Origin of the sequence: Hymenobacter jejuensis, assembly GCF_006337165.1 — a bacterium.
Lineage (GTDB): Bacteria > Bacteroidota > Bacteroidia > Cytophagales > Hymenobacteraceae > Hymenobacter > Hymenobacter jejuensis.
On record NZ_CP040896.1, the window covers coordinates 922,743 to 980,413 of the forward strand.

General features: G+C 54.6%; 43 protein-coding genes and 2 tRNA genes (1 of these 45 only partly in view). 25 read left to right on the top strand and 20 right to left on the bottom strand.

What is annotated here, in order from left to right; translation table 11 throughout:
• Positions 1-557 precede the first annotated feature (557 nt).
• The 4 genes from FHG12_RS03580 to FHG12_RS03595 all read left to right on the top strand — a co-directional run bounded on the left by FHG12_RS03580 (position 558) and on the right by FHG12_RS03595 (position 9,098).
• Positions 558-3,584 (top strand): SusC/RagA family TonB-linked outer membrane protein, encoded by a 3,027-nt coding sequence (locus FHG12_RS03580; protein WP_139514354.1) that lies wholly within the window; start codon positions 558-560, stop codon positions 3,582-3,584.
• A gap of 13 nt (positions 3,585-3,597) precedes the next feature.
• Positions 3,598-4,953: a RagB/SusD family nutrient uptake outer membrane protein gene (locus FHG12_RS03585; RefSeq protein ID WP_139514356.1), complete on the top strand. Its 1,356-nt coding sequence runs from the start codon at positions 3,598-3,600 to the stop codon at positions 4,951-4,953.
• A gap of 57 nt (positions 4,954-5,010) precedes the next feature.
• A complete protein-coding gene (locus tag FHG12_RS03590; RefSeq protein WP_139514358.1) occupies positions 5,011-7,656 on the top strand; it encodes a M14 family zinc carboxypeptidase in 2,646 nt (881 codons plus the stop codon).
• 83 nt (positions 7,657-7,739) lie between these two features.
• Positions 7,740-9,098, top strand: a complete 1,359-nt coding sequence (locus FHG12_RS03595) for a S41 family peptidase (RefSeq protein WP_139514360.1) — start codon at positions 7,740-7,742, stop codon at positions 9,096-9,098.
• A gap of 192 nt (positions 9,099-9,290) precedes the next feature.
• Here the strand turns inward: FHG12_RS03595 and FHG12_RS03600 are convergent, their stop codons facing one another.
• The 4 genes from FHG12_RS03600 to FHG12_RS03615 form a co-directional block, all read right to left on the bottom strand.
• Positions 9,291-11,417 (bottom strand): glycoside hydrolase family 97 protein, encoded by a 2,127-nt coding sequence (locus FHG12_RS03600; protein WP_139514362.1) that lies wholly within the window; start codon positions 11,415-11,417, stop codon positions 9,291-9,293.
• Between the two features lie 393 nt (positions 11,418-11,810).
• Positions 11,811-12,695, bottom strand: coding sequence for an SDR family oxidoreductase (locus FHG12_RS03605; protein WP_139514364.1), 885 nt, complete (start codon positions 12,693-12,695; stop codon positions 11,811-11,813).
• A 108-nt stretch (positions 12,696-12,803) separates the two neighbouring features.
• The gene (locus FHG12_RS03610) at positions 12,804-13,715 is read right to left on the bottom strand and encodes a helix-turn-helix domain-containing protein (protein WP_139514365.1); all 912 of its coding nucleotides are present in this window, start codon (positions 13,713-13,715) and stop codon (positions 12,804-12,806) included.
• A 71-nt stretch (positions 13,716-13,786) separates the two neighbouring features.
• Positions 13,787-15,661, bottom strand: coding sequence for a hypothetical protein (locus tag FHG12_RS03615; RefSeq protein WP_139514367.1), 1,875 nt, complete (start codon positions 15,659-15,661; stop codon positions 13,787-13,789).
• A gap of 685 nt (positions 15,662-16,346) precedes the next feature.
• On the opposite strand from FHG12_RS03615, the gene FHG12_RS03620 reads away from it, so the two are divergent.
• On the top strand, positions 16,347-17,003 hold the full coding sequence (locus tag FHG12_RS03620; protein WP_230471273.1) for a DUF4386 family protein: 657 nt from the start codon (positions 16,347-16,349) through the stop codon (positions 17,001-17,003).
• Between the two features lie 50 nt (positions 17,004-17,053).
• Here FHG12_RS03620 and FHG12_RS03625 read toward each other — a convergent pair whose 3' ends face one another.
• Both FHG12_RS03625 and FHG12_RS03630 read right to left on the bottom strand, forming a co-directional pair.
• On the bottom strand, positions 17,054-18,397 hold the full coding sequence (locus FHG12_RS03625) for a glucuronyl esterase domain-containing protein (RefSeq protein ID WP_139514371.1): 1,344 nt from the start codon (positions 18,395-18,397) through the stop codon (positions 17,054-17,056).
• Positions 18,394-18,906 (bottom strand): glycosyl hydrolase, encoded by a 513-nt coding sequence (locus tag FHG12_RS03630; RefSeq protein WP_139514373.1) that lies wholly within the window; start codon positions 18,904-18,906, stop codon positions 18,394-18,396. The genes FHG12_RS03625 and FHG12_RS03630 overlap by 4 nt, the downstream gene beginning before the upstream one ends.
• Before the next feature lie 675 nt (positions 18,907-19,581).
• On the opposite strand from FHG12_RS03630, the gene FHG12_RS03635 reads away from it, so the two are divergent.
• Both FHG12_RS03635 and FHG12_RS03640 read left to right on the top strand, forming a co-directional pair.
• Positions 19,582-20,703: a BamA/TamA family outer membrane protein gene (locus tag FHG12_RS03635; RefSeq protein ID WP_165699294.1), complete on the top strand. Its 1,122-nt coding sequence runs from the start codon at positions 19,582-19,584 to the stop codon at positions 20,701-20,703.
• Positions 20,704-20,714: 11 nt separating this feature from the next.
• Positions 20,715-21,305 carry a methyltransferase family protein gene (locus FHG12_RS03640; RefSeq protein WP_139514376.1) on the top strand — a complete coding sequence of 197 codons (591 nt, stop codon included), beginning with the start codon at positions 20,715-20,717 and terminating at the stop codon, positions 21,303-21,305.
• A gap of 110 nt (positions 21,306-21,415) precedes the next feature.
• On the opposite strand, the gene FHG12_RS03645 is transcribed toward FHG12_RS03640, so the two are convergent.
• Entirely contained in the window at positions 21,416-22,231 is an 816-nt protein-coding gene (locus FHG12_RS03645) for a DUF547 domain-containing protein (RefSeq protein WP_230471274.1), read from the bottom strand.
• 210 nt (positions 22,232-22,441) lie between these two features.
• On the opposite strand from FHG12_RS03645, the gene FHG12_RS03650 reads away from it, so the two are divergent.
• Together FHG12_RS03650 and FHG12_RS03655 are read left to right on the top strand one after the other, a co-directional pair.
• The gene (locus FHG12_RS03650; protein ID WP_139514378.1) at positions 22,442-25,384 is read left to right on the top strand and encodes a TonB-dependent receptor; all 2,943 of its coding nucleotides are present in this window, start codon (positions 22,442-22,444) and stop codon (positions 25,382-25,384) included.
• A 121-nt stretch (positions 25,385-25,505) separates the two neighbouring features.
• Positions 25,506-26,672 (top strand): hypothetical protein, encoded by a 1,167-nt coding sequence (locus FHG12_RS03655; RefSeq protein WP_139514380.1) that lies wholly within the window; start codon positions 25,506-25,508, stop codon positions 26,670-26,672.
• A 536-nt stretch (positions 26,673-27,208) separates the two neighbouring features.
• Here the strand turns inward: FHG12_RS03655 and FHG12_RS03660 are convergent.
• The 6 genes from FHG12_RS03660 to mltG all read right to left on the bottom strand — a co-directional run bounded on the left by FHG12_RS03660 (position 27,209) and on the right by mltG (position 30,538).
• Positions 27,209-27,293 (bottom strand) — tRNA-Ser (locus tag FHG12_RS03660).
• A 59-nt stretch (positions 27,294-27,352) separates the two neighbouring features.
• Positions 27,353-27,439, bottom strand: a tRNA-Ser gene (locus tag FHG12_RS03665).
• A 157-nt stretch (positions 27,440-27,596) separates the two neighbouring features.
• Positions 27,597-28,538 (bottom strand): YihY/virulence factor BrkB family protein, encoded by a 942-nt coding sequence (locus FHG12_RS03670; protein ID WP_139514383.1) that lies wholly within the window; start codon positions 28,536-28,538, stop codon positions 27,597-27,599.
• A gap of 93 nt (positions 28,539-28,631) precedes the next feature.
• Entirely contained in the window at positions 28,632-29,123 is a 492-nt protein-coding gene (locus FHG12_RS03675; RefSeq protein ID WP_139514384.1) for an acyl-CoA thioesterase, read from the bottom strand.
• A 22-nt stretch (positions 29,124-29,145) separates the two neighbouring features.
• Positions 29,146-29,463 (bottom strand): hypothetical protein, encoded by a 318-nt coding sequence (locus FHG12_RS03680; RefSeq protein ID WP_139514386.1) that lies wholly within the window; start codon positions 29,461-29,463, stop codon positions 29,146-29,148.
• A 1-nt stretch (position 29,464) separates the two neighbouring features.
• Entirely contained in the window at positions 29,465-30,538 is a 1,074-nt protein-coding gene (gene mltG / locus FHG12_RS03685) for an endolytic transglycosylase MltG (protein WP_139514388.1), read from the bottom strand.
• A gap of 132 nt (positions 30,539-30,670) precedes the next feature.
• Here mltG and FHG12_RS03690 point away from each other — a divergent pair, with 132 nt between their 5' ends.
• Positions 30,671-31,519 (top strand): T9SS type A sorting domain-containing protein, encoded by an 849-nt coding sequence (locus FHG12_RS03690; protein WP_139514390.1) that lies wholly within the window; start codon positions 30,671-30,673, stop codon positions 31,517-31,519.
• A 188-nt stretch (positions 31,520-31,707) separates the two neighbouring features.
• Positions 31,708-32,337, top strand: coding sequence for an L-threonylcarbamoyladenylate synthase (locus FHG12_RS03695; RefSeq protein WP_139514392.1), 630 nt, complete (start codon positions 31,708-31,710; stop codon positions 32,335-32,337).
• 53 nt (positions 32,338-32,390) lie between these two features.
• On the opposite strand, the gene FHG12_RS03700 is transcribed toward FHG12_RS03695, so the two are convergent.
• The 3 genes from FHG12_RS03700 to FHG12_RS03710 all read right to left on the bottom strand — a co-directional run bounded on the left by FHG12_RS03700 (position 32,391) and on the right by FHG12_RS03710 (position 35,337).
• Positions 32,391-33,326, bottom strand: coding sequence for a lysophospholipid acyltransferase family protein (locus FHG12_RS03700; protein ID WP_230471275.1), 936 nt, complete (start codon positions 33,324-33,326; stop codon positions 32,391-32,393).
• An 88-nt stretch (positions 33,327-33,414) separates the two neighbouring features.
• Complete coding sequence (locus tag FHG12_RS03705; protein WP_230471276.1) at positions 33,415-34,323, bottom strand: lysophospholipid acyltransferase family protein; 909 nt, start codon at positions 34,321-34,323, stop codon at positions 33,415-33,417.
• A gap of 150 nt (positions 34,324-34,473) precedes the next feature.
• Entirely contained in the window at positions 34,474-35,337 is an 864-nt protein-coding gene (locus FHG12_RS03710) for an Ig-like domain-containing protein (protein ID WP_139514394.1), read from the bottom strand.
• A 129-nt stretch (positions 35,338-35,466) separates the two neighbouring features.
• Here FHG12_RS03710 and FHG12_RS03715 point away from each other — a divergent pair, with 129 nt between their 5' ends.
• From FHG12_RS03715 to FHG12_RS03725, 3 genes are all read left to right on the top strand, one after another.
• Positions 35,467-36,114 carry a WbqC family protein gene (locus FHG12_RS03715; RefSeq protein ID WP_230471277.1) on the top strand — a complete coding sequence of 216 codons (648 nt, stop codon included), beginning with the start codon at positions 35,467-35,469 and terminating at the stop codon, positions 36,112-36,114.
• 109 nt (positions 36,115-36,223) lie between these two features.
• A complete protein-coding gene (locus tag FHG12_RS03720) occupies positions 36,224-38,824 on the top strand; it encodes an ATP-dependent Clp protease ATP-binding subunit (protein ID WP_139514396.1) in 2,601 nt (866 codons plus the stop codon).
• Between the two features lie 160 nt (positions 38,825-38,984).
• On the top strand, positions 38,985-40,007 hold the full coding sequence (locus FHG12_RS03725) for a glycosyltransferase family 2 protein (protein ID WP_165699295.1): 1,023 nt from the start codon (positions 38,985-38,987) through the stop codon (positions 40,005-40,007).
• Between the two features lie 86 nt (positions 40,008-40,093).
• On the opposite strand, the gene FHG12_RS03730 is transcribed toward FHG12_RS03725, so the two are convergent.
• Positions 40,094-41,011 (bottom strand): hypothetical protein, encoded by a 918-nt coding sequence (locus tag FHG12_RS03730; RefSeq protein WP_139514399.1) that lies wholly within the window; start codon positions 41,009-41,011, stop codon positions 40,094-40,096.
• A 374-nt stretch (positions 41,012-41,385) separates the two neighbouring features.
• Here FHG12_RS03730 and FHG12_RS03735 point away from each other — a divergent pair, with 374 nt between their 5' ends.
• The 9 genes from FHG12_RS03735 to FHG12_RS03775 all read left to right on the top strand — a co-directional run bounded on the left by FHG12_RS03735 (position 41,386) and on the right by FHG12_RS03775 (position 52,573).
• Positions 41,386-42,243 (top strand): ABC transporter permease, encoded by an 858-nt coding sequence (locus FHG12_RS03735; protein ID WP_230471278.1) that lies wholly within the window; start codon positions 41,386-41,388, stop codon positions 42,241-42,243.
• Between the two features lie 6 nt (positions 42,244-42,249).
• Positions 42,250-43,530 (top strand): ABC transporter ATP-binding protein, encoded by a 1,281-nt coding sequence (locus tag FHG12_RS03740; protein WP_139514401.1) that lies wholly within the window; start codon positions 42,250-42,252, stop codon positions 43,528-43,530.
• A 9-nt stretch (positions 43,531-43,539) separates the two neighbouring features.
• On the top strand, positions 43,540-44,805 hold the full coding sequence (locus tag FHG12_RS03745; RefSeq protein WP_139514403.1) for a glycosyltransferase family 2 protein: 1,266 nt from the start codon (positions 43,540-43,542) through the stop codon (positions 44,803-44,805).
• Positions 44,806-44,883: 78 nt separating this feature from the next.
• Positions 44,884-46,437 carry a glycosyltransferase gene (locus tag FHG12_RS03750; RefSeq protein WP_230471279.1) on the top strand — a complete coding sequence of 518 codons (1,554 nt, stop codon included), beginning with the start codon at positions 44,884-44,886 and terminating at the stop codon, positions 46,435-46,437.
• Positions 46,430-47,446: a polysaccharide deacetylase family protein gene (locus FHG12_RS03755; RefSeq protein WP_139514407.1), complete on the top strand. Its 1,017-nt coding sequence runs from the start codon at positions 46,430-46,432 to the stop codon at positions 47,444-47,446. The genes FHG12_RS03750 and FHG12_RS03755 overlap by 8 nt, the downstream gene beginning before the upstream one ends.
• A gap of 13 nt (positions 47,447-47,459) precedes the next feature.
• Positions 47,460-48,362: a glycosyltransferase gene (locus tag FHG12_RS03760; RefSeq protein ID WP_139514408.1), complete on the top strand. Its 903-nt coding sequence runs from the start codon at positions 47,460-47,462 to the stop codon at positions 48,360-48,362.
• A 400-nt stretch (positions 48,363-48,762) separates the two neighbouring features.
• Positions 48,763-50,331: an acyl-CoA carboxylase subunit beta gene (locus FHG12_RS03765; RefSeq protein ID WP_139514410.1), complete on the top strand. Its 1,569-nt coding sequence runs from the start codon at positions 48,763-48,765 to the stop codon at positions 50,329-50,331.
• A 222-nt stretch (positions 50,332-50,553) separates the two neighbouring features.
• The gene (locus FHG12_RS03770; protein ID WP_139514412.1) at positions 50,554-51,624 is read left to right on the top strand and encodes a M42 family metallopeptidase; all 1,071 of its coding nucleotides are present in this window, start codon (positions 50,554-50,556) and stop codon (positions 51,622-51,624) included.
• Between the two features lie 118 nt (positions 51,625-51,742).
• The gene (locus tag FHG12_RS03775; protein ID WP_230471280.1) at positions 51,743-52,573 is read left to right on the top strand and encodes a helical backbone metal receptor; all 831 of its coding nucleotides are present in this window, start codon (positions 51,743-51,745) and stop codon (positions 52,571-52,573) included.
• A 3-nt stretch (positions 52,574-52,576) separates the two neighbouring features.
• Here FHG12_RS03775 and FHG12_RS03780 read toward each other — a convergent pair whose 3' ends face one another.
• Positions 52,577-53,653 (bottom strand): 3-phosphoshikimate 1-carboxyvinyltransferase, encoded by a 1,077-nt coding sequence (locus tag FHG12_RS03780; RefSeq protein ID WP_230471281.1) that lies wholly within the window; start codon positions 53,651-53,653, stop codon positions 52,577-52,579.
• Positions 53,654-53,861: 208 nt separating this feature from the next.
• A complete protein-coding gene (aroB, locus tag FHG12_RS03785) occupies positions 53,862-54,914 on the bottom strand; it encodes a 3-dehydroquinate synthase (RefSeq protein ID WP_139514416.1) in 1,053 nt (350 codons plus the stop codon).
• Positions 54,915-55,117: 203 nt separating this feature from the next.
• Between aroB and FHG12_RS03790 the strand changes: the two genes are divergently transcribed.
• The gene (locus FHG12_RS03790) at positions 55,118-55,492 is read left to right on the top strand and encodes a hypothetical protein (RefSeq protein ID WP_139514418.1); all 375 of its coding nucleotides are present in this window, start codon (positions 55,118-55,120) and stop codon (positions 55,490-55,492) included.
• A gap of 88 nt (positions 55,493-55,580) precedes the next feature.
• On the opposite strand, the gene FHG12_RS03795 is transcribed toward FHG12_RS03790, so the two are convergent.
• Positions 55,581-56,675 (bottom strand): bifunctional 3-deoxy-7-phosphoheptulonate synthase/chorismate mutase type II, encoded by a 1,095-nt coding sequence (locus FHG12_RS03795; RefSeq protein WP_139514420.1) that lies wholly within the window; start codon positions 56,673-56,675, stop codon positions 55,581-55,583.
• A gap of 155 nt (positions 56,676-56,830) precedes the next feature.
• On the opposite strand from FHG12_RS03795, the gene FHG12_RS03800 reads away from it, so the two are divergent.
• Positions 56,831-57,671, top strand: partial view of a proline dehydrogenase family protein gene (locus FHG12_RS03800; RefSeq protein ID WP_139514423.1) — the 5' portion only. It continues 353 nt past the right edge of the window; only the first 841 of its 1,194 coding nucleotides appear in the window; the start codon lies at positions 56,831-56,833; the stop codon falls past the right edge of the window.

The following is a 57,671-nucleotide window of genomic DNA, read 5'->3' on the forward strand; positions in this document are numbered from 1 at the left end:
AAAGCTTCGCCAGCTCCCCCGCCATCAAAATCAACCTCGCTGCTGTACAGCATGGGTGTTGTATTATGCTGCGCCCAGTGGTCTGTATGCCAATTCTGGGCATGAGCTGCTAAGGATCAGGCTGTTCCCTTTCTCCTTCTGTTTGCTCGCGTACGGCTCTGATCTAGCACCTTGGGTCCGTACCACCTGTTAAGGCCGCTTCTCGGCCTTGGCCCCCTATGTCGCACTCCCGCCGGACGGGTGCGACTGTAGGTGCCGGAAATCCTTCTGGCAAACCGCTTCTCCCCTTCCCACTAGAGGTTCTGCTCTCCGTTTCGTGAGGCAAATGCGCCCGACTGTGCACAAGTCGAGGCCGGGAAGGAAGCGCTTCAATCTTCCGCTTACCCATCCTTTTTAGCCTTCGCCGCAACAGTGGTGAATGCGCTACGAGTTACGCCCACCAATAAGTATAAATATCTGATAATCAGAATATTATACAGCTATCGGTGGGGTAAAGGGAAAGCGAAACCGGAAACCAGCCAAGCTCATTTTGGCGCACATCTGTAACCTCCTTCCACATGAGATTCTTTACTTTTCTGACGGTGCCAGTAGCTGTAGTGAGCCTCGTCAGCGCGGGGTATGCCCAAACGGCCCCTGCACAAACCGTGAGCGGCACCATCACCGACGCCACCGACCGCAGCCCTTTGCCGGGCGTGACGGTAGTGGTAAAAGGCACCACAGCGGGTGCCTCCACCGACCCCAACGGCCAGTTTTCGCTGGCTTTGCCAGCGGGCAGCAACACCCTCGTTATTAGCGCAGTAGGTTATCAGAGCCAAACCATTGAGGCGACTTCGAGCCCCTTGCGCATTGCCCTGACAGCCGATGTCAAGCAGCTCAACGAAGTGGTGGTGACGGGCTACAGCGAGCAAAACCGCAAAACCCTGACCAGTGCCATCAGTTCGGTGAAGGGGGATGCGTTGAAAGACATTCCGGCCGCCAGCCCCGACCAATTGTTGCAGGGCAAAGCACCCGGCGTGCAGGTATCGGCCAACTCGGGCGTGCCGGGCGGCGGCGTGTTCATCCGGATTCGGGGCAGCAACTCCGTTAACGCCAGCAACGACCCGCTTTACGTGGTGGATGGCGTGTTTATCAACAACACCAACCTGATCGCCACTGGCCTCGGCAACCAAGTGTCTTCCAACCCCTTAGCCGACCTGAATCCGCAGGATATCGAAAACATCGAGATTCTGAAAGACGCCAATGCCACGGCTATTTACGGCTCGCGCGGGGCCAACGGCGTGGTGCTGATCACCACCAAGCGCGGCAAGGCCGGTGACAAAACGCGGATCACGTTCAACACTTACCATGGCTGGTCGAAGGCGGCCAAACAGTATAAGTTGGTGAATGGTCCGGAGTTGGCAACGCTGGAAAATGAGCGGTTTCTGAACGACGGCGGCAACCCAGCGCAAGTACCCTATCGCTCAGTGGCTTCCGGCGGCCGTGGCTTGCCGGAAGAGCAGCAGACGTATGACCGACTCAGCGATGTGTTTCGGACGGCCCAGACGCAGAGCTACGAGCTTTCAGCCGCTGGTGGCTCCGACAAAACACAATTCTACATCGGAGCGGGCTATTTCAGTCAGGAGTCCATTGCGAAGCCAACGGCTTTCGACCGGTTCAGCCTGCGCGTAAACCTCGACAACACCGTGACCGACAAGCTGCGCATCGGCACCAGCACTGCCCTGACCCGCACGCATCGCAACGTAAGCAGCAACGACAACAACCCGGTGGGCGTCATCAACTCGGCCCTGTTTCCGCGGACGAATCTACCGATTTACAACGCCGACGGCTCCTATGCTAAGTACGGCTCGTTTGACAATCACCAAGCCCTCATCGACAACCTGAACAACGATGCGGTGGGCTCACGCATCATCTCGAACGTGTACGGAGAATATCATTTACTCAAAAACCTGACCCTGCGCAGCAGTTGGAGCATCGACTTCAACGACATGTACGAGAACAACTTCAACAACACGCTCATCTTGGCCGGGCAGCCCCGCGGCACGGCTTCATCCTTCCTCTCGCGCGACATTACCCTGCTCAACGAGCAGACGCTGAACTACAACGTCAACTTTGGCGAAGACCACTCACTGCAAGCTTTGGTGGGTAACACGCTGCAAAAGAACACGTTCCAGCGCACGAGCCTGGCCGGTCAGCAGTTTCCCGGCAACGACCTGACGACTATTGCTTCCGCGGCCACGCAAACGGGCTCTTCGTCGCGCTCGCAGGCTGGGTTGGTATCGTTCTTTGGCAAAGCCACTTACAGCTTCAAGCAGCGCTACACCGCCGACCTGAGCGTGCGGGCCGACGCTTCTTCGCGCTTCGGCAGCGACAAGCGCTGGGGCTATTTCCCGGCCGTTGGGCTTGGCTGGCGTTTGGGCGAAGAAAGCTTCATTCGCGACCTCAATGTTTTTCAGGAGTTGAAGCTGCGCGCCAGCGTGGGCAAAACGGGTAACCAAGCCGGTATCAGCGACTTTGCGGCGTTGGGCTTGGTGCAAGGCGGCGCCAACTACCTCGACCTACCGGGCACCGCGCCGCTCCAATTGGCCAACCCCAACCTGAGCTGGGAATCGACGCGGCAATGGAATGTGGGCTTAGACGCAGCCGTGCTGCAAAACCGCTTGGCCCTGGAGCTGAATTACTACGACAAATACACCTCCGGCCTGCTGCTGAACGTGCCCGTGCCGCGCAAAACGGGTTTCTCCTCGGTAGTTGAAAACTACGGCGCTGTGAGCAACAAAGGCATTGAAGCTCAGCTTACTGCAACTTGGCTCTCGAAGCCAGTCGTGCAGTGGAGCACTACCTTCAACGTGGCTCGCAACGTGAACAAGATCGAGAAGTTGGCGGCCCCGATCACCTCGGGCTCGCGCGATATTTTCCGGTTGGAAGAGGGCGCGCCGCTGTATTCTTTCTGGCTCTATCACCAAACCGGCGTGAACCCCGAAAGCGGTGATGCGCAGTACGAAGACGTAAACGGCGACGGCCAAATCTCGGTGGCCGACCGCAAATTAGTAGGCAACGCCTGGCCCAAGTATTTCGGGGGCGTAACCAACTCCTTGACTTACAAAGGTTTCGACTTTGGCGTCACGCTGAACTTCGAACAAGGAGCGAAGATCATGAACATGAACCGCTTCTTTCTGGTGCACGGCGGCACCCAGAGCAACATTGGCTACCTGCGCGAACAACTGGACCGTTGGCAGAAGCCCGGCGACATCACCGACATCCCGCGCCTGACTACGGTGGCTTCCAGCAACAACTACGGCGGCGTGGTGCAAAACCTCAGCGACCGTTACCTCGAAGACGGCTCTTTCCTGCGCCTGCGCACGCTCACGCTGGGCTACACCGTACCGAAAGATGCAATCGCCAAGGCGCACTTGAATTCTCTGCGCGTGTACGTGCAGGCCGCGAACCTCTTTACCATCACGCCTTATTCGGGCCTCGACCCGGAAGTCAATTCGCAGAGCGGCGTGAGCAATACCAAGAACATCGACTGGGCCACGGTGCCCCAGCCCCGCACTTTTCAGGTGGGCGTAACGGTCGGATTATAAGCCTTTTACAAAGATGAGACAGTCGATATACCGCCTTCTTTTTGCCTTCCAGGCCGCTGCCGTTACCCTGAGTTTCACGGCCTGCAACGACTTACTGGAGCCCACCCCGGCTCAGCAACTGCCTGATGACAAGGCCATTACGGATGCCGGCAGTGCCCGCTCCGCCACCATCGGGGCCTACGACCGGGTGCAGGCCTATTACCAGCTCAACTGGCCCGTGCTGGGTTTTCTGCCCGGCGAGAATGTGCGCTTCAACGGCACGCTTAATCAATTCCTGCAAATTGATCAGAACCAGCTAAGTGCTGATAATGTGCTGATTACCGAAGCGTGGACGCAGATGTATCAGGCCGTTAACGCGGCGAATAATGTCATTGCCGGAGTGCCGGGCGTCAACGATCCGTTGCTGCCTGTGGCCGAGAAAAATCAGCTGCTGGGCGAAGCCTACTTCCTGCGGGCGCTGGTGTTCTTCGACCTCGGCCGCGGCTGGGGCGGTGTGCCGTTGGTGCTCACCCCTACCCGCACCAAGGAAAACGGCAAAGGCGTAGGCCGGAGCACCCTTGCCCAAACCTACGACCAGGTGCTCGCCGACCTAACCCAGGCAGAAACCCTGCTGCCCGACGGCACCACCCGCAACCGGGCTGTGAAGTCTACCGCTCGTGCCTTGCGGGCGCGGCTGCACCTTTACCGCCAGCAATGGGCTGATGCTGAGACGTATGCCACCCAAGTAATCAGCACCAGTAACTACCGCTTAGCAACGCCTTACCGCACCTTCTCGACGGCACCTTTTCTGAGCCAGGAATCCGTATTCGAGCTGACCTTCAGCAATTCCGACGCCAATACCATGTGGAATAACTGGTTCCCCAGCGCTTTGGGCGGCCAGTTTAACTTCCAGCCGGTGCCAGCGGCCATTGCCTTGCTCAATGACCCGGCCGTGGGCGGCAGCCGCTCCGCGCTGCTGGCTACCACGGTCATTGCCGGTGCCAACGTCACGTATGGCAACCTCTACAGTCGCTCGGCCCAGCGCGACGACCCCAGCTATGTGTTGCGCCTCGCGGAGCAGTATTTGATCCGCTCGGAGGCTCGCGCCAAGTTGGGCAAGCTGCCGGAAGCCATTGCAGATCTGAACGCCGTGCGCAGCCGCGCCGGGGTGGGCCCAACCACCGCTACCACTGCCGATCAGTTGTTGCTGGCCATTGAAAACGAGCGTCGGGTAGAGTTTGCCTTCGAGGCCGATCGCTGGTTTGACCTCGTGCGCACGGGCCGCGCTGGGACCGTGCTCGGCGTTACCGATCAGAAGCGCTGGCTGTTCCCGGTTCCCTTCAACGACCTCGTGGCCGACCCCGATTTACAGCAAAACCCAGGTTACTAGCATCTTGTGAATTTTATACAAGTGCTTAATAATCAATAATTTACAACAACAGCTTTCATGTTGAAATCATATTTTTCCGCGGCACTGCTGGCCTTGGGGCTCAGCTTGGCCGTACCGGCTAGCGCGCAAAACAGTTACTACTTCCCCGCGGCTCAGGCCAACAGCTTCGATGCTAAAATTCCTACTCCGGAGCAGTTTTTAGGCTACCCCATTGGCTCGCATTACACGCGTTCCGACCAAATCGTGGCGTACCTACGCGAGCTGGATCGGGTGTCGGATCGGGTGAGTTTGCGGGTGATCGGCAACACGTTTGAGGAACGCCCACAGGTGGTGGCCACCATCACCACGCCCGAAAACCAGCAAAATCTGGCCGGCATCCAGCAGGCCCGGCGGGCGCTGGTCGACCCGAAATTAGCCGCGCCCGACTACCGTAAGTTGCCCGTAGTGGTAAGCCTGAATTTTGGGGTGCACGGCAACGAAAGCAGCTCTTCCGAAGCTGCTTTGCTGCTGGCCTATTACCTCACGGCCTCCACCAGCCCCGAAACCCAGCAGTGGCTGGAACAATCGGTTATCACCCTCGACCCGCTGGAAAACCCCGATGGCCGTGACCGCGCCTCGCATTGGTTTGACCAGAATAAGTCGTGGCCCAACGTGACCGACCCGCTGGATCGTGAGCACACTGAGGCGTGGCCGGGCGGCCGCACCAACCACTTTTACACCGACCTCAACCGAGACTGGCTGCCCCTGACGCAGCCCGAAAGCCGCGCCCGCATGGCGTTCTTCCACGAATGGTATCCCAACGTGATGATCGACTTTCACGAGATGGGCACCAACGGCACCTACTATTTCGAGCCTTCCAAACCCTTCAGCACCGAAAATGACCTGATTCCGCGGGCTACTTACGAAGTACTTAACGTGCACATGGCCAAGTACTTCGCCAAAGCCCTAGATAACTTAGGTTCGTTGTATTGGACCAAGGAACAGTACGATAACCTGTCGCCCATTTATGGCTCAACGTATCCCGATTTTGAGGGCGGCGTGGGCATCACATTTGAAGTCGGCAGCTCGCGGGGCCTGGCGCAGGAAAGCGTCAACGGCGTGGTGAAATTTCCTTTTACTATTCGCAACCACGTAGCTACGGGCCTGGCAACCGTGCGCGGGGCAGTAGAGGAAAAAGACCTGTATCTGCGCCACCAGCGCGATTTTTTCACGTCGGCGCTCACCGACGCCCGCAAGTTTCCGACCAAAGCCTACGTCTTCGGCAACGCCCAAGACGAGACGCTCACCAACAAATTCCTGTCGCTGTTGCTTCAGCACAAAATCGAGGTGCACGAACTGGGCAAAGATGTTACGCTCGACAAGCAGCAGTTTGAAAAAGGCAAAGCCTACGTAGTGCCCACCAGTCAGCCCCAGTACCGCATCGTCAACTCATTGTTTGAAGAGTTGACTACGTTCCACGACAGCGTATTCTACGACGTAACCGGTTGGAGCCAAGCCCACGCATACGGCTTGGCCGTGTCGAAACAGAAGAATACCAACTTGGTGCAAGGCGCGCCGGTCCAGAAAGTTAAAGAGTTGACTGGCAGCGTAATAGGCGGACAGAGCAGCTACGCTTACCTGCTGCCCTGGTCGGACTACAACGCTGCCAAATCGCTCACGGCTCTGCAACGGGCCGGCGTCGTAGCGAAAGTCAGCTTCAAACCGTTTAGCGCAGGCACCAAAGAAAAGCACACCGATTTTGGCTATGGCACGTTGGTGATACCCGTAGCCGGCCAAAAACTCTCTGCTGACACGGTGTTTCAGATTGTGAGCCGCGTGAGCCGACAGAATCAGGTGACGTTTACGAGCGTGGCCACCGGCTTCAGCGCAGGCGGTATCGACCTGGGTTCCAGCAACGTGCGGGCCGTGCCCGAAGCAAAAGCAGCTATTTTAGTAGGAACGGGCACCAACGCCTCGGAAGTGGGCGAAGCATGGTTTGTGGCCAGTCAGCAGCTCGGTCTGCCAATGAGCCGGATTGAGTTGGGCAACTTCGGACGGGCGCCGCTGGGCCGCTATACCAGCATTGTGTTGGTGGGCGGCGTTTACACATCACTGGACAAAGCCGCCGTGGCGAAACTGCGCCAGTGGGTGCAGGAAGGCGGCACACTCATCACCCTGAAGAACGCTTCGGAATGGGCTGTTAAACAAGGCATTGTAAAAGAGAAGCTACTGATTCCGGCCAATAGCGGCTGGGCCGATACCACGGCTACCGCCTCCGCAACAGGCAAGCAATCTGCCGCGCGCCGCGCCGATTTTGTGCAGCAGGAACAGGAGGGCACCCGTGCCATTGCGGGCTCTATCTACGCCGCCGATATCGACATCACCAACCCCATTGGCTTCGGTTTGACCAACCGCCGCCTGTACGTGTTCCGCAACGGCACTACCTTCCTGCGCCCCAGCCGGAACCCCTACGCAACGGTGGTGCAATACGCGGCCAAGCCACTGGTAAGCGGCTATGTATCACAGGCCAACCTAAAGCAGATCAGCAACTCAGCGGCCGTGGTGGTCAGCAAAGTGGGAGCCGGGCGCGTCGTTCTTTTCGCCGACGACCCCAACTTCCGCCACTACTGGCACGGCACTTCGCGCTTGTTTGCCAACGCCCTGTTGCTGGGCCCACTGCTGAACCTGACGGAAGGCCCCGCGGCCATATCGGCTGAGGAATAGCCCGGGCGATCAGAAGCAACCCTGAAGCAGGCTAGGGCATCTTTTTGGTTGTCGGCAACGGTGTCGGTCCTTACGTCTGCTTCATGGTTGCTTCCCGCTGGTGCCCCGGCCTACTGTTGGCGGGTTTGTTGTGTTGCTTGCTGCCAGCCGTGCCGGCCAACGCCCAGCGCCTGCTCCCGCTCTCCCCGACCCAGTGGCAACAGGATTTGCAGGTGGCCTGCGACTCGCTGCTGGCCCACGACCGCAGCTTTACGCCGGCGGCGCGCACTGCGTTCCGCCAAGAAGTAAAGCACCTGCAAGCCGTAGCAGTCAACCAGACTCAGCCCCAACGCGTGGTGGGCCTGGCTCGCGCCGTAGCCGGGGCTGGCAACGCTCATACCCGCCTCTATCTGCTGCGCAACCGTACCGAGCTGCGACGCTATCCCATCCGGGTGTGGTGGTTCCGCGACGGCCTGTACGTCGTCAAAACGAAGGCCGAATACGCGGATCTACTTGGCGCTAAAGTATTGCGCCTAGCGGGGCTTAACGCGGCTCAGGCCCTGCGGCGGGTAGCACCGCTTTATGCAGGCAATGCGTCCTGGCAAGCGTACATCAGCACGTACACTCTCACCAGCCCGGAAATCCTGCAAGGACTAGGAATACTTACCGACACGGCCGGGACCTTGCCGCTCGTGGTGCGCACGCGCACCGGGCAGCACGTGGCGCGACAGTTGGTGCCTCTGTCGGGGCAGCGCAGCCGTCAGGCCTTGGAGGCGTGGTGGGACCTCTCGCCTTTGCATCCCGGCCGCGGGGCCGCTTGGCAGAGCGTGCTGACGGCCGACAGCACACGGCTGCCATTGTATTTGCGGCGGCCCGAGCAGGGATACTGGCACCAGGCTTTGCCAGCGCAACATGCGCTCTACCTGCAATACAACCGCGCGGGCGACATGCCCAGCGGCGAATCGGTGAAGGCGTGGGGTGCGCGAGTGTTGCCTCTGTTGCCCGCGCTTGCCGGGGGCAAGCTCATCGTAGATCTGCGCTTCAACACCGGTGGCAACCTAGACGTAGCCTCCCCCTTCTTCGAGGAGTTGGCCGCTCAGGCACGGCAACACGCGGTGCGGGTGTATGTGCTGACTGGGCGAGCCACATTTTCGGCCGGCTTGTACCACGCCGCCCAACTACGACAGCTGGCCGATGCGCAGGTTGTGGGCGAACCGGCAGGCGACGCGCTGGATTTCTGGGCCGAAGGCGGCAACTTCGTGCTGCCTAACTCCGGCCTGACTGTGCATTACGCCGACCGCTTTCACGGGTACTCGCGCCGGGCCCCAACGGCCGATGAGGCCCGGTGGCTATACCGCGATTTAGCCGTAGAAACCTTGCAGCCCGCCCACCGGGTGCAGCAGCGGGCCAGCAGCTATTTGGCCGGCCAGGACCCGGCGCTGGACTACGTACTGCGCCCTTAGCTTCTCAAAATTTACTGGCGCAGTTTTGCAAGTGCTTGCATTCATGATAAACTATTGATAATCAATAATTTAATTCCTTTAACAAATCGAAAAACAACTTGGCGCGTTACGCTAAGCCAAAAGCCCCGTTTCCAGTCTGGAAACGGGGCTTTTAGTAGCAGACGAATTGCGTACGAATTCGGACGGGTTATACTAGTGGGTTGTTTCCATCACGCTGATGGCGTAACCGCCGCCCGGCGCGCAATACTGCGTCAACTTCGACTTGCTAGTCACGTTGACTTTGCGGATGGTGTAGGCCTGCGGGTTCTTCTCGTAGTGGGCGTTCTTGGCGTCGGCGTAAATCGTGGCCACGTACTTCTTGCCGGGGTCCAGGAAGTTCAGGTTAATTTTCGACGTGCGGCCCTGCTCGTCGCACGAGCTGCCAATAAACCAGCTGCTTTTCCCCTTGGCCTTGCGGGCGATGGTTACGTAGTCGCCGGGCTCGGCTTCCAGCACGTGCGTGTCGTCCCAGTCCACGGCCACGTCCTCGATGAATTGGAAAGCGTCGAGGTGCTTATTGTAGTTTTCGGGCAGGTCAGCCGCCATTTGTAAAGGGCTGTACATGGTCACGTACAGGGCCAGTTGCCGGGCCAACGTGCTGTGCACAAACGACGTGTTCTGGGGGTTGATGGCGCTGATTTGCGTCTGAAAAATGCCGGGCGTGTAGTCCATTGGCCCGCCCATCAGGCGCGTAAAGGGCAGGATGGTAGTGTGGTCGGGGTTGCTGCCGCCGAAGGCCTCGTACTCAGTACCACGAGCCGCTTCGTTGCCGATCAGGTTGGGATAGGTGCGTGCCAAGCCCGTGGGGCGCACGGCCTCGTGGGCATTGACCATGATTTTGTACTCGGCCGCTTTGGTGATGGCGTAGAGGTAATGGTTGTTGAGCCACTGCCCGTAGTGGTGCTCGCCGCGCGGAATAATGGGCCCCACGTAGCCGCTTTTCACGGCGTTGTAGCCGTTGTCGACCATGAACTTATAAGCGGCATCCATGTGCCGCTCGTAGTTGCGCACCGAGCCGGAAGTTTCGTGGTGCATGATGATTTTCACGCCTTTGCTGGCCGCATAGCGATGCAGCTCCTGCACGTCGAAATCCGGATAGGGCGTCACGAAGTCGAAGACGTAGTCTTTGCTCTTGCCAAACCAGTCTTCCCAGCCCGTATTCCAGCCTTCTACCAGCACGGCGTCGAAGTGGTGTTTGGCGGCGAAGTCGATGTACTCCTTAACGTGGGCCGTGTTGGCGCCGTGCGTGCCGTTGGGCTTGGTTTTGGAATAGTCCAGCGAGTCGAGCTTGATGTTCTCCAGGTTGGTGTACGACCAGGTGCTTTTGCCCGTGATCATCTCCCACCACACGCCCACGTATTTCACCGGCTTGATCCACGAAACGTCCTTGTACTTGGTGGGCTCGTTCAGGTTCAGGATCAGGTGCGACTCAAGAATGTCGGCGGCTTTGTCGCTGACCACTACCGTGCGCCACGGCGAAAGGCAGGGCGTTTGCAAATAGCCTTTGTCGCCCAGCGCATCGGGCGTCAGGTGCGAAGTCAGCACAAAGTTCTTGTCGTCGAGCTCCAGCGACATGGTGGAGTAATCGATCAGGGCCGCTTCGTGCAGGTTGATGTAGAGGCCGTCCTGGCTTTTGAGCATGAGCGGCGTTTGCACGCCCGTGTCCGAGAACGTCGTTTGCGAAGCGTTGGGCGTGACGGCCGCTTTCATTTTGCCACGCACTTCCGAGAGCTTCGACGTGACAGTGCTGTATTCCTGCGTGTCGTAGTCGCCGGGCAGCCAGAAGGCTTTGTGGTCGCCGGCCAAGGCAAACTGCGTCTGCTCTTCCTTCACCACGAAGTAGTCGAGGGCTTTCTGCCGCGGAAATTCGTAGCGGAACCCAAGGCCGTCGTCGAACACGCGGAAGCGCACAAGCACGGTGCGGTTGGTGGCCGCCTGCGTCAAGGTCACGGCCAGCTCGTTGTAGTGGTTGCGGATGGTTTTGACCTCGCCCCACACCGGCTGCCAGCTCTCGTCGAAGCTGCGTTGCTTGGAGTCCGCCACGGCAAAGCCGCTGGTAAGCGCGGGGGCATTTTTCAATTCGAAGCCTAGCTTACTGGGCTTAATTACGTCGCGGCCCTTGTACGTCAGGCGGTAGGTTGGCACGCCGCCATTTTGCAGCGCAAACCGAAGCGTAAGTTGGGCATTGGGCGATTTGACTTCTTGCGCCTGCGCCAACACGCTAAGCGCGCACAGGCAGAGCAGCAGAAGGGCTTTGCGAGCCGGGGGTAAAAACAGCATACGGAAAAGTTGAAGGGGACTGTATGTAGGGAGAGCGAGTGTGATCAGGGTTGAAAAAGCTAGTCGATGGCTGCGCGGCTTGGAAGTAGGAGAAAAATCATTGCTATCTTTTTATTACACAAGTAATTGATTATAAAATATTTATAAATTAACGACTGGCTGTGGTTTTCTGTTCTAGCATCCTCTTAGTGGCTTGCGGGGCCCTAACGCAAAAAGGCCCGGCTGTACCAAGCCGGGCCGTAAGTTCAAAAATATAGCGCATAAGCGACGAATACGCCCCAGTAGCGGCGCTGGAAAGGCACTTCCAGGTGGGCTCACTCTGGCCCTGGCAAGGACAGAAATCGCCTTTACCAGCACCGGAAAAGTAGGCTGCTGCGATTATTAGCTGTGTGGTCATACGCTCTCGAAGTAGCGCCCATGCTCAAGGTCGGCCAGCAGCGAGCGATGGCTTGGGTGCCAGCCTAGCCGCTGCTGCGTAAGCGCGCTGGAGGCCGGCGCATCCATTCCCACAAAGCGCGCCATCCAGCCAAAATGGTCGGCTGCTTCTTCGGGTGATTTGGACACTACTGGCACATCCAAGTGCCGACCGATGACGGCTGCGATGTCGCGCAGCGGCACGCCCTCGTCGGCGGCCCCGTGGTAGCAGGCGCCCGCTGCCCCTTGTTCCAGCACCAACCGGAACAGGTGAGCAGCATCGAGCCGATGGACCGCCGGCCACCGGTTGAGCCCCTCGCCCAGGTATGCAGCCACACCTTTCTCGCGGGCAATACGGATGAGCGTCGGCACAAAGCCGTAATCGCCGTCGTCATGGACTGAGGCCGCCAAGCGCACCACGGATGCGCGCACTCCCTGCGCCGCCAGTTTCAGGGCCGTCTGCTCCGACATACGAGGCCCGGCGGCGGGGGTATCTTCTTCGGTGGCGGGGCGGCCCAGGGCAAACCCAGCCAGCCCCGCAGTAACGACTAAGGGACGGTCTGAACCGGAAAGTGCTTCGCCAAGCGCTTCAATGGCTAGCCGGTCGGTTTCGCCGGCGGCCATATACTGTGAGAAGTCGTGGATGAAGGCCGCGTGGATGACCCCATCCGCGGCCGCGGCGCCGCGCCGCAGGCTGTCTACATCCTCGAGGGTGCCTCGATGAACTTCGGCGCCCGCGGCCGTGAGAGCCTGAGCGGAGGCCTCGGAACGGGCCAAGCCGAGCACCTGGTGGCCCGCGCCGCGTAATTCCTGAACAATAGCCGAGCCGATGAAGCCCGAAGCGCCGGTGACGAAGACTCGCATGTGGCAGTGTGGTTAGACGGTGAATTAATACTCAGCAAAGGTCCAGAGGCGCGGCAGCAACGTAGTTGCGCGGGCCAAACCATTTACTGTATAATTCAAACAACCATCTCACCCCCGGAAGGCGCTCGGGACTAAACCCGTTTGCCGCTTGAAGAAATGGCAGAAATGCGCTACGTCAGCAAAGCCCAAGCTGTCGGCAATTTCGGAAACCGTCCAGTTAGTTTGCTTCAACAACATCTTGGACTCCTGCGCTACCCGGCTGCTAATCAATGCAGTAGTGGTGTGGCCGGTCGTTTCCTTTAGCACCCGGTTGAGGTGGTTGACGTGCACGGCCAAATGCGAGGCGAAGTCCGTGGCGGTACGCAAGCGCAGTTGCTGATGCGGAGTTTCCAGAGGAAACTGCCGTTCCAGCAGGTCAGTAAACAGGCCAACCAGCCGGGCCGACGCATTGGGGGTAGGCGCCAGGGCGGTAGTCGGTTGGAGTTTCTGCCCGTGGTGAATCAACTCCACCAAATAGGCGCGCAGCAGGTCGTATTTGTGCAAGTAATCGGAGGCAATTTCTTGTTCCATCTTCCGGAAGATGAGTTCAAGCGCCGCGTATTCTTCATCCGTTATGATCAGCACCGGTACCCCACCCGGTTGGAAAACTGATAGCTCGCTCGGCACCATTCCGCTTTTGGCAGGCAGTAGGAATTCTTCAGTAAAAACGCAGAAGTAGCCGTTCTGCGCCAAGTCGTGCGGCAGCCAGCGATAAGGCACGCGGTGCGTGGCAAACCACAGGGCGTTGTGGTTCACCTCTACTCCTTGGTCGGCGTACTCAATCCGGCTGCGCCCACGAATTAGGCTGATTTTGTAGAAAGCCCGACGGTCAAACGTCATCGGCGGCCGGCTGCGGTAGCTGAGTATAAGGTCCGCTACGTTGAACACGTTGAAATGCCCAACTTCCCGCTGCCGGTCAACGGCTGGCGACGTCCCAGGCGGGAATTTGGTGTAGAGTTCTTCGAGCGAGTCAGATTTCATGGCTTACGATTGTAGAAATCAAAGATAAACTCCTTTGCTTTCTACGCACTATCAAGAAAAAGCTGCTCCCCCTATGGCACGTCCCAGCGATAGAGACGCAACTTGCCCGACGTGGCCAGCAACGTGAGGTGCTGGCGGGCAGGAAAGGATCCGCCCGCTTCGATGAGCGCTCGCGCCTGGGGGTTGCTTTGCTGGGCACTCAGCGGGTTGGTGCCGTCGTAGTAGCTCTGGTCAAACAGCACTAAAATGGGTTTGCCCGCCGCCCGCAGCTGGGTGCGCAGTTCGGGAGCAGGCCCGTCAGCATCAAACAGGGTACGCAGTGCTTGCACGTGGGCCGGGGGCGTGCGCGACATCTTGCTGGCCATCAGCGGCAGATTGGTGCGCAGGGCCAACTGATAGGCATGCAACGAATGGGGATTGTCGTCGTCCACGGTCAAAGGCAGGTCCTCGCTGCCCACGTGGAAGAAGGGCACCGGCAACAGGGCTTGGTACTGCTCGGGCCGAAGGCCTTGCAGCAAAGGCGCCAGCTCGGGAAACCGGGCAGGATCGGTGAGCACGTTGGGCAACAAGCCCTCGCGGTTGTGCTTCACGGTATCGTAGGTGTCGAGCAAAGTCAAGGCAGCCAAGCCAACGGCCACGGCCCAGCGCCACGGCCAGCGGCTGACGCGCAGCCAATAGTCGAGGCCGGCGAGCACGAGCAGGTTCACGGCCCAGAAAAACGGCCAGCTAAATCGGCCCACTGTTCGGAAATGGGCCACGGCGCCGGTCAGCTTCTGGAGGTAAAAGAAGACGCTGAAGTAGTTGTAGACCTTGTATTGGCCGTCGGCTACGTCGTACTCGGTGCCCAGCGCCACCGCCAGCCCCAAAAGAGAAGCACCCAACCACAGGCCCAGAAATTGCCGCTCCGGGGTGGTCCGCCACGCAGCCCGGAACGCACGTACTGCCTGTGGCCGGAGCGCCCAAACGGCCACCGCCAGAGCGAGGCCAAATAAGGCAAATGCCCCCAAGTACGCCGCCGATTCGTAGGGAGGCGGGTCGCGGGGCTCCACCAAGAAATGCACCCGCTGGTAATCGTAGGCCCGAAACAAGGCCGAGAACTGCAACCGCCAAGGGCCGTAATTAAATCCCGTGGCCTCGCGCCGCAGCGAGTAGTAGCCGTCCGTGAGGCGCACCACCGCGTAGCACAGGGCCACAGGCGCCAGCGTGAGCACTGCTCCCACTCTAGCGGTACGCGCCCGCGGGCTACGCAGCAGCCAAACAGTGAAGAAGCCGGCCGTGGTCAGGGCCAGGATGAGTAGGTAGTAGAGGTGCACCAGCCCAGTTAAGGCAAAGGCCCCTACCAGCCAAGCAACCCACCGGCCCACCGGGCGCTCCGCCTCAATTCGGTCGTAGAGGCCCAGCAGACCCCAGATGGCCAGCAGCACAACGCCGCTGTAGGCTAGGTTGAAGTGACCGACCAACAGGCGACTGGTTTGCGGGTTGAGCCAAGGCAGTAGCACGGCAAAAAGCAGCACCAGCCCCCAGTGCCGCAGCAACCGATGCAAAATCAGCGTCAGCAGGGCCGTGCTTAGGAAAAACCCGGCCAGCAGCAGGGCGTGGTACACGTCCAGGGCATGAGGCGCAAGGTCGAAGACGTAGTGCGACCAAAGCCGGACGGGCACGGCCAGCAGCGGGGTGTTATCGGTGTAAAAAAGGTAGTCCCCGTAGGGGTAGTTCATCTGGCCAAACCAGCGCAGGCCGTTGGCCCAAGGCTGCTGCACGTAGGCCTGAAAGGTGAAGTAGTTCTTGGCTCCGTCGTAGGTGCTCATCAGCAGGTGCTGGCCGGGCTCGCGCAGCAAGGCCCCGAAAGCCCGCCACACCAAAACCGCCTGCAGCAGCAGCGCCGCGCCCAGCAACCGCACCGGAGTCGGCTGCCACCGCCGGGCCGCGGCCCAGGAAATCTGCATAGATAGTCGTTTGGGTGAAAGGCCAAGAAACACATTATTCTGCAAACGGACCCGCTTTTTCGCCAGCCTGAATGTGAAGCATCTTGCTCCATACTACCTATCTGGCAGTGGGCGAAATGGCTGCCGCTACCGCGTTATGGATCTGATGATGTGCGGATGGGTACAGCACTAAGGGTCACTCCCGTGCTCCGGCTGAATTCCCTCGCTGACCTGTGCCCTCCAAAGACGATTAGATAGAGCGGTTTTCCCGTTGCTAAGCGATTTCTTGCAGATTCATAAAGCATTCATAATCAGACGTATATAAATACTAGATATTAATACGCGATGCGTACTACGGCGGGTTAAATGGGAGAGCAACCGGGAGTTGTTCGCGCTGCCCGTCGGGCCGTTGGCCGTTGTAAAGGTCATATTAGCTCTGACTCACTGCATTGAGCACACTTTTGGCCCGTAAGCGAGAGTTAACTAAAAAGGAATCAGTAAGTTGCGACACCCTCCTTCGATGCCGGCCGCATCCGACTCCGGCTCATCTCGCCACCAAGCTACTGGCTGCCCAGGTAATTAGCCACGCGCCCCCGTCCGCACCCCACTACCTTCTACCATCTCCTCCGACCTCCTTCCTATGCACCCCGCAGGTCTTCCCTCCCCTCGGTCGGCCTTTGCTATTGGCCGGCGAGTAGGTTTGCTTTTGTTGTTGCAGTTAGCTGCCGCGCTCACACTGCCCTTTATCTTAACCCAATCCCTCGTTGGGGGCTCGCTAGCGTTCCTGACGGGAGGCGCAGCGCATGCGGCAACGATTCGCGCGGCGGTGTTGCTTTCATTTGTCGGCGCTACATTAACTGTGTTGTTGGGAATCACGGCGTTTCCAGTCTTGCGGCGCCATAGCCAAGCGGCAGCGATCGGGTTCGTGGTCGTGTGTGCCGGCAGTGCCACCCTGGATCTGGTTCAGGCAGCACACACCTTGTCCATGCTGGCCGTCAGCCAGGCGTTTGTGGCCGCTGGGGCCGCCGAGGCCGAGCGCTACCAAGTGGTCGGGGTAATTGTCGCGGCTGCCCGGCGAGCGGCCCATACCACGCAGTTGGTGGCAATTGGAGCTTGGCTGTTTGTGTTTTATGGTTCGCTGTTGCGCTTTCGCCTGGTGCCGCGGGTGTTGGCTGGAATCGGCCTGCTGGGCGTCGTCCTCCAATTCAGTGGCGTCACCCTTATGATGTTGCTGGGGCAGCGCGCCATCGGCACGCTGGCGATGCCGTTGCTCCCCATCCAAATCACGGTGGCGATCTGGCTGCTGGTTAAAGGGTTTGACGAACACCTCCCGCCGCCCGCCGGGTCGGCAAGCGGGTCCTAATATTCACCTAGCAACCGAATACGAACCAAACCCGACCGCAGCATAGCTTCCTACTTGCTTTGTAAGAAATTCACTCGCAAAAACTCGGCAAACACCTGATAATCAGATAGAATAATGCCGTGACCGCCCTCGTGCATGTAGTAGCTAAGTGTTTGTCCAACCAATTGGCCGGGCGCTGGCATCGGCCCGGCCGGCACGCCCTGCCGACCCAGTAAATTGTACACCGGCGTAGCGGCTACGGCCGACAGAAACTCCCCTTTAGGGTCGCTCCAGTAATCGGTGTTGCCGGTTTGCAGCAGCAAGGGTCGTGGCGCCACCAAGGCTACGAGCATGTGCGAATCCATGGGCGCATCGGTGCGGTTGGCGAGCCGCTGGTAATTCTGGCAGAACTGGTACGGATACCGAGTAGGTGCCACCAAGTGGGCGATGGTTTCGCCGTAGTTGCGCCGGGCCAGGGCTGCGCCGCCTTCTCCCGACACGCTGGCAATGACCAAGGCGAATCGAGGGTCGTTGGCGCCGGTCCAGAGTACCGTTTTGCCCAGCCGTGAGGCGCCGAGCAGGGCTACGTGCTTGCTATCCACGGCTTTATCCGTTTCGAAATAGTCCAGCGCCCGGCTCAGGCCCCAACTCCAGGCGGCCACGGCGCCCCACTCGTCGGGCGCAAATTTCTCTTGGCCGGCCTTGAGGTAAAGGCTGCGCACGCCGTATTTGACGCCACCATCAAAGTCGGGCTCGATGTCGCCGTAATACACCGAGGCGACGGCAATGCCTTTGTCGAGGAATGGCTCTACAGTGAGCTTCATGGGGCCGCTGGGGTTGTAAGCGGGCGCAGGCACCTTTTGTTTTTCCTTATTCCAGAGCTGCCCGGGCCGCACGCCGGGGTCATCGATGAGCGAGGAATTGGGCATGAAGTTGACGTTGAGCAGCAACGGCACCGGCTTGGTGGCATTCGCGGGCAGGTACACCAGCAAGTCCATCTTCGGCCCGTCGTTGCGCTCGGAGAAATATACCGTTACCTGCTTGCGCATGGCTTTCCCATTGAAGGCGGGCGTGCCTTTGTCGAACACCTCAAAACGCAGGTTGCGCGGCTTGCCGGGGGCGCGGCCGTACACGTTCTGCTCAAACCACGTCCGGATTTCCGGCCGCCGCTGCTTGCTCCAGGTGGCGGCATCGGTCACTTTTTTGCCATTACCCAACGCCAACGGGTCGGGCAGCGTGTAGGTGCCAACAGAATCTTCGCTGTAGTTTACCGGAATGCCGGCCACCACGCGCGCCGGCTTCGTTACGGGGGCAGGTGCCGGGGCTGGCGTTTGACTCTGAGCCAGTAAAGCATTGGGTAACAGACCAATAGCCACAATACCCAAGATAGCAGAGAAGAAGAAAGCAGGTTTCATTTGGTTTGCATGATTAAAGAATGAGGCTTGCCGCCGAGGCACTGAAGTTGGGGAGGCCGTGTCTTGCTTTGCCGTGGGTCGCACGGCCCACGACGTATTCGAAGCATCGCCTCGCAGCGCCTGCGCATCAATAGCGCCAAGGCTGCTGTCGCACCCAACTGCAGGCGTGCCCCTTCAGCTTCGGCGTCGTACTTTGCAGCCTCGCGCCATGTGGGCGGGCCGAATCCTACCTTTTCGTTTACGGTTTGCTCGCCGCCGGCACTCCCGTCGGCAAGTCGAAAGCCGGCGATACCGACCCGCTTCATCCGTTCCAGGGTCTTGGTAACACCTTCTTTGGTAACGTTGCTATTGGCCCAGTGCCACCGAGTGCGCAGGCGGGCAGCCTCGGGCGTGTTTTTGAAGCCCTGTTCCGGCAATGCTCCGGCGTCCGGCGTCCACATGGGGAGCGGCGCCGTAAGGGCTAGGCAAACCAAGGCCTTGGTCATGAACCCTCGACGAGAAACAACCATATATTTTGGTAGGGTGGAATAGGTTGGGCGCGTAGTAAGTATAAGCGAAAAGCCGTCGTGCTCCCTCCTGCTCCGTCCTGCTGCAAGTAGGTATTTCGCAATCAGCGGTTTACGTGCTTAAGTTTAGCCCCCGTGTAGTATCAAAGCGGGAGTAGTTTCTCATAAGGCTTCGCATTTCGTTAAAACTGTAAAAAGCCCAATTAGACCATTGGCTGGCTCATGCCTAGCTCCTGCGCTGCGCCAGCCGCTGCACGTTAAATTGCGGCATGAGCGAGTTGGCTTCCACCGCGCGCCTGGCATTTTCCAGATACCCGGGCTTGCCTTCACGTATAGCCCTGCTGGTCGGCATCGGGGAGCGTAACGTCCGCTCATAGAGCAGGCTTCTAGGCGCTGCGCTATTGCAGCTCGGAGCCATTAGGTAGGGTATCAGACAACTTTGGGCCCCTTAGCATGCAATGGGAAATGAACGGTCGGTTTCTTTCTGGTACTTAACCCTGGCCCTCCTCACTCTTGCTGCGAGTTTTGCTTATACGCTACCTCCCTACTGCTTCGGCCACTTAAGTTAAGCTACGGCACAATCCATTTACCTTGCTGGCATCGTAGCTTGGCTTATTTCTTGGGATGGATGCTGCCTTATCCTGTATGCGCTTTTTATACTTGCTTTTACTAGTTTCTATGGTTTCCGGTCCGGCGGTGCTGCGCGCCCAAACCCTGCCGCCGGTGCCCCTGGCGGAGCCCGCATCGGCTCCAAAAGCCAAAGGCGACAAGCCCAGCTTTATCCCTTTCCCCATTGTGTTTTCGCAGCCCGAAACGGGGCTGGGCTACGGGCTGGCCGTGCTGCCGGTGTTTCGCTTGGGCCCTGACTCGGCCACGCGCAAGTCCAGCGCGCGACTTATTGGCTGGCGCACCCAGAAAAAACAGAGCCTGATCCAGCTCACCCACAGCATTTTTACGCCGGGCGAGCGGTTCTTTATCGCCGGCGAGGCCAGCTTTTACAACCAGTTTCCGATCAATTATTACGGCTTCGGGCCCGAAACGCGGCTGGCCGACAAGTCGGTTATTCAGTACAAGGTCTTCATCTTTCAGGAACGGGCGCTGAAGCGGTTGGCTCCGGGCCTGTTTGCCGGCCTGCAGTACCGGCTGACCGATTTGCGCGACGTGCAAGTGAATGAGGGCATCGGAAACGACCCGCTCAACAGCCGTCTTTTCGACCGGCCTGCCCGCGAGTACCAGCAAAGTACCCGCGTTTCCGGCTTCGGCCCGGCCCTGCTCTACGATGCCCGCGACAACGTGCTGAGCACCTACCGCGGCAGCTACCTGGAGGTGTCGGCCCTGCTCAATGGCAGTGCCCTGGGCAGCGATTACCGCTTCAGCCGCTACTTGCTCGATGCCCGTCGCTTTCAACCCCTGACTTCCGACAACAAGACCATCCTGGGCGTGCAGCTCATAGGGCAGTTTCAGAGTGGCGAGGTGCCGTTTCGGGAGTTGGCCAACCTGGGTGGATCGAACCTGCTGCGCGGCTACTACGAAGGCCGTTACCGCGACCGGCAGCTGCTGGCGGCACAGGCCGAAGTCCGCCGCGTGTTGTTTGGCCGCTTCAACGGGGTGCTTTTCGTCGGGCTGGGGCAGGTCGGCAATACGTTCCGTGATTTCGGCAAAGGGGGCCTGAAGGCGGCCGGCGGGGCCGGCCTGCGCTTCCGCTTCAACCGCCGCGACCGCCTCAATGTGCGCCTCGACTACGGCGTGGAGCGCGGGGGCTCCAGCGGTGTGTATTTCAGCATTGGCGAGGCCTTCTAAAAACAGATTCTATGTGGCTGCTCGCCTTCTTCTGGGCTCTTTATTTCGCCCTGCATAGCCTGCTGGCCACTACTTGGCTCAAAGCCGCCGTGGCCCGACGCTGGCCCACGGCGGCGCGCTTCTACCGGCTGGCCTACAATCAACTATCGGTATGGGGCTTTTTGCTGTTATTTCGCTACCAAAGTCATCTTCCTGATAATCAGCTATTTGCAATTACACCGCTAGGACTTGGCATTGGCTGCGGGCTGCTAGCGGCAGGCGTGCTGGTAGCCGTGGCCGCGTTGCGCGGCTACGACCTGGCCGAGTTTGCGGGCTGGGCCTACGCGCGCCGCGGCCCAGCCGCTGCCGATGGCCCCTTGCGCACTGAGGGCCTAAACCGGCTGGTGCGCCACCCGCTCTACCTGGGCTTATTGTTGGGGTTGCTGGGGTTCTGGCTACTGGCGCCTACTGCCGTACGCACCGTGTTTGTGGGGTGTAACCTGGCGTATCTGCTGGTAGGCACCCGGCTGGAAGAACGCAAGCTGGCCCAGCGTTTTGGGGCGGCCTATGCGCTTTATCGGGCGCGCGTACCGCAGCTGCTGCCGCTGAAAAGACGAGCCTGAGGGCAGTTAACCGACCTTAACCCAACATGCTATCCATCAGATGTTTATAACTAAAAAGCCATCCAGACGGCGTAGCGCCCGGATGGCTTTTTAGTTGCTGGCTTAAGGATTTACTTCTGCTCGTTGAGCGCCCAGTTGTAGGTCAGGTACTTGAGCGGGGCATCGGCGGCAACTTTTGGGCCGGCCGAATACTTGTTCAACGTCTTTTGGATGGTGTTGTCCCCTTTTTTGAAGTCGCCGGGATAGAAGTTGAAGATCTCCGACACCTGCGGCGCATTGGCAGGCGCGAGCTTGTTTTTGGCCGGGTCGTTGATAAAATCCCGGGCCTGGTCTTCGAGCTGCTGGTTGAGGCGGCTGCCCACGTAGGCCTCGCGGCGCAGCTTTGGGCACGACATGGCCGCGCAGACAAGAGCAAAGTGCACCCGGTATTCATTGAACTTGCGCCGGATCAGACGCTGCTCCAGGTCGTTGAGCGAGTATTTTTCCTTGTCCAGACGAATAAAGCGCTGGTCCCATACGGTGTTTACCAGGGTTTTGTCGCCGCCGAGCTGGCGGATACTTTTCACCGGATAGCCGCGCAGCACCCGCTGGATAGTGAAGGCGTTGTAGGCATTCAGCCAGTAAGCGAGCTGGTCGTTTTGGCTCCACTGCTCGTTGGGCAACGTGTTGCTGACGGTGGTCAGGTAAGCGTTTAGCTTGCTGGAATCGGCCCGGAAGGCGCGGTAATTGACCATTCCCTGCTCATCCACATACTTTTTCAGCAGCGCATCAAACGGCTCCTGGCTGATGGGCTTGGTGCCAGGCATCGTGGGGTTCAAATCTCTCAGGTAGCGCAGGTATTGGCAGCTGCCCAGCAGGGGCCAGGTGAGCAGCAGCGCCAGCACAATCAGCCGGGAAGAGTAGATAGAAAGCGGTTTCAGGTTCATAGAAGCGAAAATCAAAAGAAAAAGGGTCAGAATCGGGGTACGCCACAAACCTACGCAGGAGCTTTTAGTTTGGATCCTGGTACGCCGGCCCGGGTTCAGGCGAGCATTTCTTTCTGCTCTTCCAACAATCCGCCCGGCAGCAAGTGCCGTAGTTCTAGGCGCCGCGCCTGCACCGCAGCTTTCATTCCGTTTTTTATTTCCCCGTTTTTCATGCTTCCAACCTCTACTTTCTTCGGGCGGCTGCTTCCGGCTGCGGCCGTAGTCTGTGCCTTGGCTCCTGCCGCCCACGCTCAAAACGCGGCTTCAAGTTCGGTAACGGGCACCATTACCGATGCCCAGGGTCAGCCTCTGGCGGGCGCTACGGTGGTGCTCAACCCCGGTCGCATTGGCACCGCTACCGACCGCAACGGCGCCTTTACGCTTGCGGCCCCGGCAGGCACCTATACCGCCACCGTATCGTACCTGGGATATAAGGTTGCTAATCAGACGATTACCGTAGGCGATGGTACTACGCCAGCGCTGAACGCCGCCCTGGCCCCCGACCCGCTGCTGATGGACGCGGTAGTCGTGACCGGCTCTTTCAACCCCCAGAGCAAGCTGGAAAGCGCCACCGCCGTGACCTCGCTTAACAACCGGCAGATTCAAAACCGGGTTTCGCGCGGCACGGCTGACCTGCTGATGGCCGTGCCGGGCTTCCGGGTGAACTCCGACGGCGGCGAGGCGGCCAACTCCGTGTCGCCGCGCGGCCTGCCGGTAAATGCCGAGTCGGGCTTCGGGTTTTTGCAGCTTATGGAAGACGGCCTACCGATTCTGGAAGTCGGCTCGCTCACGTTTGCCAAGTCCGATATTCACTTCCGTGTCGATGAAACCATCGACCGGCTGGAGGTGCTGCGCGGGGGCTCGGCGGGCATTTTTGCCAATAACGCGCCCGGCGGCATCGTCAACTTTCTGAGCAAAACCGGCACCGGCGACAAAATCCACGGCATTGTGCGCCTTACCGGCGGCGACCAGGGCTTTCACTCCGACCGCACCGGCGCGGCCCAGCTTGGGGGCCTGCAGCGCTTCGACGCGAACGTGGGCGGCCCGATTGCCGGCACGGCGCTGCGCTTCAATATCGGCGGCTTTTACCGCTACGACGTGGGCACCCGCTACGCCGGCTTCCCGGCCAACGTGGGCGGCGGCGTGAAAGCCAACGTGACCTACAACCTGAAAAATGGCTACGTGCGTCTCTACGGCAAGTACCTCAACGACCGGGTGGCCTACTACACCAGCATTCCCTACCAAAACTTGAACCACCCGCAGCAGATTCCGGGCGGCCCCGACTTTCACCACGGCACGATGGAGTCGCAGTACCAGCAGGTTACCACCTTTCCCAACCCCTTCAACAACGGCCAGGGCGACCTGACCCGCAACCTGGCCGACGGCCAGCACACGCGCTACAAGGCCATTTCGTCGGAGGTGTTTTTTGATCTGGGCAACGGCTTCTCGCTCACCGACAACGCTCGCCTGCTGGACGCCAACCTGAGTACCGACGGCGTGTACGACATTCAGCCGCCGGTGCCGGGCCTGGGCTTGGCTGCACAATATGCTGGTCTGAAAGCCTTTGGCGCGGGCACGCCACAGTTTTCCTACGCCGACGACCCGGCCCATACGCCCCTCAACATTGCCACCCTCAACGGCAATGGCCTGGTGAACATCGCCGGCATTTTCCCCGACGACAAGCCCGCGACCAACGCCATCAACAACCTGAAGCTGCAAAAAACGGTGGGCCAGCACCAGCTGACCGGGGGCTTCTACGCCAGCCGCTACACCATCAAGGAGCGGCTGAGCTATAACCTTGTGTTACAAGAAGTTGCCAACCGCCCCCGGTTGCTGAACATCATTATCCCTACGGCGGGGCCACTGTTCGGAGGCCAGCCGATTGAGGTCACGAAAAACGGCTTTCTGTACGAAAGCTACGGCAGCGGCATCCTGTTCAATTCCAGCAACACGACCCAGGTGCTGAGCTACTACGCCGGCGACCAGTGGCAGGCCACCGACAAGCTACGCCTCGACGGCGGGGTGCGGCTTGAAACCAGCCATGCGAAAGGCTACTCGCCCAAAACGGCCATTCTCAACCGCCCGGATGCCACGTTTACCCCCTATCTGGGCGCTCCTTCGGCGGCCAACGGCTACGCCGGCTCCAACGGCGGCCTCGACGGGCAGTACCGGACCTTTTACGACAACCGCTTTTTGCAGAACATCAGCGACGTGCGCAGCTGGGACTTCAACTTCCGCACTTTCAATTACTCGCTGGGCGCCAACTACAAGCTCTCGGACAACGTGGCTGCCTATGCCCGCTACAGCAACTCGGGCGTGGCCCCTAGCAACGACCAATTTGCCTACGGCGTCAATCCGCGCGACCAGAACGTGACCATCCGCGGCGAGGTGCAGCGCGTGCTCCAGGCCGAAGCCGGCCTTAAAGTTGCTACTGCGCGCTTTAGTGCGGGCGTGGTACCTTTTTACAGCCGCAACAAGAATATTCCGTTCACGATCCAGACCTCCGATGCCAACGGCGGCCTGACCCTCGTGCCCCAGCGCGGCGACGTGGATAACCTGGGCGTAGAGCTGGAAACGACCTACTCGCCGGTGCAGGGCCTGACCCTGCGCGGTATCGGTACGGTGCAGCGGCCGCGCTTCCTCGATTTCAACATCCAGGTACCCTACGATCCGCAGACCCCGGCCAAAGCCGGCACCCAAATAATCAACCTCCGTGGCAACAAGCTGGAAGATACTCCCGACGTGCTGCTGGAAGGCGGTGCCGAGTACGCTTACCGGGGCTTTAGCGTATTTGCCAACTACCGCTGGTTTGGCGAGCGGTACGCTACCAAGCGCAACAACCTGCTACTGCCGAGCTACGGCGTGCTGTTTGGCGGCATCGTGTACGACTTCACCGACGGCGCTCTGAAGGGCGCGCAGCTGCGTGTGCAGGGCTCTAACCTGCTTAACACCATTGGCTTTGGCGATGCCGCGGCCCGCAACGGCGAAAACTTCTCGGCCGAGTACCTCAAGGCCCAGGCCGCCAACGGCAAGACCAACGCCGAAAACGCTTACAACCTGGTGCGGCCCATTCTGCCGCGCAACATCACGGCCAGCGTGGCCTACTCGTTTTAGCCGTTGCGTTAGTCTTTGGCAATTAGGACTGTTTTTCAGGTTTCCAGGCTACTGTAAAAGCCACGGCTGGCCTTTGGGAAATCAAAAAAGCAGCCTTTTATTGCGTAAAATACTAGTAACCATGCACTTGCAGCTAGTCAGCACCCGTCAGCACGCACGCGAATTCCTGCGGTTTTCGGTGCGGCTGTACCAGCACGACCCCCACTACATCCGCCCCCTCGACCACGATCTCGAGCAGGTGTTTGACCCGCTGCAAAACAAGTTCTTCCGCTCGGGCGCGTTGTGCCGTTGGTTGCTGCTCGACGCCCAGGGCCGCACGCTGGGCCGGGTGGCGGCCTTCGTCAACGAGCGCACAGCCCGCACCTTCGAGCAGCCTACCGGCGGCATGGGCTTTTTTGAATGCGTGGATAATCAAGAGGCTGCTAACATGTTGCTCGATGCCTGTAAGCAATGGCTGGCGGCCCGCGGCATGCAAGCCATGGACGGCCCCATCAATTTCGGCGACCGCGACCGGTGGTGGGGCCTGCTCATCGACAACTTCGGCCCGCCAATTTACGCCCAGAATTACAATCCGCCTTACTACCGTCGGCTGCTCGAAACGTATGGGTTTCAGCTGTATTTCAACCAGTACACCTATTTTCGCAAGGTAGCCGCGCCGCTTTCGCCCGACTACCGGAGAAAGGCCAACCGGCTGTACGCCGACCCCGATTACAGCTTTGAGCACCTGCGCCTGCGCCAGCTAAGCAAGTACACCGAGGACTTCCGGCGGGTGTACAACGCAGCCTGGGTCAAGCACTCGGGCGTGAAGGAGATGAGCCCGGAGCAGGCCCAGGGCATCATGCGCAAGCTGCGCCCCGTACTGGATGAGCGCATTTGCTGGTTTGCTTATTACAAAGGAGAGCCCGTCGGGTTTTTCATCGCCCTGCCCGAGCTCAACGAATTGTTTCGCCATGTGGGTGGCCGGCTCGACTGGTGGGGCAAGCTCAAGTTTGCGTACCACCGCTGGCGCGGGGCCGTTCGCACGATGACGGGCATTGCCTTCGGCATCGTGCCCGATCACCAGGGCAAGGACCTGGAAACGGCCTTTATTCTGGCCGCTTCCCAAATAGTGCAGGACCCGCGCCAGGTCACCTACGAGAACTTCGTAATGAACTGGATCGGCGATTTCAACCCCAAAATGATGACCGTGGCCGTGCGCGTCGGCGGCACCATCTGGCGCACCCACGCCACTTTTCGCTACCTGTTCGACCGCAAGCAGCCCTTTGAGCGGGCACCAGAAATTGACTAAGGCCCCTGTGCTCATTTGCGTTTTTTGCTCAGCCTCAAGGTGTTTATTGCCAGGCAACAAACAGCAAGAATCTGCTAAAGGGATGCTACATCACCCCAAAGCGAAAGGCTGCTTAACTTCGAACGGGCTTGCCAACTGGCAGCAGGAGTGGTTGGTCGTTCCACACAGGTTACTTCCCAATTTGATTGGGCCTAAAGTCTGCTCAGTAATGCAGACGCGGCCTACTAAAGAGGTATAGCTCTACAGTAGCTGAGTGACGCTTGGCCGGAGCTTTTTTGCCGAACAGCACTCCCACGGCACCACCGCCGTCGATCGTGCGTATCCACAGAGGCACTTTTTCCGGGTACATCCAGTGATTGTGGCGCCCAGCTTAGAAAAGCCCCCGGCCGGCCTCAGCCATGCCAGAGAAATGGGTAAGCGAAGTTAGGGCTAGCAAAGTCAGCCGGCTAGTGAGCTGACCCTAATCATGTTCCCTTAGCTTTTCCTCGTTCAAACAAAAAGCCCCGTTTCCGAGCTCGGAAACGGGGCTTTTTCTGCAGAGGAGGAGGGATTCGAACCCCCGGAGGTTTAACCCTCAACGGTTTTCAAGACCGCCGCAATCGACCACTCTGCCACTCCTCTGAATGGCTGTTCGCTTAAGATACTTGCAAAGGCTTTTCAGCGAACGAAAAAGCCAGTTGCAGAGAGGGGGGGATTCGAACCCCCGATACCCTTGCAGGTATAACGGATTTCGAATCCGTCGCATTCGACCACTCTGCCACCTCTCTAAGGCCCCAATGAGTGGTTTGGGGACGACAAAAGTAGCAGGGCGCAGCACGCCGTGCAAGCCCGGCCCGGCAAATTTTTCCCTTTTCTACGTGAGCCAGCAGCTTGCGTGGAGGCTAGAGGCCAAGCGTTAAGCGTTACTTATTCGCTGTGAAGCCGTTACCGCACTTTCAATCTTCCGGTCACCGCGTCGATGCTGACGTTTACTTCAAAGCCCAAAATCAGGGTCATACACACAAAGTCGAGCCACACCATGAAGCCTACCAACGCGCCTACCGACCCGTAGAAGTGGTTGTAGCTGTCGAAAATCTTGACGTAAAGGATGAACAGAAACGACACCAGGAAGATCAGCAACGTGGCCACTATTGCGCCCGCCGAAATGAAAGGCCATTTGTCGTGCACGGGCGGCACGTAGTAGTACACCAGGCATGTGGTCATCAGGAATAGCCCCACGACCGATCCGTACTTGATCAGGGCAATAAGCTGGCTGGTAAACTGCTCGGGCACTATTTCGTTAAACACCAGATCATCAATGATATATGTACCAAAGAAGATACCAGCAATCGCAAACAGCAGCACGAAGGAAAGCACCACCGTCAGTAGCGTAGCGATCACGCGCTTGCGTAGGTAAGTACGGCGCTTGAACGAGGGGTACTTCTTCTCGAAGGCGTCCAGCAATGCCATGAGCCCGTTGGAGCTCAACACCAGCGCCGTGGCAAATCCGAAGGAAAGCAAGCCGCCGTGCGGAATGTTCACGATGTCTTCGATGGTCGTGGCCGTGGCGGCGTACATTTCCTTGGGCATTAAGTCGCTCAGAAATTGCAAGATATCCACGTTCAGGTTCGGGACCGGGATGTACGGGATGAGTGTAAACAGGAAGATGATGGTCGGGAAAATGGCAATCGTGAAGTTGAACGCCATGTAGCTCGCCCGCTTCGTGATGCTGTCGAGCTTGGCTTCCTGAATCATCCGATCCACGACATCGTACACCGAGGCGCGCCCTTCGGCAATGTGCAACCCCTTGAGCCACACGATAAACTTGCGGTACGTACGCCGCTTGCGCACGTCGGAAAACTGATAACGGCGAACGGGCAGATGCATAAGCTATTAGGTAGGGACGCGTTGCCACGTCCGAGATTTTATAGTTTTATAACCTTCTTTTTGTCAATAACTTATAAAAATAAAAGGGCTAGTCTACTTGCCAAAAGTAGCTGGTGCCGGTGCGTCGTCTGGGCGCTTTTGCACGGGCGGAATAACCGGACCCACAATCTCCTCATCCGTAAAAAACGGGGCCAGCTTGCCCTGAATGTCCGCCGGAATCGGGACGGGCCGACCGGTGGCCGTGCTTACGAACACCATCAGCGTGTGGCCTTCGGTAAGCAGCGTCTGGGCTTCGTTGTAAATCTCGTACTCAAACAGTATCCGCGAGCCTTCCGCTGGCTGACGCAACAGCAAGCGCACCGTCAGCAGGTCGTCGTAGCGGGCGGGGCGACGAAAACGAGTGCGGATCTCCCCTACCGGCATTCCTACGCCATCGGCTTCAAGGTCCTTGTAACGAATGCCCAATTGGCGAAATGCCTCAGTACGAGCCACTTCGAAATACGCTGCGTAGTTGCCGTGGTACACGTAGCCCATTTGGTCAGTTTCGGCATAGCGGACTCGGATTTGGACGTCGGAGGTATACATCTTTGAAGGTATTTAAAGCGAATTATGGTATACCATACGATTCCCGCAAATCAAGAATGAGGTGCCCATGAACAAGATTACAGCTTAGATCCACAACAATAACTAAGAATACATTAGGCTTCTTAGCTGGAATTAGCACATGGTCAAATCGTTGATCACCACTACGATAAACAAGTTCAACTATACCATTTTCTATGATATGTCCGTTCAAATCGTTTGGAGTGATGGCATCAACGTATGGCCATATATCAAGTTGAGGATCAGCTGATTCTGTAACATTCTGCATCGGATCGCAAAATGTTTGCTGGAATTCATCATCGCTCAGGAGACGAGCAATCATGCTACTTCATAATCGCCATGCGGTTCAGGGCAGCCTGGTACCGACGGGCGTTGACGAGGTGAGCTGCTTCGTTGGTCGCAAAGGCGTGGTAGCCGCTGAAATCCTCTTTCGCGCAGAAATACAAGTAGTTGTGCTGCTCCGGGTTCAGCACGGCGTCGATGCTGGCGATGCTGGGCAGGTTGATGGGGCCGGGTGGCAACCCCTTGTATTTGTAGGTGTTATAAGGCGAATCTTTGGCCAAATGCACGTTCAGGACGCGCTTGATGGTGAAGTCGCGGTTGGCATATATTACGGTAGGGTCGGCTTGCAGGAGCATACCGCGCTTGAGGCGGTTGAGATACACGCCGGCCACGCGGGGGCGTTCGTCGGCGTGCTGTTGCTGCTCGGCTTCCACAATGCTGGCCAACGTACTGACTTGCTGACGATTGAGGCCCAGAGCTTTGGCCTTGGCATCGCGGGCCGGCGTCCAGAATTTCTCGTACTCCTTTTTCATGCGGTGCATGAGGTTGTCGGCCGACGTATTCCAATACAGCTCGTAGGTGTTCGGGATGAACATCGACAGAATGGTCGTCGTGTCGAAGCCTAGGCCGCGGGTGTAGCTGGGGCTGCTCAGGAGCGAGTCGAACTGATGGGGCCGGGAATCGATGGCGGTGCTGAGCTTTTTGGCCAAGTCTTCGCGCAGCCGGATGTTCTGAAACGTCAATTTCAGCGGCGACTGACGGCCTGCTCGCAAGTCGCTGACTAACTGACGGTTAGTGTAGCCATCTTTCAATTCATACCGACCAGGCTTCACCAGCCGATCGTACTTCATGAGCTTGGCTACGAAAGCAAAAGACAGCCGGTCGACAATCACGCCAGTAGCGTTGATGCTGTCGAGCACGGCTTTGTACGGCTGCCCGCGCCGGATGAGCACGTAGGTCGGCTGGCCTTTGGTTTCGACGTTGGCCGTGAAGAAAATCTGATAGAAATAATAGGAAAAGCAGACGAAAAACAGCCCCAGAACGGCCGTTATGGTAGCGTACCGATTGCGTCGCTTGATTGCCTGCGCTTTGTAGTCGAGGTGGGTTTTGGCCATGAGTGGCAACGTAACAGAAAGAGAAGTAAGGCCCGTCGTCAATCCTTTGCGCGGGCACACCGTTTAGAGTAGCTAGAAGACGCCAAAAGTACGAGTTCTATCTCTCAACGCTTTTTCTTTATCCGTTGCTCCATGACGAAAAACTTCTTCCGCAATTTCACCAAAACGGCGGGCGTAGCCGCCGTGCTTTGGGCGGGTGCTGTTTCGGCCGCGCAAGCTCAGTTGGCGGTATACTCCTTCACAGCTGCCCGCGGCAACGAAGAAAGCTATCAGGTTGATGCCCAACCGCTTAATGCTACGTTTACCCCGATGACGCGGGGCGCGGGCGTTGCTCCGACGCCGGCCGCCGACGCTTTTGCGGCCATCGGCTGGACTAGTGCCGCCGCGCCCGATGCGGCCGATTATTTTTCTTTTTCGGTGCAGCCGGCCAAGGGCTACGTCATTCGCCTCGACAACTTTATCCTCGACGAGAAGCGCTCCGCTACCGGCATTGGCGAGTGGGTGCTGCGCTCCAGCCTCGACAACTTCACGGCGGATGTGGCTAAGGTTTCCGTGCCCGACAACGAGGACCCGCGCACTAACCGCCAGATTAATTTGCCGGCGCCCTTTTCCAAAATCGAAGGTTTGGTAGAGTTTCGGTTGTATGGTTACAAGTCTGAGAATGAAGCAGGTAGCTGGGCCATTGATAATGTGCGAGTAAACGGAGTTACCAACATCGTGACGGGCACCAACTCGTCGGCGAGGCAGCTGGCTGTTTCTGTGTTTCCCAATCCGACGACTTCGCAACTGGTGGTGCGGCTGGGTGCGGCGGGGCGCGGCGCGCAGGTTGATATCCTCAACGCCTTGGGCCAATGCGTGCGCCACGCCGTTGCCACCGCCGATGAGCTACCACTTGACGTTACGGCCCTTAGCGCGGGCCTGTATTCGGTGCGGCTCACGACCCAGGCGGGTTTGGTGACCCGCACTTTTATAAAGCAATAAAAGCTTAAAAAACGCGGCCTTACAGTACGCCATGCGCTCAGAAACGGCTTTTGGGAAGCACCGAAAAACTATACCACAACTTTCCGGGTAAAAAGCGCGAATGAGTGGCAGGTATATGCGCCACGTATTACCTTGCCCGGCGCCCGTCGGCGTTCCCTTTCCGATTGTCCATCTACTTCCGTCCTGCTATGCCAGCCACACTGCTTCGCATCCATCCCGATAATCCGCCCCTCAACCGCATTCTGCAAGCCGTAGAAGTGCTCCGCAACGGGGGCGTTATTATTTATCCTACCGACACCATTTATGGCCTGGGCTGCGATATCCACAACGCCAAAGCGGTCGAGAAACTCTGCCGCATCAAAGGCATTCATCCCGATAAAGCCAACCTGTCGTTTATCTGCCAAGATCTTTCGCACATCACCGACTACGCCCACGGCATCACGACGCCGGTGTATAAAGTGCTGAAAAAGGCGCTGCCAGGGCCCTTTACGTTCATCTTCGAGGCCAGCCCCAAAGCCCCGCGCTATGGCGGCGTGAAACGCAAAACGGTGGGCATCCGGGTGCCCGACCACGCAATTTGCACGAGCTTGGTGCGCGAGCTCGGCAACCCGATTGTCAGCACGTCCATCCGCGACGAAGACGACTTGGTTGAATACACCACCGACCCCGATTTGCTGTATGAAAAATACCGCCTGCTCGTGGATATGGTCATCGACGGGGGCTTCGGCAACAACATCGCCAGCACCGTAGTCGATTGTACCAACGAAGATTTCGAGCTCGTTCGGCAAGGTGCCGGCGACATCGAGCAATATTTATAACACCTTAATAATCAAATACTTAACAAAACAGCCCGGTATACCGGGCTGTTTTGTTACTCCTCTTCGCGCTTCAGCTTCCAGCGCCGATGCGACCACAAATAGTCGGAAGGCTGCTGGCGGATGTCGCGCTCAATGCAGCGCGCAAATGCCTCGGTGATAGGATGTTCGGCTAGGTTCAGTGTGGCATTGCCATCGTAGATTTCGTGCAGCGTGAAAGTGTAGTGCCCCCGTTTTGCCCGCTGAATGCTGGCGTAGAGCACCGGACAATTGTATTCGACGGCCAACCGGTCGGCGCCGGTCAGGAAAGCGGTGTCTTGGTGAAGCAGGCGCGTCCAGTACGCGTATTTGCTTTTCGAAGGACTTTGATCGCAGAGCATGCTCAGCGACCGCACTTCGCCGCGCCGCGTTTCCATGTCCTTCATCGTTTCGCGCATCGGAATGAGCGCCGTACCCAACCGCGTGCGCAGCCGGTACACGAAGTAATCGAAGAACTTGTTGCTCAAGGGCTTATACACAGCATCTACCTTGCCGGGCCAGCGCATGGCCGCCGCCGGCGCCACCCACTCCCAGTTGCCGAAATGCGAGCCCAGGGTCATGATGGTGCGCCCTTTGGCAAAATAGGCATCGCCCAATTCGCCGTTTACGATGGTGATGCGACGGTTTAGCTCGGTTGGGGTGATGGCTGCCAGCTTCACGATTTCCACAATCAGGTCGGACAGGTGCCGGTAGAAACCTGTTGCCACTTGTTGAATCTCCGCTTCCGACTTCTCCGGAAATGAATTACGCAAGTTACTCACAATCACCTTCTTACGGTATTTTAACCCGTGTTGCATCAACAAGCGCAGGAAATCGGAAACGAGGTAGAGCACCGGCATGGGCAAGTACGCGAGCGCCATCAACAGCCCTTCTAGGGGCAAGAAATACCATGCAAACTGGCGAGTTGGCTTTGGGTGATGGGTAGTGGCAGCCGAAACGGCATGGGTGGGCATAGGCAAGGCAAATCTGTAAGCAGGGGAAGAAAAACAATCGCGCCAACTATGCGGGACTACTAGATGCAAAAAAACGCAGACTGTTCAGCTATACGGCGGGCTTTGGGGTGCGCTTGTGCTTCCAGCGCCGATGCGACCAGAGGTATTCGGTGGGCGCCGCCTGAATGTCGAGCTCCAGTTGCCGGGCAAATTTTTCGGCCAGAACAAAGTCGTTTTTGTCGAGCGGGCTGTTGCCGTCGTACAATGGGGCAAGCCAGACCTCGTAGTAGCCGCGCCGCACGCGTCGGATGCCTACGTACACCACCGGGTAGTGAAACTGGGCGGCCAATTTGTCGGCACCGGTATAAAAACTTGTGTCCTGGTGCAGAAAGGTCGTCCAGTAAGGCTGGTCTTCCGGCCCGGCCGCCTGATCGGACAGCAGGCTCAACGACCGCACTTCGTTGCGCCGCCGCACTAGGTCGCGCAGAGTGTCGCGCATGGGCACCATACGGGCGCCGGTACGGGTGCGCAGGCGGTACATAAAATCTTCGAAAAACGGGTTGCTTAGCGGCTTGTACACGCCATCGGCTTTGTCGGGAAACCAGAAAGCGCCGGCCGAAAGTATCCACTCCCAGTTGCCGGCGTGCGAGCCCATCGCCAGCACCGTACGCCCTTGGTCAAACAAGTCCGTCATCACCTCTGGGTTGCGCATGCGCACGCGGCGCTGAAGCTCGGCGTGCGATATGGTACGCAGCTTCAGAATCTCGACCAAGATTTGCGAAAAATGGCGGTAAAACCCACGTGCCAAGGCGGCAATCTCGGTTTCGTTTTTTTCAGGAAAAGAATTGCGCAGGTTTTCCGTCACTACCCGCCAGCGGTAGCGCACGACGTAGGCCACGAGCAAATACACTCCGTCGGCAATCACGTACAGCACCGACAGCGGCAAGCTCGCCAAGGCCACCAACAGCCACTCAAGCGGCCGATAATACCACGGATACGGTTTTGAAATTGTGCTCATAACGATCAACCACGCGTCACCGATTTGCCACCGAAACCGGGCGTATACAAAACCCAAAGTCCTGCTACATAAGCAGGACTTTGGGTTGCAAAACAACTAGGTGCGCACGGCTTAACCAATCCCTTCCGCAACTACTTCATTATCAATTAGTTAATTAGAAGAAGCGCCAGAAGGTGCATATTCTTCCATATCGCGTTGCAAATGAGTGGTTTGCGTAGCGATCAGCTGTTTCTTCGAATCGCGTACTTCCATCGTGAAGGTGTACTTTCCGGAAGGCAGCGGGCCCAGCGGCAGCTCGCCGACCACGGGCGTAGGCCGGCCCGCCGCCGCTTGATCTAGTTGCACTTCGGCTTCGGCAGCCGCTCCCTCTTCGGAGACTAGCTTGTACCGAACGCTCAGCGGCTGCCCTTGCGGAGCTTGATAAAGCTCGGTGTAAAAGAAAATCTGGCTGGTGCCGCGGGCGTACAAACCGCCGGGGGTGCGCACCAAGTTGTAGCCACCCCGCGCAAAACTGTTCTGGGCCGGCGATTTAGCCGCTGGCCGCGAGAGCAGCACGATGTCGCTCAGGCTCGCCTTTTTGGCGCCGGCTTCTAATATCAGAGGCACCTCTACAGTAGTTTCCTGGCCGGCGCGGTACTGGTCGCGCACTTTGCCGCGCAGCGTGTACTGGCCGTCGGGCAAGGCAATGCGCTTTTGAAAGCTAACCGGGTTTTTGAGGGCAATGGAAGTATCGCTGAGTACCGGCGGCTTCAGCGTGATGGTTTCTTGGTAGGCCGGTTTGCCATCGGCCTTCAGCACTTCCAGCGTCACCACGGCGGCGGCCTGAAAAGCTTTGGGCGCCCGGCGCATGTACGTGAGCGACTGCCCCGGCACGGTCGCATAAATCTCCACAATGGCACCTTTCACGGCCATGTCTTCGTTATGAAACCGAGCTACGTCGAGCAAGAGCTGGGGCGAAGCCGCGCGGGACGTGCAAGCAAGCAGCGCAAAAAGCAGAATAAGGAGTGGACGCATCGTGTCAGATTGTCGGGTGAAAGTACGCACTACTGCGCAAAAGGCTTTTTGGTAGGATAATGGTTCAGGCGTACGTGCCCCTTGGTGCGGCCGGGCGAAAACAACGCCTTTCGGCAGCTGCTTTTACCCTTGAACATTCGTCGCGTGCCCATCTTATTTGAATCGCAATACAATCCTCCGGCGGCCTTCTTTGCGGAGCTGGCCGGTGCCGATGCCCTGTGGCTGGAACGACACGAGCACTACCACAAACAAACGTATCGTAATCGTTGTCTTATACTTACCGTGCAGGGCGTAAAGCCGCTTACCGTGCCGGTGGTCAATGGTAACCGTAGCGAGAAAGTAAAGACTTCGGAGCTCGAAATTGACTACAGCCAGAACTGGATTCATCAGCATTGGCGCACCCTGCAAACCGCATACAGCAGCAGTCCGTATTTCGAATACTACGCCGACTACCTGCACGACATTTACGTACAGAAACACTCGCTCCTCTTCGACCTGAACCTGACGCTTTTGCGTTTCTATCTGCGCTGCCTTCGGCTGCAAATTCCCGTGGAGTTTACCGCCGAATATCATCCCTCCTACCCTACCGAAGCGGTCCGGGACCGACGCGATTGGCTGACACCAAAAGCTGCGCATCCCGCGGAGCCTGACAACACGTCCGACCACGGCGGCGTCCGGCCCTACCCGCAGAGCTTTGGCGCATCTTTTGTACCGAGGCTCAGTATCTTAGACCTGCTGTTTATGCAGGGTCCGGCCGCGGGCAGATTTCTTACGTAGTATCTGTACCCAGCTCGAACCTTCGCCCGAATCAACCTGTTTTCAGGTAGAATCGGCCCAATCCGCCGCTCCGGTTGCGGGGTTCCGTTTTTCTTCATTACTTATCTGCATGGAAGCTAAATTCTCAAATCGAGTCAAGGAGGTAATCTCCCTGAGCCGGGAAGAAGCCATCCGGCTCGGTCACGACTATATCGGTACCGAACATTTATTACTGGGAATGATCCGCGAAGGGGAAGGCACCGCCATTGGTTTGCTCAAGAAATTGGGTGTATCGGTGGAGGAGCTTAAGTACGCCCTCGAACAGGCCACCCGTAATACGGCCACGCAGGGCACGAGCATCACCGGCTCGATACCCCTGACAAAACAAACCGAGAAAGTTCTCAAGATTACCTACCTGGAGGCTAAAATCTTCAAGAGCGAAATCATTGGTACAGAGCATCTTCTGCTATCAATTCTGCGTGACGAAGACAATATTTCTTCTCAGATCCTTAGCAAATTCAACGTGAACTACGAAGCCGTTCGCGACTCGCTGGATTATCACGGCAATACTGCCCCCACCGACCGCGCCCCCGATACCGACGACGACGACAACGACAAGCTGTTTGGTGGCTCTAGCCGCGGCGGGGCTGGCAGCAGCTCTTCGGCCGCTAAGAAGCCCGGCGAAAAGTCGCGCACTCCGGTGCTCGACAACTTCGGCCGCGACCTCACTAAACTGGCCGAAGACGACAAACTCGACCCCATCGTGGGCCGGGAAAAGGAAATTGAGCGTGTAGCTCAGATCCTGTCACGTCGTAAAAAGAACAACCCGATCCTCATTGGTGAGCCCGGGGTTGGTAAAACGGCCATTGCCGAAGGCCTTGCCCTGCGCATTGTGCAGAAGAAGGTATCGCGTGTGCTGTTCAACAAGCGCGTGGTTACCCTCGATCTTGCTTCGCTGGTTGCTGGTACCAAGTACCGCGGTCAGTTTGAAGAGCGCATGAAGGCCGTAATGAACGAATTGGAGAAGTCGCCCGACGTAATCCTGTTCATCGACGAGCTACACACGATCGTGGGCGCTGGCGGGGCTTCGGGCTCGCTGGATGCTTCGAACATGTTCAAGCCGGCTCTGGCCCGCGGCGAAATTCAATGCATCGGTGCCACCACGCTGGATGAGTATCGTCAGTACATCGAGAAAGACGGCGCTTTGGCCCGTCGTTTCCAGATGGTAATGGTTGACCCAACTACGCCGGAGGAAACCATCGAGATTCTGCACAACATCAAAGACAAGTACCAAGATCACCACCACGTGGTGTACACCGACAAGGCTATCGAAGCCTGCGTAAAGCTGTCGGATCGGTACATGTCGGATCGTTTCCTCCCAGACAAAGCCATCGATATTCTCGACGAGGCCGGCGCCCGGGTGCACATCAACAACATCGTGGTGCCGGAAGATATCTTGAAGCTCGAGGAGAGCATCGAGAACATCAAGACGGAGAAAAACCGCGTGGTGAAGTCGCAGAAGTACGAAGAAGCTGCTCAACTCCGCGATAAGGAGAAGAAGCTTCTCGAACAGCTCGACCAGGCCAAAAAGAACTGGGAAGACGAGACCAAAAAGAAGCGTTACACCGTGAAGGAGGAAAACGTGGCCGAGGTAATCGCCATGATGACCGGCATTCCGGTAAGCCGTGTGGCCCAAAACGAAAGCCAGAAGCTGCTCAACATGGGCGAAGAGCTTCAGGGTCGCGTAATTGGTCAGGAGAAGGCCATCAAGCAATTGGTGAAAGCCATCCAGCGTACCCGCGTTGGCTTGAAGGATCCGAAGAAACCCATTGGCTCGTTTGTGTTCCTCGGCCCAACTGGGGTGGGTAAAACAGAGCTCGCCAAAGTGCTTGCCACGTATCTCTTTGATAAAGAGGATGCTCTGGTACGTATCGACATGAGCGAATACATGGAGAAATTCAGCGTATCGCGCTTGGTTGGTGCACCTCCCGGCTATGTAGGTTACGAAGAAGGCGGCCAGCTCACGGAGAAAATTCGCCGCAAGCCGTACTCCGTAATCCTGCTTGACGAGATTGAGAAAGCTCACCCTGACGTCTATAACTTGCTGTTGCAAGTGCTCGATGATGGCATTCTAACCGACGGTCTGGGCCGCAAGGTGGACTTCCGCAACACGATCATCATCATGACCTCTAACATTGGCGCTCGTGACCTGCAGGACTTCGGTGCTGGTATTGGTTTCGGCACCAAAGCCCGGTCAGAGAACATCGATGAGATCACGAAGGGCACGATCACCAATGCGCTCCGTAAGACGTTCTCGCCAGAGTTCTTGAACCGCTTGGACGACGTGATCGTGTTTAACTCGCTCGATAAGAAGGACATCCATCGCATCATCGACATCTCGCTATCGAAGCTGCTGTCGCGCATCCAAACGCTGGGCTACAAGGTCGAGCTGACGGAGAAGGCCAAGGACTTCGTTGCCGAGAAAGGCTACGATCCGAAGTATGGGGCACGTCCGCTGAACCGAGCCATTCAAAAATACATTGAAGACCCGATCGCGGAGGAAATCCTGAAGGCGGAAATCGCTCAAGGTGACGTGATTACTGCTGATTTTGAAGATGGTAAAGAGGAGCTCAACTTCTCCGTCTCAAAAAGTGGTGAGAAGCCGAACCTGCCGAGTGATGAGCGCCCCGCTGAAGCACCCGAATCTCCGGATGCTGAGAAGGGCAAGTAAAATATAGCGTTAGATTAAAAACGGCCGAACCTTAATTGGTTCGGCCGTTTTTATTTTTTTAATACTTGTAGGATAGGGCTCATAATCCTACCTTCATATTACAATATTTAATGGCTTTTGTCCAAAGCAGTTAAATACTGATAATTTTAGTATGCAACGTATGCCTTCGCCACTGGTAAGTGTAGTAATGCCGGTTTATAATACTTCTGACTATGTAGAAGAAGCAATACTCAGCATTCTAAATCAAAGCTTTACAGACTTCGAATTCTTAATTTTCAATGACGGCTCAACAGATAATAGTGCTGAAATCATCAGAAGCTTTAAGGATAGGCGGATAAGATTTTATGATCATCCCCTAAACACTGGCTATGTTGTTCATTTGAATAAAGGGATCGAATTATCTAGAGGATGTTTCATAGCTCGTATGGATGCAGATGATATAGCACATCCTGATCGTTTAAAAATTCAGGTAGAATACCTTCTAGCTCACCCATGTGTGGGAGTATGTGGAAGTCAAGTACGGTACATTGGAAGGCACAATGGTGAATCTGCATTCCCCACTGATAACGATGGAATCCGTATTGCACTGATGGCGTATTGCTCGTTGTGGCACCCTTCTGTTATGATCCGGAAGGAAGTGTTAACTGCTCACAAACTTACTTATGACCCTGATTTTTTATACACAGAAGATTATGACTTATGGTGTAAATTAACCAAAGTCACGCAGCTAGTTAATCTACCTGACTATTTATTAAGCTATAGAAAACATGATAATCAAGTAAGCATTGTAAAAGAGCAACTACAAACAGAAGCTATTCAAATAATTGGCCAAGAATATCTAAAGTCATTAGGATTTGATTTATCACAGAATCAAAGCGAATCCTTAAAGTACCTCAGTGAATATCCAATCACAATAAATGACCCTACTGAACTTAAGCATCTTCTTGAAGCAATGAATAAGATCAGAACTCAGAATTTTACCCTTAAAATATTTAATCCCGAGAAATTAGATGCATTCTTACAGCGACATTGGATTAAAATAGTAGATAGTATCAAATATTTTAATCCTAAATTCATTATTCCATTAGTTAATACTGAAAAAACATTCATAAAGAATTTAAATATATTTGAAACAATCAAATATATAATAAAGAGTCTATTATATTGGAACACAAGAATATAATATCAAATTAATTGCATAATAAGAAATTATCATTATAAGTATTTTAAGATAAAGTATATTTACTTTTTATAATTTTATTCTTTATGCTATCGCCACAAATTTCTTGATATCTGCACAATATTCCTAAATACAGGACAAGCATCGTAAATTGGCTTAATTATGGACAGCGGGAATGGTTGCTTAAAGATAAATTTATCTAATTTTTGAAGCATAGCTGGATGTCTATCCGCTTGATGAATGGTAAGTGCGGGGTAGCCTTTTTGATTCAATAAGCACCCTTGGCTATTGTAATTGTACTTAGAGGGATCGTCAGTGCCAACTGTTACAATAATGCCCTCCTCATTATGTAGCCGTATAGTTGGCTCTAATACACCTTGGTAGAGTAACACATTCTGAATAGCCTGATCTACACAATTTACGGCATCATTTGTGGCAACAATTGCTGTCAGCATAATTTTCAGATATCGCTTTATTTGTTCAGTCGGTCCCATTGTAGTTCCGGCACAAGTAACCCTTTTATTTTTGATTCTATCTAATACTTCTTTGTCATACCCAGCTAAAAGCCATTGTTTAGTCCAAATGCAATCGGAGATTATATGTGCCTCGATCGCAACGTATAGAGCGTCTTCAATTGTGAAATCAAATGGGTCTTTTTGAAAAATTACATCCTTAATATCTGTTAATAAAACATTGTCATATTCCTCACCATTCTCAAGCAAATAGTTGTAATACATAAAATGCCGATAATTATAGATATGGATTGGCGAAGGCAAACTAGGGAAGTTATCAGGATGCGGTGTATCAATGAATGGAAAATCGAGCCTATATGAAATAAGTTCGATTTTTTTATTTTTCAGATTATATACAAGGTCTGGCTTATTATTAGGGCCAATAAAAATACAAATGTGTCCCTGAAAATTAACTTTTGATAAAGATTTAAAAAACCTAATCAGATCAAAATAACTATAATTATCAGCAATACCAAGAATCAAGTTTTTTTTCATAATTAGTTATCTTGAGTAAGTGGATTTTATTGAAGCTTCTTATACACACTAAAACCTTAATATTAAGGCATACAGCCAATACGACACACAGAGTGGGTGGGCACTGTATTAAACTAAGTATGAGAACTAATGCACAGACCTTTATTATCTATCAACAACAGGCTGGCAGCTAGCAAAAGCTGCCAGTTCTATTAGAGACACCTACATTGGCGTAAGTTGTTACATCTTGGCTTTATTTAAGGTAAGTTTGTTCTTTACAAACTTCTAAATTGTACTTTCTAAACGCAAATACTTAGCTATACTACTGATGACCAGTGAATTGCGTTTCAAATCAGCCGCCTTGCTGGTATAGGGCCTAATTACCCAAGCAAAACATGTCGATTACCTCAGAAAAAAAGTGGGACTGGGAAATCGCGCCTGCTACCAGTTGGTGGGGAGCCAGTATGGAAGCACTCTGGTCATACCGTCACTTAGCAATTGGACTTATCAGACGTGATTTTCTTCTCATCTATCAGCAAACCATCCTTGGCCCATTTTGGGTGTTATTGCAACCAGTACTAACCTTGGTCACTTATGTGCTGGTATTTGGGAAAGTAGTAGGGATCTCGACCGGCGGGATTCCGCCAGTATTATTCTACTTAGCTGGCATCGTACTCTGGAATCTTTTTAATGAATCTTTTACCAGCATTACTTCCACTTTTCGCGACAACGCCCACATTTTTAGTAAGGTTTATTTTCCTCGCCTTATTATACCGGTTTCGCGCCTCAGCGTTTATCTATTGCACTTCACGATTCAGTTTAGTTTACTTGTACTAGCACTATTATACTATCTGATTTTCAGCCCGTTGCAAGCCCCAGAAGCTATTTCGTTGATGCTTGTTCCGGTTGCTGTTGTGTTAGTGAGCATTATCAGCTTCGCATTAGGTTTGCTGTTTTCGGTAATTACAGCCAAGTATCGAGATGTAGGTCATTTATTAGGCCTCGTTGTGCGCCTGCTTATGTTTCTAACTCCCGTTATTTATCCTATAAGCTACGTATCAGAGAAGTGGCGTTGGATCGTGCAGCTGAACCCTCTAACACCTTTGTTTGAACTTTTCCGACGCGCGCTGCTAGGGCAAGGCGTCGTGACGATTCCACAATTCGTTTATAGCTTCACCTTTGCTGGCCTTTTGCTGATCGTTTCACTGCTCATTTTCAATAAGCAAGGGGACAAACTAATTGATATTTTGTAAGTATTTATGGCAGAGCCAGTTATCCAAGTAGAAGGTTTGTCTAAAATTTATCGGTTAGGAAGCATTGGTACGGGCTATTTGCTCCAAGATTTGCAACGCTGGTGGACGACAGCTATTCGTAGAAAAGAGGATCCTTTTTTTCAATTACAGCCGCCGGCTGCATTATCGAGTGCACAGAACCAAACTTTGTGGGCTCTACAAGACATTAACTTTGAAGTTAAACAAGGGGAAGTTTGGGGCATTATTGGCAATAATGGCGCGGGCAAATCCACCCTGCTAAAAATCATTTCTCGCATTATCCGTCCCACAAAAGGCATAGTCAGAGGAAAAGGCAAGGTCAGTAGCTTGTTAGAAGTAGGCACGGGCTTTCATCCGGAGCTATCAGGCCGGGAAAATATCTACTTGAGCGGCTACATCCTGGGGATGAGCAAGGCAGAAATCAACGCCAAGTTTGATGAAATAGCGGCATTTTCCGGAGTCGAGAAGTTTCTGGACACGCCTGTAAAACGTTATTCTTCAGGCATGTATGTCCGGTTGGCGTTTGCTGTGGCAGCACATTTAGAGCCGGATATACTCATCATCGACGAAGTATTGGCTGTGGGTGATGCCGAATTTCAAAAAAAGTGTTTAGGCAAAATGCGGGAGGTCTCACATCGCGACGGGCGCACCATTCTCTTCGTAAGCCATAGCATGCAAGCCATTACCAACTTATGTGACAAAGGCTTGTGGTTGCAACACGGAAAAATTCAGGAAATAGGTAATGCGACACAAGTTGTAAACCGCTACCTAACTGGCTTGCAGCGCTTGCAGCTCAAACAGAGTTGGGATAATATGGAACAAGCTCCAGGCAACGAATACGTCAGGTTCAAATCCGTCGAGTTGATACCACATTTGCCTTTTCCCGATTCTCCTCTAGACATCCGCGCATCCTTGACTGTAAAGTTCCAGTTTTGGAATTTGATGGAAAATGCCGTGCTCGGTGCGGGCCTGCATTTGTTCTCTTACGCGGGCGAATGCATCTTCGACGTGCCTGCCCCGCCTCTGGTATGCGAGAAAGGAGTCGTGTCCGGCGAGTGCCACATCCCGGGCAATTTCCTTAACGATGGTTCCTATTACATTTCACTTATTATCATACAGAACGCTTCAGCAGAAGTATTCTATTACGAACAATGCCTGTCCTTCGACTTGGAGGATGCAAGAGGCGAAATTCATGGGTTTGGCAAATGGATGGGAGCCGTACGACCCAATTTGCCATTTCAGCTGAAACAAGAGAAGGTTCTTTTCTAGTAGAAAACCATGAGCTACTTCTTTCCCTACCAAATTACCCATGTCTATTTAAACCAACAGCTGACATTGCCCGCTTTAACGTATCATCGGCAGGGAAATTATTTAGTCTTTTGGTGGAAAGAAACGGCAGTAGGGCACTTGTATATTGAGCCTGAACAGACGCTTTCTGAGGAGCAATACTACTCCGCGCTGTCAATGGCAATTACTCCTACTATTCGACATTTTGCAAACAAAAAGCATACGAACTCTGATTCTTGGCAGACTTGGTTAGCTCAACGAGATAATGCGCGTTTGGCTACTTGGATGGATTCCATTTTTCCAACTCCGCCGACGCTGCCTAAGCAGGTACCAGTTTCAGTAATTATCTGCACTCGGAATAGGGCCACTTTGCTGCGGAGATGCTTGCTTATGCTGCGTATGCTGGCATGTATGCCCCGCGAAATTATAGTGGTTGATAATGCTCCAATAGATGAGGCTTCTCAAAAAGTCACCCAAGATTTTGAAGAAGTAATTTATGTCGTAGAACCCCACCTTGGCCTCGATAGAGCGCGCAATACAGGCGTTAAAACGGCCCGGTTTCCTGTGGTTGCTTTCGTGGACGATGATGTAGTTGTGCATCCTTTTCTGGTTTACAGGGTTTGGGAAACTTTTCAGGAATCTTCTGTTGCTGCAATGACAGGTTTGGTTATTGCCATGAGCTTGGAAACAGAAGCGCAATTCATCTTTGAGCAATATTGGAGCTTCAACCGAGGCTACATTAATAAAATGTATACCCCTGATTATGTGCGGGTTGTCAATAAGCAAGCACCTCCAGTCTGGGAAATCGGAGCGGGCGCCAATATGGCATTTCGAAAATCAATTTTTGAGGAAATAGGTTATTTTGACGAACTGCTGGATGTGGGGGCAGCAGGCTGTAGTGGCGACTCAGAGTTATGGCACCGTATCTTGATTCGCGGACATTCCATTGAATACAATCCTTGGGCCATAGTATACCACGAGCACCGCAGGGACGCGACAGCTTTGAAACGCCAACTGTTTTATTACATGCGCGGCCACGCTGCCGCTGCCCTCATCCAACAAGAGTATAACCCACAAGCAGGCTATGAGCAGTACCTCTACAAAATTCTTCCCAAATACTACTTTGATTTAGCAAAGACCGATTTTCCTCATTTTCGTTATCGCAGCCGCACCTTGTGGGCCGAAATGAAGGGTCTGGTGTCTGGCATAGCTTTTTATTATCGTAACCGAAAGGGTGCACCTAAGCCTTCGCGCTAAATCATGAGTGCGTCAAATGCTCCATCTGCTTGTCCTTTGGTTTCAGTTATAATTCCGTGCTACAACCACGGGGCTTACTTGCAGGAAGCTTTTGATAGCATCTGGCAACAGGATTATCCGAGAATTGAAATTGTAGTAGTTGATGATGGCTCGACCGATACAACAGCGCAGGTAGCGCAACGCCATGCCTCGGTTAAATACGTTTACCAAAAAAACCAAGGACTATCAGCAGCCCGCAATACGGGCGTCGTGCATAGTACGGGCCAATATCTGGTCTTTCTGGATGCCGATGATTGGCTTCTCCCCGATGCTTTAAAAATAAATGCTCAGTATTTAGAGCAAAACCCTGAATTGGCTTTCGTATCGGGAGGTCACGATAAAATATTTGTCGCTACCGGCTTACTAAAAATCTATACCCGCGAAGTAACTGACAATCATTATCTACAGCTGCTTCAAGGTAATTACATTGGGATGCATGCGACAGTGATGTTTCAGCGTTGGGTATTTGATGCTTTCACCTACGATCCGACGCTGAAGGCTTGCGAAGATTATGATCTGTATTTGCGAATTAGCCGCAAGTACCCGGTCGCTCATCATACCCAAAGAGTTGCCGCATATCGTCTGCACAGCACTAATATGTCTGGTGATATTCCTTTGATGCTGTCCACTGTATTATCCGTATTAAAACGGCAGAAGTCTTTCTTGCACACCGGCGAGGAGAAACAGGCCTATGCCCGTGGCCAGTTAATTTGGAAAGAGTATTATGGCAACGAGCTTTACCATAAAATCACGTCTTCACCGAGAGCCACTAAGGCTGAATTGGCGACCCTGTTGGCAATCCGGCCTGCACAAACTGTGCGCCACCTTCTGCAACCGAAAATGTTTATGTTGAAGAGAATTTTAAGAAAGTATACACCGGACGCAGGGTTGCGATTATTGCACAAAGCCGGAATTTATAAAAACTATCGGCCAGCAGTCGGACAAGTAATAACCGGTGATTTTGCGCGTCATACGCCGTTTAGCACTGAATTCGGTTACGACCGGGGCGGCCCTGTCGATCGGTATTATATTGAAAATTTTCTGCTGCGGGAATCACAGAGCATTCGGGACCGTGTACTGGAAATTGGGGATAATGAATACACTATGCGGTTTGGACAGAACATTACGCAAAGTGACATTTTGCATGTAGATGCTCGCAATTCCAAAGCCACTTTTGTGGGCGATTTAAGTGATTCCCCGCACATCCCAGACAACTTGTTTGACTGTATTGTACTTACGCAGACACTACACCTAATTTATGACTACAAGCAGGCTTTAGCCACTTGCTATCGCATTTTGAAGCCTGGTGGCACTTTACTGCTTACAGTACCTGGGATTACCCCTATTGATCGTGGCGAATGGAGAAAGACGTGGTACTGGTCTTTCACGGATGTGGCATTACATCGCTTGCTGCATGATACTTTTCCGGCTGCAACCATTACCATCGGATCATTTGGGAATGTATTCATTGCTACTGCATTCCTATATGGCATGGGTATTTCAGAAGTCACAAAAGAGCAGTTGGATATGTATGATCCACAATTTCAAGTTATCAATACTGTGAAAGCCATTAAAGCTCATCGTAGTGCTTAAAAACCTGCTTTCTGCAATCAATTTTCTCCCCGAAGCGCATGCATGCGTGCTAATGTATCATCGCGTTGCAAAGTTGGAATCGGATATATGGGAAATTGCCGTAGACCCTGACAGATTTGAGCAACACATGCAGCTGATTAAAAGAAAGGCAAATGTTATTTCTGTTAAAGAATTAACGGAAGCCCTAGGGAAAAAGTCCATCAAAAAAAACACTATTGCAATCACCTTCGACGACGGCTACGCCGACAATTTCCATGTAGCTAAGCCTATACTCGACTACTATAATTTGCCAGCTACCTTTTTTATTACGTCGCAAACAATTGGAAAAGAGGAAGAGCTATGGTGGGATGAGCTTGAAAATATTATACTTTTTTCTGAAAGACTTCCAGCCAAGTGCTCATCAATTCTGGTTGGTAGCATAACAGATTTTGATTTAGAGCAGGAAGTATATCTAAGTAAAGATTTGCTACTGAAGCATCAAAGTTGGAATGCGTGCGAACAAAGCCCGCCAACTTTGCGATGCGTACTATTTTTTCACTTATGGCAAAAATTAAAACCTTTGCCGTATGCAGAACAGCAATTGCAGCTACGGAGTATCAGGCAGTGGGCTGGCAGAATACGCAACGCTAGACCCCAATACAAGTGCCTATCTTACAATGAGTTACAAATATTAGGCAACAGTATTTTGCACGATATAGGCGTTCATACCGAAACGCATCCTGCACTAGCTTTTCATGCGCCCATATTTCAAAAGCAAGAGCTGTTAGGAAACAAAACCTTTTTAGAAAAGGCGACCGGTAAAGACATAAACTTAGTGGCTTACCCTTATGGAAACTACAATCAGGACACAACTGATGTTGTTAAAGAAGCAGGGTTTAAAGCAGCCTTTACAACGGAAGGAAAACCCGTTACTAACGACTCAGACAGGTATCGTTTGGGCAGATTTCAAGTAAAGAACAACCTGGAATACCAGTTCAGCCAGCAACTTCAGCACTGGCTGAACTCTTAAGAACAAAATAAATATGAATCCTGATGCTCTTCCGCTTGTCTCAGTTGTTATAGCGTTCTTAAACGAAGAGCAATTTCTAGGCGAGGCTGTTGAAAGCGTTTTGTACCAAGATTATTCTAATTGGGAATTGCTGCTAGTAGATGATGGCTCAACGGACCGCAGCACTGCTATGGCTAAGCAATATGCAGCGCAGATGCCCGATAAAATTATTTATTGTGAGCACGACGGACACCTTAACAAAGGACTTAGTGCTAGCCGCAATCATGGCATTAAGAAGGCAAAAGGAAATTATGTTGCTTTTCTAGACGCTGATGATATCTGGAAGACTAGTAAGCTTTCTAATCAAATAGCTATTTTTCAGAAATACCCGGATGTAACCATGGTAGCTGAGGCTTCGCTGTACTGGAACAGTTGGAGCAACCCTGAGAACAAAGATATTTCAATCCCTGTGGGTGCCCCAGGAGATCAAGTCTATCAGCCTGGCGAACTTTTGCTTCTTCTCTATCCTCTAGGAACAACAGCGGCGCCCTGTCCATCGGGGTTAATGATTACAAAACAAGGTTGTCTATCATCAGGAGGCTTTGAAGAATCCTTTAGAGGAGATTGTCAACTGTATGAAGATCAAGCCTTTCTGAGCAAAGTGTATACTAATGAGAAGGTGTACATTTCCTCTGCATGTAATAATCTGTATCGCCAGCGGCATGGGTCTATTGTACAAGCTGTGAAAGACAATGGGCATTATCATACGGTACGAAAATATTTTCTGGAGTGGCTTTCATCTTACCTACTTGAGCAAGGTGTTATAAACCATAAATTGGTTGTGGCTTTGAAAAAATCTCTTGAACCTTATCATCATCCTTATATCTACTCTTTCAAGAAATTAGCTGCAAGAATCATTTATAAAATAATTAGATAAAAATCTATTCGGCAGCCATATACAAAATATAAATCAATAACACAGTAGATAATTATTTAGAACAGATAGAATTAATAATTCTATCTGTTCTAAATAATTATCTACTTTTTCCTTCGCAAGAAAGAATGAATTACAGCCTACCATGAATCTTGTAACCTAAAACCATTTTATTAGCTAAGGTGGATGTTCCTGCGCGTCTAGGGTATACTTCCTTACTTTTCCCGTCAACTATACACGATGAGATACTTGACATATGAAGATGCCTCAGCAATGCGCATTACTGCATTGCAAAAGGAAGCTAATAACTTAGCTGTTGCAAGTGGGACTAGTAACCCTTACCAGACCACAATCGACTTCTGCACTACTTTTAAGCACGCATACTAATTCCCCTTCTTCTGACATGTCTGATTCCAACGTCGATATCCAACTCAGCAAACTCGACATACTCGAACGCAAAAACGCCGAAGCTCTGCTCGGTGGCGGCCAGATTCGTATTGATGCTCAGCATAGCAAGGGCAAACTAACGGCGCGCGAACGCATTGATTTGCTGGTTGATGAAGGTTCGTTTGAGGAAATTGGCAAGTTTGTGATGCATCGCTCCAAGGATTTTGGCTTGGACAAAGAGTATTACTTGGGCGACGGCGTGGTGACGGGTTACGGCACCGTACATGGCCGACTGGTGTATGTATTCTCCCAGGATTTCACGGTGTTTGGCGGCTCGCTCTCCGAAACGCATGCCGAGAAGATTGTGAAAATCATGGACCTGGCCATGAAAAATGGCGCGCCTGTCATCGGGCTCAACGATTCGGGCGGGGCCCGGATTCAGGAAGGTGTGGTGAGCCTAGGAGGTTATGCCGATATCTTCTATAAAAACACGCTGGCTTCGGGTGTAGTACCGCAGATTTCGGCCATTATGGGGCCGTGTGCGGGCGGAGCAGTGTATTCGCCGGCCATCACAGACTTTATTCTGATGGTGGAAAACACAAGCTATATGTTCGTGACCGGGCCGAACGTGGTCAAAACCGTCACCCACGAAAACGTATCAAGCGAGGAGTTGGGCGGCGCCAGCACCCATAGCGCCAAGAGCGGGGTTACTCACTTTTCGTGCGCCAACGAAGTAACCTGCATCAACCATATCAAACAGTTGCTGAGCTACATGCCACAGAACTGCGAGGAAACGGCTCCGATGCTACCTTATGAAGCGCAGGGCGACGAGTTGCGCCCTGAACTGGACAATATCATTCCGGAAAATCCGAACCAGCCGTACGACATTCGCGACGTGGTGAATGGCATCATCGACGCCGACTCCTTTCTGGAAGTACACCAGAACTTCGGCGAGAACATTGTGGTGGGATTTGCCCGTTTGGGTGGCCGCAGCATTGGCATTGTGGGCAATCAGCCGGCTGTGCTGGCCGGCGTGCTCGACATCAATGCCAGTACCAAGGCTGCGCGTTTCGTGCGGTTCTGCGATTCATTTAATATCCCGTTGCTCGTGCTGGAAGATGTTCCCGGCTTCCTGCCTGGCACCGACCAAGAGTGGCGCGGCATCATCACCAACGGCGCTAAGTTGCTGTATGCGTTCTGCGAAGCTACTGTGCCGCGCATCACGGTGATCACCCGTAAGGCGTATGGCGGCGCCTATGATGTGATGAACTCCAAACACATCGGGGCAGATATGAACTACGCCTGGCCTACGGCCGAAATCGCGGTGATGGGCGCGAAAGGAGCTGCCGAAATCATCTTCAAACGCGAAATCGCGGCTGCGGCCGACCCGGAAGCCAAGCTGCAAGAGAAAGTTGAAGAGTATCAGGCCAAGTTTGCCACGCCTTACCGGGCCGCGCACCGTGGCTTCGTCGACGAAGTTATTTTGCCTTCCCAGACACGCCAAAAGCTCATTCGTGCGTTTAAAATGCTGGAAAACAAAGTAGATCAGATGCCGCGGAAGAAACACGGCAACATCCCTTTGTAAATATCTGATTATCATACAATTATGCATATCGACAATACTCAACTGGCAGATGAAAATGCCGTTGAGTTAGGAGGCATGCAGCCTTCGTTGTAGTTTCGGCTTTGCCAGTGGCACCTACTTTCGTTGTTGCTTGTTGAGGCCCCAAAGTTTTTGGCCAAAAGCACATCTAAACCTGCCTTCTGCGCGAAAGCACTTTTATTCCGGCCCTAATCTCACACCTACATGCGCACTGAAAGTTTCGATTTTCTAGAGAGATACATTAATAACGCTTCGCCGACCGGCTTCGAAAAAGAAGGCCAACAGCTGTGGCTTGAATACATCAAACCCTACGTAGACGACTATTTTGTAGACACTTACGGCACGGTGGTGGGTGTCATCAATCCGGAAGCGAAGTATAAAGTTGTAATCGAAGCGCATGCCGACGAGATTTCGTATTTCGTCAATTATATCACCAAGGAAGGCTACATCTATTTGCGGCGCAACGGCGGCTCCGACCCGCTGGTAGCGCCTTCCAAACGCGTTAACATTCACACGGCCAAGGGCATTGTGAAAGCCGTATTTGGCTGGCCCGCCATCCATGTGCGCAAAGTAGAGCAGGACAAAGCTCCTACCATCGAAACTGTATTCCTGGATTGTGGAGCGGCTTCTCGCGAAGAAGCCGAGGAAATGGGCATTCACGTTGGTTCGGTAGTCACTTTTGAAGACGACTTCATGGTGATGAACAGCAAGTACTACGTGGGCCGGGCCCTCGATAACCGCGTGGGCGGCTTTATGGTGGCGGAAGTAGCCCGATTGCTGAAGGAAAACAGCAAGACGCTGCCCTTTGGCTTGTACATCGTGAACGCGGTACAGGAAGAAATCGGGTTGCGCGGTGCCGAAATGATCGCGCATCGCATTCAGCCCGACGTGGCCATCATCACCGATGTAACCCACGATACGCAGGCGCCGATGTACGAGAAAAAAACCAGCGGCGACATTCATTGCGGCAAAGGCCCGGTGATCACGTACGGCCCCGCAGTGCAGAATAACCTGCGCGATCTTATCATTGGCACAGCACAAGAAACGGAAATCCCATTTCAGCGCGCGGCGGCTACGCGCGCTACAGGCACCGACACAGACGCTTTTGCGTATTCCAGCGCCGGCGTAGCTTCAGCACTTATCTCCTTGCCCCTTAAGTACATGCACACAACGGTAGAAACCGTTCATGCGGACGACGTAGACAACGTAATCAAGCTGATCTACGAATCCTTGCTACGCATCGAAGACGGGCATGATTTCCGGTATTTTAAATAAAAATCACTGTTAATCAGCTTCTTAACTAGATTTTTGTTCGTTAAAATGTTCAAAACGCCCGCCTATGTCGGGCGTTTTGTGTTTGGATACTTTTGGATTCCTGATTTTGCCGACCCTAATGGAAGAGTTGTTCGACAAAGGCCACCCGCCAGCTTTACCCCTGACTACCACCGACCAAATGAACCGCCGAGTGGTGGTGCCGTTTCCGCCGCAACGCATCGTGTCGTTGGTGCCTTCCCAAACGGAATTACTTTACGACCTGGGGCTGGGAGCGCGGATTGTGGGAGTAACCAAATTCTGCATTCATCCGGCAGAAGCACGCCAGCACGCTAAGGTAATCGGCGGTACCAAAAACTTTCACGTCGAGGAAATAATGACCCTGAAACCCGACCTGATTATTGGCAACAAGGAGGAAAATTATCAGGAAGGTATTGAACAGCTAGCGGCACAGCATCCGGTCTGGATGAGCGACATTGCGACGCTGCCCGAGGCGCTGCGCATGATTCGGCAAGTCGGCCTGATTACCGGCATGGCCCAGCGTGCCGACCGCTTGGCCCAGCAAATCGAGGTAACGTTTGCTGAATTGCCGCCGGCGCAAGCGGTTCGTTCCGCTGCCTATTTTATTTGGCGCAAACCGTATATGGTAGCCGCTGCCGGCACTTTTATCGATGCTATGCTGGCGCGCGCAGGATTTGCCAACGTTTTTTCGCAACAAGCACGCTACCCCGAAATCACCGCCGACCAACTGGCGGCGGCTCAGCCGGCCGTCATTTTGCTTTCCTCTGAGCCTTACCCCTTCGCCGAAAAGCACATCGCCGAATTTCAAGCACTATGTCCAACGGCTCAGGTGCGCATTGTCGACGGTGAAATGTTCAGCTGGTATGGCAGCCGCTTGCAATATGCGGCTACTTACCTTTCTTCACTAACTAGTTCTCTTGCAAACACTTAGCAACTAGCCAATCTCAAAACCAGCTTTCTCCAGCTCTGCCCAAAACTGCGGATACGATTTGCGTACCACTCCTGGTGCCTGCACTGCCAGCGGTCCGAGCAGCGCCAAGGGAGCGAATGCCATGGCCATGCGGTGGTCGTGGTAGGTTTCTATGGTTTGGCCATCAACTTGGAAATTGCTGGAACGCACGTAGAATCGCTCGGCGCCTTCTTCCGTGAGCGAGGCGCCAAATTTGGCCAACTCGTTTTGCAGCGCCGCAATGCGGTCCGTTTCCTTGATCCGTAGGCTTTCCAAACCGGTCATTTCCAGTACAGTGCCTTTGGCCGCAGCTACTACGGCTACCGTTTGGGCCAAATCAGGACAATCGCTAAAGTCTTGACTAACTGAAGGTTGCGAAGGGCATTGTGTGAGGCGTACGCCATCGGTCAAAAACTCCGTGGCCACGCCTAGTTGCGCCATAATGCCCACGATGGCTTGATCCCCCTGCCACGATTGCTGTCGTAGGCCGGGCAGCGTAATCTCGGAGCCGGGGGGTGCTAACGCAACCATTGCGTACCAATAACTCGCTGCCGACCAGTCGCTTTCAATGGTGTAATCGGCGGGATGATAGGGCTGCGGCCGCACTTCAATAGCAGCACCCAAATCGCGACAATTGTTGCCGAAATGCTGCATCAAGGACTGCGTCATGCGGATGTAGGGCCGGGAGCCGACTTTGCCAGTAAGCCGGATGCGCAAGCCCGCCGGCAACGTTGGCCCGATCATCATCAGGGCCGAAATGTACTGGCTGCTGATATCGCCGCGCACGCTTAGCTCAACTGGTTCGGTGGCGGTCAAATCTGGCTGCCACCCTTGCAGACGCAACGGCGGATAGCCCTGGTTAGCAGCGTATTCGATGGTAGCTCCCAGTTGTCGCAACGCGTCCACCAAAATGCCAATGGGTCGTTCTTGAGCGCGGGGGGTGCCCGTGAGCAGCACCCGCCGATCAGTAACGGTGAGGTAGGCCGTCAGAAACCGCATGACGGTGCCAGCGTCTTCGGCGTCCACTACTTCGGCGTTCGGCTCGGCTAGCAAGCGACGCATCAGTTGCGTGTCGTTGGCATCCGAAAGATTGTCGAGCTGGCCGCCGCCGGCGAGCGCTTGCAGGATGAGGGCGCGGTTGCTCTCGCTCTTGGAAGCGGGCAGTTGGGCCGTACCACCGAGCTGGCCACCGAGCCAGCGCAGGGTCAGAGAAGACTGAGCGTTAATAACTTACTACTTTAAAGATGAAACTCTGAGGCCGACTGTATGGCTACAGGCGGTGGTAATAACGCAAGGAATCGATGATTTCTGCAAGCGTCACCGGCTGGTCGTACACGGCGCTACCAATGCGTTCCAGCAAGGTACAATTGATCACATCGCCTGCGTTTTTCTTGTCCTGCCGGGCGTATTCGGCGATGGCTTCGGTTTCCAGCAGGATAAACTGAATCTTTTCGAACACCGAAAAGAGGAAGGTTTCGATCTTGTCGAGGGCGTCTTCATCGAGCAACCCTTTTTTTACCGAAAGCCACGTTTCGCACACCATGCCAGCAGCTACGGCCTCGCCGTGTAGCACTTCGCGGCCCGGTTGCGTTAGTAAGTAACTCTCAATGGCATGGCCGACCGTGTGCCCGAAGTTAAGAACTTTCCGCAGGCCACCCTCCAAAGGGTCGGCGGCTACAATGCGCTGCTTGGTAGTCACGGATTCGCGGATGATGCTGGTCCAGTCATCGACAAAAAGGCCGTTGTGGCGCTCGGTGTTAAACGCCTCTGCATCAGCAATTAACCAATGCTTCACGATTTCGGCATAACCAGCTTTGAGCTGACGCGGATCAAGTGTGGTCAGAAACTGCGGCTCGATAAAAACGCCCGCAGGCTCCTGAAATACGCCCAATTGGTTTTTGAAACCCAGAAAATCGACGCCGGTTTTACCCCCGACGCTAGCATCTACCTGCGCTAGCAGTGTGGTTGGCACCTGGGCGCAACGAATGCCCCGCTTGTACAAAGCGGCGCAAAAGCCCCCCAAATCGGTTACTACGCCCCCACCCAAGTTTACGAGCACCGAAAATCGGTCGGCGCGCTCTTCGGTCAGGGTAGTCCAGACGGTGTCGCAGGTCTGGATCGTCTTGTACTCCTCCCCGGCCGGAATTTCAATCAATACATGGTCTATGGGCAAGTGTGGCTTCAACTGCGGGTAGCAGACACGCGCCGTATTGGAATCTGCCAACACCAGCACGCGGCTGACTGCTGGCTGACGCAACAGAGTAGCCAAAGCAGGCAAAGCTTCTGGGCCGATTACCAAAGATTGGTCTGAAAATTGTAGCATTAAAAGAAATATTTGTTCTGCTTCTGTGTTTTACCACACAAAAATACCTTGTTTTGATGCAACCCTGTCTGGTACGTTCTGCTCATACATTCACAAACTAGTTTTGCCTATTTAAGAATTTTATGCACTTTTTTTATCGGGTTTTAGCTATGGGCTGCTTGGTTGGCCTTGCTATAGTTACGTGGAATTGCAGTCGCGATTCCGTGCCCACCGTCGAAGAACAATTAGTAGGCCGTTGGGAGTGGGTTCAAACTACAACTAAATCCGGTGTGAACGCCGCTACGCCTAGCAACACGGGCCATACCAACGTTATCGAATTCGACCGGCGTGGCCGCGCTCGTTTCTACCACGACGGCAGCCTGACGGGAGCCGCCATGTTTTCGGTCCGCCGGGGAGTAAGCGCCAAAAACCACCGCAAAGGCCATTTTATCATCTACCGGGGCTATAATAACGAGCAGTTTTGCTCAGTCTCCGGTGATAAACTGTTCTTGGAGGACGCGGGTGGCACGAAAGGTAGCCACGTGTTTTTCAAAGAAGCATCGCATCGCAAATTTGCTACAGCAATGAACCAGCAATAAGAAACGCGTTATCCACATAAGCATCTGACAATCTGATACTTATGTGAATAACGCGTTTCTTGCTTTTCCCTGAGGTGCTGAACTTGTGCTATTCTGGGCGGTTGAGCACTTCCGTTTGCTTTCGAATACTTTCCAAATGGATGAGCTTATACAGCTCGGCCACGAATTTCTCGTTGACGTGCAGCTTGGCTGCCCATTCCGGCCGCGACGTGAAGATTTCGTTCCAGCGATCCAACTGCAGAATCTTGACGTTGTTTTCTCGCTTGTATTCGGCCAGCTCCTCTACCAAAGCCATGCGCCGGGCCAGCGCTTCGACGATTTCGCGGTCGGCCACATCCATTTTCTGCCGTAGCTCCTCAGCCTTATTAATGTAGTCGGCGTTGTTGCTGGAGCGGTAGCGGTACTTGAGTTCACCTAAGATTTCGCCGAGCCGCGCAGGCGTCACTTGCTGCTCCGCATCGCTGAGGGCATGGTCGGGGTCGGGGTGGGTTTCGATGATCAGCCCATCGTAATCGAGGTCGAGTGCTTTCTGGGCGATGGGCAAAATCAGGTCGCGCTTGCCGCCCATGTGGCTCGGATCGCAAATCAACGGAATGTGTGGAAAGCGAGTTTTGAGTTCAATGGCGATTTGCCAAGTCGGCGCGTTGCGGTAACGCGAAGGCGCAAACGTGCTGAACCCACGGTGAATCGCCGCCAAGTCCCGGATGCCGGCGCGCTCCAGCCGCTCCAACGCCCCGGCCCACAGTGCCACGTCGGGGTTGACCGGATTTTTGACCATGACGGGCACGCCTGTTCCAGCCAGCGCATCGGCCAATTCCTGCACAGCAAACGGGTTGACGGTGGTACGCGCCCCAATCCAGAGTACATCGACGTCGTGTGCTAGCGCCTCTTCGACGTGGCGCGGCGTGGCTACTTCGACGGTAACGGGGATGCCGACTTCGGTGCGCACGCGTTGCAGCCACTTCAGGCCCACCGTGCCGATGCCCTCGAAGGAGCCGGGCCGGGTACGTGGCTTCCAGATTCCCGACCGGAACAAATCCACGCCTAAATCCTTAAGGGCCCAAGCCGTAGTCAAGATCTGGGCCTCGGTTTCGGCGCTGCACGGCCCGGCGAAAATCAGGGGTTGGCCCTTGGCAGCTAATTTGCGAGTGAAGAAAGTATCGGTAGCAGCAGTGGTTTCCATAACTAATAACAGAACAAACAAGACCGGCAAAAGATGCAGGCCCAAGCTGCACGCTCCACCCGGAAAAGATTTGGCGGGAAGGTAACTCTGTCCGCCGAAACGATGTTTAAAAGTATCTTCGCCCACCCAAAATCCCCGCCCAAATTTTGCTTCGTATGCCTGTAACCCAAGCTCCGCCCATTTCCTTCGAAGACACGGCCGTCGCGTTTGCCTCCAAACCCGATTTTGCACTGCGCAAGATGTACGCCCTGTTCGCCGCCATGAACAACAACACGCTAGTGAAAGCCGGCGGCGGCCTGATGAAAGTCGCCCTGAAATGGCATCTTCCTGGTACTAAGGCACTTATAAAAAGCACCATTTTCAACCAATTTTGCGGGGGCGAAACCATCAAGCAATGTGTGCCGGTAGTAGAAGAGCTAGGCCGCTATAACATCGGCACCATTCTGGACTATTCGGTGGAGGGTGAAGGCAGCGACAAAAGCTTCGACCACACCCGCGACGAGATTCTGGCGACCATCGATCTGGCGCATCGCTCCAAGCACATCCCCTTTTCGGTGTTTAAAGTAACCGGCCTCGCCGATAGCGGAGTGCTGGAGAAAGTACAGGCTAGCCAGCCTCTATCGGCCGCCGAGCAGGCCAGCTACGATCGCTCCAAAGCCCGCGTCGATGCCATTTGCGAGCGGGCTCACCGCTATGGCGTTCGGGTGTTCGTGGATGCCGAGGAAAGCTGGTTTCAGGAGACCATCGACAACCTCGCCTACGACATGATGGCCAAGTACAACCGCGAGTCGGCCATCGTTTTCAACACCTATCAGCTGTACCGCCACGATCGATTAGAAGCCATTCAGCGCGACTGCGAAAACGCCCAGCGCGATGGTTATTACCTAGGAGCCAAGCTGGTGCGCGGGGCTTACATGGAAAAAGAAGCCCGTCGGGCCGTGGCGCAGGGGTATCCTACTCCTATTAACCCCACGAAGGAGGCATCAGACCAGCTTT

Bases quoted from the DNA above. Each gene is read 5' to 3' on its own strand.
- FHG12_RS03580 (WP_139514354.1), top strand. From the start codon at position 558: ATGAGATTCTTTACTTTTCTGACGGTGCCAGTAGCTGTAGTGAGCCTC.
- FHG12_RS03585 (WP_139514356.1), top strand. From the start codon at position 3,598: ATGAGACAGTCGATATACCGCCTTCTTTTTGCCTTCCAGGCCGCTGCC.
- FHG12_RS03590 (WP_139514358.1), top strand. From the start codon at position 5,011: ATGTTGAAATCATATTTTTCCGCGGCACTGCTGGCCTTGGGGCTCAGC.
- FHG12_RS03595 (WP_139514360.1), top strand. From the start codon at position 7,740: ATGGTTGCTTCCCGCTGGTGCCCCGGCCTACTGTTGGCGGGTTTGTTG.
- FHG12_RS03600 (WP_139514362.1), bottom strand. From the start codon at position 11,417: ATGCTGTTTTTACCCCCGGCTCGCAAAGCCCTTCTGCTGCTCTGCCTG.
- FHG12_RS03605 (WP_139514364.1), bottom strand. From the start codon at position 12,695: ATGCGAGTCTTCGTCACCGGCGCTTCGGGCTTCATCGGCTCGGCTATT.
- FHG12_RS03610 (WP_139514365.1), bottom strand. From the start codon at position 13,715: ATGAAATCTGACTCGCTCGAAGAACTCTACACCAAATTCCCGCCTGGG.
- FHG12_RS03615 (WP_139514367.1), bottom strand. From the start codon at position 15,661: ATGCAGATTTCCTGGGCCGCGGCCCGGCGGTGGCAGCCGACTCCGGTG.
- FHG12_RS03625 (WP_139514371.1), bottom strand. From the start codon at position 18,397: ATGAAACCTGCTTTCTTCTTCTCTGCTATCTTGGGTATTGTGGCTATT.
- FHG12_RS03630 (WP_139514373.1), bottom strand. From the start codon at position 18,906: ATGGTTGTTTCTCGTCGAGGGTTCATGACCAAGGCCTTGGTTTGCCTA.
- FHG12_RS03635 (WP_165699294.1), top strand. From the start codon at position 19,582: ATGGTTTCCGGTCCGGCGGTGCTGCGCGCCCAAACCCTGCCGCCGGTG.
- FHG12_RS03640 (WP_139514376.1), top strand. From the start codon at position 20,715: ATGTGGCTGCTCGCCTTCTTCTGGGCTCTTTATTTCGCCCTGCATAGC.
- FHG12_RS03645 (WP_230471274.1), bottom strand. From the start codon at position 22,231: ATGAACCTGAAACCGCTTTCTATCTACTCTTCCCGGCTGATTGTGCTG.
- FHG12_RS03650 (WP_139514378.1), top strand. From the start codon at position 22,442: ATGCTTCCAACCTCTACTTTCTTCGGGCGGCTGCTTCCGGCTGCGGCC.
- FHG12_RS03655 (WP_139514380.1), top strand. From the start codon at position 25,506: ATGCACTTGCAGCTAGTCAGCACCCGTCAGCACGCACGCGAATTCCTG.
- FHG12_RS03670 (WP_139514383.1), bottom strand. From the start codon at position 28,538: ATGCATCTGCCCGTTCGCCGTTATCAGTTTTCCGACGTGCGCAAGCGG.
- FHG12_RS03675 (WP_139514384.1), bottom strand. From the start codon at position 29,123: ATGTATACCTCCGACGTCCAAATCCGAGTCCGCTATGCCGAAACTGAC.
- FHG12_RS03680 (WP_139514386.1), bottom strand. From the start codon at position 29,463: ATGATTGCTCGTCTCCTGAGCGATGATGAATTCCAGCAAACATTTTGC.
- mltG (WP_139514388.1), bottom strand. From the start codon at position 30,538: ATGGCCAAAACCCACCTCGACTACAAAGCGCAGGCAATCAAGCGACGC.
- FHG12_RS03690 (WP_139514390.1), top strand. From the start codon at position 30,671: ATGACGAAAAACTTCTTCCGCAATTTCACCAAAACGGCGGGCGTAGCC.
- FHG12_RS03695 (WP_139514392.1), top strand. From the start codon at position 31,708: ATGCCAGCCACACTGCTTCGCATCCATCCCGATAATCCGCCCCTCAAC.
- FHG12_RS03700 (WP_230471275.1), bottom strand. From the start codon at position 33,326: ATGCCCACCCATGCCGTTTCGGCTGCCACTACCCATCACCCAAAGCCA.
- FHG12_RS03705 (WP_230471276.1), bottom strand. From the start codon at position 34,323: ATGAGCACAATTTCAAAACCGTATCCGTGGTATTATCGGCCGCTTGAG.
- FHG12_RS03710 (WP_139514394.1), bottom strand. From the start codon at position 35,337: ATGCGTCCACTCCTTATTCTGCTTTTTGCGCTGCTTGCTTGCACGTCC.
- FHG12_RS03720 (WP_139514396.1), top strand. From the start codon at position 36,224: ATGGAAGCTAAATTCTCAAATCGAGTCAAGGAGGTAATCTCCCTGAGC.
- FHG12_RS03725 (WP_165699295.1), top strand. From the start codon at position 38,985: ATGCCTTCGCCACTGGTAAGTGTAGTAATGCCGGTTTATAATACTTCT.
- FHG12_RS03730 (WP_139514399.1), bottom strand. From the start codon at position 41,011: ATGAAAAAAAACTTGATTCTTGGTATTGCTGATAATTATAGTTATTTT.
- FHG12_RS03735 (WP_230471278.1), top strand. From the start codon at position 41,386: ATGTCGATTACCTCAGAAAAAAAGTGGGACTGGGAAATCGCGCCTGCT.
- FHG12_RS03740 (WP_139514401.1), top strand. From the start codon at position 42,250: ATGGCAGAGCCAGTTATCCAAGTAGAAGGTTTGTCTAAAATTTATCGG.
- FHG12_RS03745 (WP_139514403.1), top strand. From the start codon at position 43,540: ATGAGCTACTTCTTTCCCTACCAAATTACCCATGTCTATTTAAACCAA.
- FHG12_RS03760 (WP_139514408.1), top strand. From the start codon at position 47,460: ATGAATCCTGATGCTCTTCCGCTTGTCTCAGTTGTTATAGCGTTCTTA.
- FHG12_RS03765 (WP_139514410.1), top strand. From the start codon at position 48,763: ATGTCTGATTCCAACGTCGATATCCAACTCAGCAAACTCGACATACTC.
- FHG12_RS03770 (WP_139514412.1), top strand. From the start codon at position 50,554: ATGCGCACTGAAAGTTTCGATTTTCTAGAGAGATACATTAATAACGCT.
- FHG12_RS03775 (WP_230471280.1), top strand. From the start codon at position 51,743: ATGGAAGAGTTGTTCGACAAAGGCCACCCGCCAGCTTTACCCCTGACT.
- FHG12_RS03780 (WP_230471281.1), bottom strand. From the start codon at position 53,653: ATGCGTCGCTTGCTAGCCGAGCCGAACGCCGAAGTAGTGGACGCCGAA.
- aroB (WP_139514416.1), bottom strand. From the start codon at position 54,914: ATGCTACAATTTTCAGACCAATCTTTGGTAATCGGCCCAGAAGCTTTG.
- FHG12_RS03795 (WP_139514420.1), bottom strand. From the start codon at position 56,675: ATGGAAACCACTGCTGCTACCGATACTTTCTTCACTCGCAAATTAGCT.